39 protein-coding genes (2 of these 39 running past the window's edge) are annotated in these 57,671 nt (G+C 41.1%); 11 read left to right on the top strand and 28 right to left on the bottom strand.

Features of this window, described 5'->3' with window-relative positions:
* The 7 genes from ACO6S2_RS18800 to ACO6S2_RS18830 form a co-directional block, all read right to left on the bottom strand.
* Positions 1–4,883: the 5' portion of a fibronectin type III domain-containing protein gene (locus ACO6S2_RS18800; protein WP_422360103.1), read on the bottom strand. 1,264 nt of this gene lie to the left of the window's left edge; the window shows 4,883 of its 6,147 coding nt (coding positions 1–4,883); the start codon lies at positions 4,881–4,883; its stop codon lies beyond the left edge, outside the window.
* A gap of 404 nt (positions 4,884–5,287) precedes the next feature.
* Positions 5,288–6,934 carry a PKD domain-containing protein gene (locus tag ACO6S2_RS18805; protein WP_422360104.1) on the bottom strand — a complete coding sequence of 549 codons (1,647 nt, stop codon included), beginning with the start codon at positions 6,932–6,934 and terminating at the stop codon, positions 5,288–5,290.
* Positions 6,935–7,079: 145 nt separating this feature from the next.
* On the bottom strand, positions 7,080–9,122 hold the full coding sequence (locus ACO6S2_RS18810; RefSeq protein ID WP_422360105.1) for a tetratricopeptide repeat-containing sensor histidine kinase: 2,043 nt from the start codon (positions 9,120–9,122) through the stop codon (positions 7,080–7,082).
* A 122-nt stretch (positions 9,123–9,244) separates the two neighbouring features.
* A complete protein-coding gene (locus tag ACO6S2_RS18815) occupies positions 9,245–10,618 on the bottom strand; it encodes a pyridoxal-phosphate dependent enzyme (RefSeq protein ID WP_422360106.1) in 1,374 nt (457 codons plus the stop codon).
* A 159-nt stretch (positions 10,619–10,777) separates the two neighbouring features.
* Entirely contained in the window at positions 10,778–11,251 is a 474-nt protein-coding gene (locus ACO6S2_RS18820; RefSeq protein ID WP_422360107.1) for a hypothetical protein, read from the bottom strand.
* Positions 11,235–13,103 (bottom strand): hypothetical protein, encoded by a 1,869-nt coding sequence (locus ACO6S2_RS18825; RefSeq protein ID WP_422360108.1) that lies wholly within the window; start codon positions 13,101–13,103, stop codon positions 11,235–11,237. Before ACO6S2_RS18825 ends, ACO6S2_RS18820 begins: the two co-directional genes overlap by 17 nt.
* A gap of 114 nt (positions 13,104–13,217) precedes the next feature.
* Positions 13,218–15,458, bottom strand: a complete 2,241-nt coding sequence (locus tag ACO6S2_RS18830; RefSeq protein ID WP_422360109.1) for a Tex family protein — start codon at positions 15,456–15,458, stop codon at positions 13,218–13,220.
* Positions 15,459–15,597: 139 nt separating this feature from the next.
* On the opposite strand from ACO6S2_RS18830, the gene ACO6S2_RS18835 reads away from it, so the two are divergent.
* Positions 15,598–16,170, top strand: coding sequence for a TlpA family protein disulfide reductase (locus ACO6S2_RS18835; RefSeq protein WP_422360110.1), 573 nt, complete (start codon positions 15,598–15,600; stop codon positions 16,168–16,170).
* Here ACO6S2_RS18835 and ACO6S2_RS18840 read toward each other — a convergent pair.
* From ACO6S2_RS18840 to ACO6S2_RS18860, 5 genes are all read right to left on the bottom strand, one after another.
* Positions 16,167–18,371 carry a carboxypeptidase-like regulatory domain-containing protein gene (locus ACO6S2_RS18840; protein WP_422360111.1) on the bottom strand — a complete coding sequence of 735 codons (2,205 nt, stop codon included), beginning with the start codon at positions 18,369–18,371 and terminating at the stop codon, positions 16,167–16,169. The genes ACO6S2_RS18835 and ACO6S2_RS18840 overlap by 4 nt on opposite strands.
* Positions 18,371–19,531 carry a DUF4249 domain-containing protein gene (locus ACO6S2_RS18845; RefSeq protein ID WP_422360112.1) on the bottom strand — a complete coding sequence of 387 codons (1,161 nt, stop codon included), beginning with the start codon at positions 19,529–19,531 and terminating at the stop codon, positions 18,371–18,373. The genes ACO6S2_RS18840 and ACO6S2_RS18845 overlap by 1 nt, the downstream gene beginning before the upstream one ends.
* A gap of 3 nt (positions 19,532–19,534) precedes the next feature.
* Positions 19,535–22,300 carry a TonB-dependent receptor gene (locus ACO6S2_RS18850; RefSeq protein ID WP_422360113.1) on the bottom strand — a complete coding sequence of 922 codons (2,766 nt, stop codon included), beginning with the start codon at positions 22,298–22,300 and terminating at the stop codon, positions 19,535–19,537.
* Positions 22,297–23,028 (bottom strand): hypothetical protein, encoded by a 732-nt coding sequence (locus ACO6S2_RS18855; RefSeq protein WP_422360114.1) that lies wholly within the window; start codon positions 23,026–23,028, stop codon positions 22,297–22,299. Before ACO6S2_RS18855 ends, ACO6S2_RS18850 begins: the two co-directional genes overlap by 4 nt.
* Before the next feature lie 138 nt (positions 23,029–23,166).
* Positions 23,167–24,327 carry a cation:proton antiporter gene (locus tag ACO6S2_RS18860; protein WP_422360115.1) on the bottom strand — a complete coding sequence of 387 codons (1,161 nt, stop codon included), beginning with the start codon at positions 24,325–24,327 and terminating at the stop codon, positions 23,167–23,169.
* 152 nt (positions 24,328–24,479) lie between these two features.
* Between ACO6S2_RS18860 and ACO6S2_RS18865 the strand changes: the two genes are divergently transcribed.
* Both ACO6S2_RS18865 and ACO6S2_RS18870 read left to right on the top strand, forming a co-directional pair.
* Positions 24,480–24,845, top strand: coding sequence for a VOC family protein (locus tag ACO6S2_RS18865; RefSeq protein WP_422360116.1), 366 nt, complete (start codon positions 24,480–24,482; stop codon positions 24,843–24,845).
* A gap of 99 nt (positions 24,846–24,944) precedes the next feature.
* Positions 24,945–25,364 (top strand): c-type cytochrome, encoded by a 420-nt coding sequence (locus ACO6S2_RS18870; RefSeq protein WP_422360117.1) that lies wholly within the window; start codon positions 24,945–24,947, stop codon positions 25,362–25,364.
* A 65-nt stretch (positions 25,365–25,429) separates the two neighbouring features.
* Here the strand turns inward: ACO6S2_RS18870 and ACO6S2_RS18875 are convergent, their stop codons facing one another.
* Complete coding sequence (locus ACO6S2_RS18875; RefSeq protein ID WP_422360118.1) at positions 25,430–26,200, bottom strand: SGNH/GDSL hydrolase family protein; 771 nt, start codon at positions 26,198–26,200, stop codon at positions 25,430–25,432.
* Between the two features lie 81 nt (positions 26,201–26,281).
* Here ACO6S2_RS18875 and ACO6S2_RS18880 point away from each other — a divergent pair, with 81 nt between their 5' ends.
* Both ACO6S2_RS18880 and ACO6S2_RS18885 read left to right on the top strand, forming a co-directional pair.
* Positions 26,282–27,268, top strand: a complete 987-nt coding sequence (locus ACO6S2_RS18880; protein WP_422360119.1) for a bestrophin family protein — start codon at positions 26,282–26,284, stop codon at positions 27,266–27,268.
* 57 nt (positions 27,269–27,325) lie between these two features.
* Positions 27,326–27,592: a DUF2752 domain-containing protein gene (locus ACO6S2_RS18885; protein ID WP_422362457.1), complete on the top strand. Its 267-nt coding sequence runs from the start codon at positions 27,326–27,328 to the stop codon at positions 27,590–27,592.
* On the opposite strand, the gene ACO6S2_RS18890 is transcribed toward ACO6S2_RS18885, so the two are convergent.
* Positions 27,577–28,275: an RDD family protein gene (locus tag ACO6S2_RS18890; protein WP_422360120.1), complete on the bottom strand. Its 699-nt coding sequence runs from the start codon at positions 28,273–28,275 to the stop codon at positions 27,577–27,579. The genes ACO6S2_RS18885 and ACO6S2_RS18890 overlap by 16 nt on opposite strands.
* 30 nt (positions 28,276–28,305) lie before the next feature.
* On the opposite strand from ACO6S2_RS18890, the gene ACO6S2_RS18895 reads away from it, so the two are divergent.
* Genes ACO6S2_RS18895 through ACO6S2_RS18920 form a run of 6 tightly spaced genes read left to right on the top strand, consistent with a single transcriptional unit; the run spans position 28,306 to position 34,314 of the window.
* Positions 28,306–29,271: a stage II sporulation protein M gene (locus ACO6S2_RS18895; RefSeq protein WP_422360121.1), complete on the top strand. Its 966-nt coding sequence runs from the start codon at positions 28,306–28,308 to the stop codon at positions 29,269–29,271.
* Positions 29,252–30,094, top strand: coding sequence for a hypothetical protein (locus ACO6S2_RS18900; protein ID WP_422360122.1), 843 nt, complete (start codon positions 29,252–29,254; stop codon positions 30,092–30,094). The genes ACO6S2_RS18895 and ACO6S2_RS18900 overlap by 20 nt, the downstream gene beginning before the upstream one ends.
* Before the next feature lie 23 nt (positions 30,095–30,117).
* Complete coding sequence (locus tag ACO6S2_RS18905; protein WP_422360123.1) at positions 30,118–30,831, top strand: hypothetical protein; 714 nt, start codon at positions 30,118–30,120, stop codon at positions 30,829–30,831.
* A gap of 58 nt (positions 30,832–30,889) precedes the next feature.
* Positions 30,890–31,996 (top strand): DUF4350 domain-containing protein, encoded by a 1,107-nt coding sequence (locus tag ACO6S2_RS18910; RefSeq protein WP_422360124.1) that lies wholly within the window; start codon positions 30,890–30,892, stop codon positions 31,994–31,996.
* The gene (locus tag ACO6S2_RS18915) at positions 31,986–32,966 is read left to right on the top strand and encodes an AAA family ATPase (protein WP_422360125.1); all 981 of its coding nucleotides are present in this window, start codon (positions 31,986–31,988) and stop codon (positions 32,964–32,966) included. The genes ACO6S2_RS18910 and ACO6S2_RS18915 overlap by 11 nt, the downstream gene beginning before the upstream one ends.
* Before the next feature lie 7 nt (positions 32,967–32,973).
* Positions 32,974–34,314, top strand: a complete 1,341-nt coding sequence (locus ACO6S2_RS18920) for a DUF58 domain-containing protein (protein WP_422360126.1) — start codon at positions 32,974–32,976, stop codon at positions 34,312–34,314.
* A 52-nt stretch (positions 34,315–34,366) separates the two neighbouring features.
* On the opposite strand, the gene ACO6S2_RS18925 is transcribed toward ACO6S2_RS18920, so the two are convergent.
* The 14 genes from ACO6S2_RS18925 to ACO6S2_RS18990 form a co-directional block, all read right to left on the bottom strand.
* On the bottom strand, positions 34,367–37,240 hold the full coding sequence (locus ACO6S2_RS18925; protein WP_422360127.1) for a hypothetical protein: 2,874 nt from the start codon (positions 37,238–37,240) through the stop codon (positions 34,367–34,369).
* 239 nt (positions 37,241–37,479) lie between these two features.
* Positions 37,480–40,176, bottom strand: coding sequence for an Ig-like domain-containing protein (locus ACO6S2_RS18930; RefSeq protein WP_422360128.1), 2,697 nt, complete (start codon positions 40,174–40,176; stop codon positions 37,480–37,482).
* Positions 40,177–40,460: 284 nt separating this feature from the next.
* Positions 40,461–42,656: a molybdopterin cofactor-binding domain-containing protein gene (locus ACO6S2_RS18935; RefSeq protein WP_422360129.1), complete on the bottom strand. Its 2,196-nt coding sequence runs from the start codon at positions 42,654–42,656 to the stop codon at positions 40,461–40,463.
* 9 nt (positions 42,657–42,665) lie between these two features.
* On the bottom strand, positions 42,666–43,127 hold the full coding sequence (locus tag ACO6S2_RS18940; protein WP_422360130.1) for a (2Fe-2S)-binding protein: 462 nt from the start codon (positions 43,125–43,127) through the stop codon (positions 42,666–42,668).
* 30 nt (positions 43,128–43,157) lie between these two features.
* Positions 43,158–45,539, bottom strand: coding sequence for a hypothetical protein (locus tag ACO6S2_RS18945; RefSeq protein WP_422360131.1), 2,382 nt, complete (start codon positions 45,537–45,539; stop codon positions 43,158–43,160).
* Positions 45,540–45,562: 23 nt separating this feature from the next.
* Entirely contained in the window at positions 45,563–47,536 is a 1,974-nt protein-coding gene (locus ACO6S2_RS18950; RefSeq protein WP_422360132.1) for a glycoside hydrolase family 127 protein, read from the bottom strand.
* A gap of 12 nt (positions 47,537–47,548) precedes the next feature.
* Positions 47,549–49,105 carry an MFS transporter gene (locus ACO6S2_RS18955; protein WP_422360133.1) on the bottom strand — a complete coding sequence of 519 codons (1,557 nt, stop codon included), beginning with the start codon at positions 49,103–49,105 and terminating at the stop codon, positions 47,549–47,551.
* A 40-nt stretch (positions 49,106–49,145) separates the two neighbouring features.
* The gene (locus ACO6S2_RS18960; RefSeq protein WP_422360134.1) at positions 49,146–49,784 is read right to left on the bottom strand and encodes a bifunctional 4-hydroxy-2-oxoglutarate aldolase/2-dehydro-3-deoxy-phosphogluconate aldolase; all 639 of its coding nucleotides are present in this window, start codon (positions 49,782–49,784) and stop codon (positions 49,146–49,148) included.
* Positions 49,774–50,715, bottom strand: coding sequence for a 2-dehydro-3-deoxygalactonokinase (locus ACO6S2_RS18965; RefSeq protein WP_422360135.1), 942 nt, complete (start codon positions 50,713–50,715; stop codon positions 49,774–49,776). The genes ACO6S2_RS18960 and ACO6S2_RS18965 overlap by 11 nt, the downstream gene beginning before the upstream one ends.
* A gap of 2 nt (positions 50,716–50,717) precedes the next feature.
* Positions 50,718–52,157: an aldehyde dehydrogenase family protein gene (locus tag ACO6S2_RS18970; protein ID WP_422360136.1), complete on the bottom strand. Its 1,440-nt coding sequence runs from the start codon at positions 52,155–52,157 to the stop codon at positions 50,718–50,720.
* Complete coding sequence (locus tag ACO6S2_RS18975; RefSeq protein ID WP_422360137.1) at positions 52,135–53,307, bottom strand: mandelate racemase/muconate lactonizing enzyme family protein; 1,173 nt, start codon at positions 53,305–53,307, stop codon at positions 52,135–52,137. Before ACO6S2_RS18975 ends, ACO6S2_RS18970 begins: the two co-directional genes overlap by 23 nt.
* A 302-nt stretch (positions 53,308–53,609) precedes the next feature.
* A complete protein-coding gene (locus ACO6S2_RS18980) occupies positions 53,610–55,295 on the bottom strand; it encodes a T9SS type A sorting domain-containing protein (protein WP_422360138.1) in 1,686 nt (561 codons plus the stop codon).
* A gap of 280 nt (positions 55,296–55,575) precedes the next feature.
* Positions 55,576–57,075: a family 16 glycosylhydrolase gene (locus ACO6S2_RS18985; RefSeq protein ID WP_422360139.1), complete on the bottom strand. Its 1,500-nt coding sequence runs from the start codon at positions 57,073–57,075 to the stop codon at positions 55,576–55,578.
* 167 nt (positions 57,076–57,242) lie between these two features.
* On the bottom strand, positions 57,243–57,671 hold the final stretch of the coding sequence (locus tag ACO6S2_RS18990; protein ID WP_422360140.1) for a hypothetical protein. Its footprint extends 1,176 nt past the window's final position; only the last 429 of its 1,605 coding nucleotides appear in the window; its start codon lies beyond the right edge, outside the window — the gene reads right to left on this strand; the stop codon is at positions 57,243–57,245.

The following is a 57,671-nucleotide window of genomic DNA, read 5'->3' on the forward strand; positions in this document are numbered from 1 at the left end:
GTAGCCCAAATTAAGGTAAGCGACTCCGTTGTCCATGCACTTGCAGCCAATGAATTCGGTGCAGCGGGTAAAGTAAGGAAGCCATCCTCATTGGAATAGCCAGAATTGCCTTCTGCTCCTAGAGCTTGAATCCTATAGATATATACACTATTCGATTCAAATGGTCCATTATCTGTATAACTAGTGGCGTCTGCAGCTGCGGTGGTTAATGTTGCATAGGCACCACCATCCACACTTCTTTCCACCAAAAAACCAGTTTCTCCGGAAGAATTATCCGACCATGAAATATCTGCTGTTTCATCTAAATTCACAGTTAATCCAGTTGGGGTATTCGGCACGCTTGCACTTTCTCCACCGATATCGAAAATCAAGGCTCCATCATCACCGGAGGCCGTCCATGAAGGCGGAATTCCACCACCAAACAGTCCATAAGGGTCCTGCTTCACATAGTCAGACCCTACTGCAGGCGTCGTATATGACCAATACCACTGGTCTGCATTCGGGTTAAAAGCCATGTATGCTTGTACAGATAGCCAGTATGTCCCTGCAACCAAAGTTGGCGCTTGAACTTCTGGAATAGTTACTCTAAAATCAGAATCACTTGTTGTCAATTCAACTGCATAGAGACCAGAAAAAATCACTGAACCAGGTACTCCAGCATTATCCTCATATACGTACACGATAGCTTGTGTAGGTGGATTAGTTCTATTGGACCCTTCTACATATACTCGCCTAAATAACCATGATTCTCCATCTGGAACCACAAAATCATCTGCTGATTCAACTGGCGCTCCAAAATCAACAAAAAGCTGTGATGGAGAACTATCACCATCGCCGACTGTTCCCGTTTGCGCATACAATGAAGGTATATTTTCATCCACATAGATATTAAATGTCTCGTCCACAGTCAAGCCATTAGAAGTTGCTCTGATGGTAATATCAGCCTCTCCAACCATGTCGGTTGCTACAGTCAATTCCAGAGTCTTACCATCCCATGTCGTGGTAATCAAGTCGGTGTTCGTATTCTCGACCACCTCCAGAGTTATCAATGCATCATCATTATCTTGATCGGTAAAAGTACTGGTCAAGTCTAACTCAATCGGATTAGGGTCTGGATTTTCAAAAATCTCAATATCATCAATGGCATTGGCCACTGTCGGCAAATAATCAGAAATATCCTGAGTTCCGTTGATTGTAAACTGCATTTCAGACCCATAGGATTCAAAAACGTTTACTGTTTCATCAGCTGCATATGAATCGCCAGAATCACCAATTGTGTACCAGGCATAAAGAGCGGAATACCCCCCTTCAGCCAAAAAGGCGTTGGCATTAAATGTAGGCAATATACTGACCCAGTAGTCCCCCGTTGGTAAATCAACTATTTCATTCAATCTCACGGTAAGGCTCGGACTGTTGTGACTACCACCAATGATTTGATTACTCGCAGTGGTAATTGTTTGTGTTTCAACTATGGTTCCTGGAGCTCCCTCATCATCATTGTAGAAAGTCACATCTATAGATTGAAGATTCATTGGATCATCGCCCAGAGTAAAAGCTTTGTTTGTCACTGTTGATACCTCCCAGCTTTGTCCGCCCGGGACACTGAAATTATCTGCATTTTGAGAAAGTGCATCATTATACATGCCTTCCAATTCTCCATTATTAGAACTACCATCCAATTGTGAATAGATCGCCTCGTCCGCACTGTTTACAGTAACCACGAAGGTATCATCTACGGTTTTGCCATTAGACGTGGCTCTTACGGTGATATAAGTTTGACCAATATTGGCAACAGGAAAAGTTAATGTAAGATCCTTAGCATCTAACGACGTAGAGACTAACGTCGCATTGGTGTTTTCAAAAACTTCTAGCGTTATTGCACTGTTGTCGTTGTCTGCATCATTGAAAGTACTCGTCAAGTCCAATACCATGGCGTCGTCTCCCTCATCTACGGTAATAATACCGACGGGAACTGCAACGTTAGGAGGAAAATCTCCATCAAATGTGGTAAAGCTCCAGGTTGTAGATCCTGAAATACCACCAAAGGCATTGTCATGATTATCCACAAATGCGCCAGCATCTACCTCTACATAGTAAGATGTATTAGCCAACAAGTCCGCTGTAGGATTGATGATGGCTCTTGTACCAGCCGCAGTGACCTGATCGGAAGTCACGTCAATAGATTCTACTTCAGTCCCATCCATCAATCGTAAAACTACGTTTCCAGTTCCAACCTGAATAGTCTCGCTCAACTGAATCTCAATATTGGCATCCAAAGGACTTACCTCCGTTTCTTCATTAGCTGGTGTAAGAGAAGCAAGTGTTGGTGCCGAGGCGTCAGTACTTCCTGTAAAAATATCTGTAGTAAAAATACCCCTACCATGAGTAGCCACTACCACCATGCCATCTACAGCTCTATATTGAAGCATATCACATCTCACGTTAGCAAGATTGGTATTCGTAGGTTCCCATGCTGGTTCAGCAGCTGTGATATCGTTAGTAGACCAAACACCTAATTCAGTCGCAATCATTACTTGCTCAGTATTATTTGGGTTAAATAGCGCCCAGCGAACTGGAATATCCGGCAAACCATCGTCATCATCCTTGTTGACCCATGTGGTTCCGCCGTCTGAAGTATACCATACAGAAGTTACACCAAAACTAGAATAGGTTGCAACCAATTCATCATCCGATGATCCAATATCAATAGATGAAACATATCCCGTATTGCTAATATTGTTCGTTATTTCCGTAACCGTAGGAACCTCATCATGAGCATCATCGATTCTAAATATTGTGCCGCTTCCAGTACCAATAAACACCCGGTTTGCAGTATTTGCATCGGCTCGCAAACAAGATATTTGCCCGCCGTTTAAAGAGAGATCAACTACTTCCTGACTAGACGGAGTACCCGTTTTGAAGTCTCTAATTAATCTAATCTCATTAGAAGCACTCGCTGAATATAAAATCCCAGCTGTATTATCATAATCTGTTGGGTTAATAAATCGTCCTGCAGATTGGTTATTGGTGATACTGCTAAAGCTCTCTCCTCCATTACTTGAATATCTGTAAGAGTTGTAGACATAAGAAGTAATCTGATATGTATCGTCTGTTTGATCAACGAAACAAAATGCTCCATCTCCACCTGTTGCTTCAGTGGTACTCGCTCCATTGGCATCAGTAAAACGCTGAGTTCCATTATCTTGTGCACCAGCCAAAAAGTAGTTTGACCCAGCTAAGTTTGCAGCTGCCACAGCATAAAATTGAGTAACTGCGTAATTTTTATTCCTTGGTTCAAAAGTTGGGAAAGTCGCCCCTCCAACATTAGGTGAATAGTACACTCCGCCGTCGTTTCCAAATAGGGCTTCATTGTCATTTCCAGGTCTGAAAACGATCGCATGATGATCAGCATGTACATCCGCCACACTACTACAATTATACCACTCTCCAATATGTGTCCAAGTGGCACCGCTATCATCGCTTCTTACAAGATCAACTCCACCAGCTACTACGACTGACGCATCTGCTGGGCTCACCGCTAAAATCAAGTCATACCATGCTTGTCCTCTACTCAATTCTGTTTCAGCTCCACAGCCATCAGGGAAAGTCGGAAGTGTCATTTCTGTCCAGGTTGCCCCGCCATCATCTGACATCTGTACGTATCCCACACCAGAACCACCATTTTCTTGACCCATTGCATAAATCACATCCGAATCAGATGGTGCGGTAGCTAATTCAATTCTTTCTGCTGGGTCTCCAGCATCAGGAGTTACCTCAGTCCAGTCTCCATCTGCGCCATCATCGGCAGCAAGAGATTTCCAAACTTCTCCAGTTGTTCTCAAACCAGTAGAGGCATATATATCTCCATTGGCTGCAATTTCTATATCTGCACCTACTTCTTCACCAGTTCCATCTACTTCTTCACCGTCTCCTAGAACTATGGCCCAGTTATCACCACCGTCCGTAGATCTATAGATACCGCCAATTCCAGACCCAGTCGCTCTTGTGGCCGCCAATAATGTTCCAGCATTAGTTACCACTACCTTTTGCACATAGCTAAAGTCCTCATTGTCTACTGTACTAGCAATCAAAGACCAGGTATCTCCACCATCAGTTGATTTGAAAATCCCTCCTCCTCTTACGGCATCAGCATTTCCAAAACCTTCACCAGTTCCTGCATAGAAAGTCATAGAATTGGTAGGATCCGCAACCAACGATGTAATAGCCAAATTGGCTAAAAAATCATCCACGTATTGCCAGGAAGAATTAGCGTCTGTAACGTTGTCATTGTACCAAAGACCTCCGGCCACACCTCCGGCAAATACTCTTCGGTTGGTTGCATCATTCGGATCCCAAAGAATAGCACGTGTTCTACCTCCTACATTATCTGGGCCAATTTCTTTCCAAACAGCCTCTTCTCCTCCAACAGAAATAGCAACAGGTACATCAGTTCCACCTGTTTCCATAGACGGACTCGGAGTAGCGCTTGATCTATCTGGCCTGACAATGGAAAATTTACCAGATTCTCTAGGGGTAAAATTAGGCTGTATCTTACCTTGTGCCTTGTTTAACCTTAGGCGTTGCTTGGTATAATCAAATGCTCTTATTGTATTACCATATGGTACTTCTAATGTATTAGGGTTTACCATCATTAGGTAGTTCTGCTCCATAGCCAAATCAGGACGATCTCTCTTGTCCATCTTAGCTATATCAGATGTAGTCAGGTTATTATTAGCATAGGGGTGATTGTCCAGATACGACTGGAATCGCGCTCTGGCCAGTTCGCCTGAACTCTCCTGTGGAGCCATCTGGCGGAACAAGCCCAGCCCGACGACTGTCAGCATCCCTGCAGTGAGTAAAATTTTAGATAAAGGTTTTTTCATGTTGAATTAGTTTAGTTGAATAATGAGAAATTGATCAAATAAGGATCAATTTGATTGCTTTAATATTAAATAATAGGCAGCAACAAGGCGCACGAATCCCGTTTTGGGTAAGAAACCCAAGCTGAAACTATTTGATTTACAATTGTCTGGAAGTGGTCAGCGAGTCAACGCCAACATCGTTCGAAAATAAGTATCATTCAGGTAAAGGTTATATTGTCAATTTTCGAAAATAGATAAATAATTTTTCCAAATGAAATTTTAGCCTAAGAACTATTATTTTATTTGCAATTAACGGTATTAACATAAAAAAACGCCCTCGCAAAACAAAGGGCGTTCTTATAAAACCAGAGGCTGTTTAGAATTTAGGGCATCATATTTTCACAAACCTTTAAACCGCATTCTGATTAGTCTTTGTAAATAGTGAAGAATGAAAATTCGGCATCAGTAGCCACTCCACTACTATTGTACGTTCTAACATTTGCAACCAGATTGGATCCTGAAGAATTCCAAAATGAAACAGCTGCTTTATTGTTGTTATCTCCATAAGCTGTTACTAATATAGTGTTACCGTTGCCTGCCTGATTTGGCACAGTCACTTCATAATATCCAGTTCCAAGTTTTTTGGCAGTAATGTTTCCAGACCCTGTATTACCATTTCTGAAAGGTGTGTAAGATGAAGTAGAGGTCTCCAAATCCGCCCAACAGTACCCTCCTTTTATATCCGATAAGTTTTTAGTGTAAAGCAAATTAAACTCCGCATCCATCAATGATCCGGTACCGGAATGGTAGGTTCGCACTTCTACCTTTAAGTCACTTCCACTTATTGTCCATTCCTTAATTTTGGCTATCGCACTCACCGAATTGGCAGCTGTTATTTGCACATTGCCCAAATTACCTGCACCTACTCCCGGTATGGTTACCGTATATGTACCCACCGATGGGCTACTGATAGTTGGGTTTCCTCCGCTACTATTGTATGATTTCGCTGTGTTTGGTGTATAGCTTCCCGCTGACTTTTGATTAGCATGTAAATATGCGCCTTCAAAACCCGCTCCAGTCACATAAATATTGAAGCCTCGATCAGCTAAATTGGCATCCTTATCAAATGTTCGAATGTTAGCTACGAGATCATTCCCTGAATTGGACCAGCTCAATACTCTAACTGCACCTTCACTACTTCCATAAAGTGACGCTTGAACGTGCCCGTTGGTCATGGCCATGCCGGTAAATCTCACAGCATACGAACCTGTAGTAGACCTGGTAATGGTGATCGAGCCACCTTCAGAGTTATATGAATATAATGAGTTAGCTGTATAGCTCGCTGTAGTTGAACTTCCACAGTAGGCAAAGGCTCTCATGACAGAGGTGGATACTGCAGTTACTGTAATGTGATCTGTCTTAGTTTCTATATCGGTTCCTGCACTGTTTGTTACTGTTAGTTTGACATCATATTTGCCCGGCGTATTATATGTCACCGTAGGGTTCTCACTAGATGAACTACTTGGGCTTCCGCCCTCAAAAACCCATGAATAAGACCCATCACCAGTAGAGGTGTTGGTAAACGTAACCGACTCTCCTTCTTCGATAGATTGATCTGAAGCTGAAAAGTTAGCTACTGGCGCAGACACTGTCACAGGAGCCGTATCTGTATAATTAGCAAAACCAGAATTAGCACTTACCTGACTAATTTCAATTTCCCCACTCGTATCCGATTCTTTCAGGTAAAAAGTTTTATCACTTCCGCTGTCAGGGGTACCTACTACGGTATAAACGTTATCAATAATTTGATACTCGTCATATAGATAAAATATACCTGGGGACACACCTATAAAGTGTTCAGAATCCTCAGTCCCAATTTCATAAAGGTGATTACCGAGATCATCATACCAGCTTCCTGTAAATTTTGAAGGGAGACTTCCTGAAAAGAATACTTCTTTGTCCTCATCTTGATCGTCATCCTTTCCTGTTAGATCTTCTAAATCACAGGACTGAATGAAAAAGAGCAGGCCTATTAGTGCTAACAATCGTGCTCCAAGAGTTAAAATTTTCATGATTATCTAAATTTTAGTTTGCGAAAAACCTAAAAGTAGATAGCTATTTCATGGGATTTTTAGAGATAGGGATGAACTGCGAAAATTTGTAAACCAACAGCAAAATATTGGATTATAGTTTCAGCTGATGTATTTAATAGTCTACCTATGCGGCATGTTTTCCGAAGGTGATCATAAAAGTGGTTCCGTTTGAATTTTCTATTGCCAATTCACCATCGAGTTGCTCTACCAGGATTTGAACAAGTCTCATACCCATGTTCTTTTTCTTTTCCCACTGTGATGGCAATCCAACACCATCATCACTGACCTTGAGCTTGTAAAAATTATCTTCCTGAGCAAATTGCACTTTCAGCTCTCCTTGCTTTTTATCTTCAAAAGCATATTTGAGTGCATTCGCAATTAGTTCATTGATGATCAATCCAAGTGGCACGGCGGTATCTACATCCAATTGAATTTCCTGAGTCTCCAAAACTTCTTTTATTGATTCACCCATCTTATAACTCTTGAACAAATACTGACTCAACTCAGAGATATACTCCTTCATGTTTATACGGGACAGCTCATCCTGACTATATAGCTTTTGGTGAATCAGAGACATCGACTTGATCCTACTCTGTCCTTCACGTACTGCACTTTTTGCCTCACCTTCATCCATTTGGCGAGATTGCATACTTAGCAAACTAGAAATCACCTGAAGGTTATTTTTCACTCGGTGATGGATTTCTTTTAGTAGTGTTTCTCTTTCCTTACTCGTTTTTTCAATCGTCTCTTTCTGTTCGTTCAATTGTTTATTGACCTCTTTTTGTTTTTTCCCATTTCTCCAAATAATCACAGCCATTATAACAACGACCAGTAAGACCAACAATATTAGCGCTTGGATAATTCGCTGCTGATCAATCAGCTTCTCCTGTGCTTCCAGTTTTTCTTCCTGGACTTCGATTTTCAATTCTTTTTCTTTAGTATCAAACTTAGTCGTCAATGCCGCAATGTGACGATCCTGAGTTTCTCCCAATTGCTCGTCCTTCACCTCTTCATACCGCAATCTTGCAGCATAGGCCTCCTTATATTTCGCAACAGTTTCAAACGCTTCAGCCTGATATTTGTAAATTTCTTTTAGTGAACCTTCATGATTGAATTCATGAGCCATCTCCGAGGCTAACTTACAATGCGAAAGTGCCTTATCTACCTGACCCATTTTGCCATAAATCGTACACAAGAGCGTGTGAGATTTTAAAATACCATACTTTGAATCTACTACTTCGAAACCCTTGAGAGCTGCCAAACCAGATTCGAGTGCTTTTTCATGCTCACCATTATCATTGAACAAATCCCCTAAATTATGATAGACTGTTGGTACTTGATATGGATCTCCCAGTGTCTTGGCCTCTTCGAGAATCTCATTAAATCCGACCAGTGCTTCATCATAGCGATCAAGATTGCCTAGCGCCAAACATTGGCCTGTGCGAGCATACCATTTGGTTCTTGTATAGTCAGAGTCTTTTACTAACTCGTAGGCTTTGGCCGAATACTCCTCTGCTTTTTCAAAATTGTGATCCTCCAGATAAACTGAGCCCACGTTGGCCAAAAAATTAGCTTGCTTGGCTGCTTTGCCCAACTCCAAATTGAGTTCTGCGGCCTCCAAATATTGTGCTATGGCCATATCGAATAACCCCTGTTGACGATATACATTTCCCAGATTTCCAATAGCAGAAGTTGATTTTTGAATCTTATTCAACGACTTCCCCATGGCAATATTTTTTCTATAAGCCCAAGCTGCGCTATCTAAATATGACTTACTGTCATAAACAATACCCAAAGCCAAATAACCGTCCATTTCACCTTCAGGGTAACCATTTTCAATTGACTCAGCAATAGATCTTTTCATTAGAATCATTGCCGTATCCAGTTTGCCTTCGTCGAAATAAGAATAACCTATATTGACATAAGATTTGACCTTTCCGTCCAAATAGTCTAATTGAATAGCTTCTTCATTGGCCATCTCTCCGTAGTACCGAGCCGAATCGAATTTGGAATAGCCGAAAGTAAAGGCAATTTTATTAAGAACGTCTATTCGTTTTTCTCCTATGGCTGTTTCCAGTTCTAATTTTAGACTGTCAAGTTGGGCATAGCCCGAAAAGGAAAGAACTAGAAAAAAAAATACTAGAGATGTACGTTTATATAGGTTCATGCTGAAAATTACTCAAATAATGTATTGAGTGCAATGCCTATACAAAAGCAGCTTTGTTAGTTGTAAACAAAAAAACCACTACCTAAATGGTAGTGGTTCTAAAATCTTAAATTCAATTGAATCTATTTAGTCAAACTCACCAGTAAGTCAGTCTGTGTCAGAATATGAACTTTATTGCTATCATCTCTAACCAGTAATGCTTTCGTATCTTTATCCAAAATTTTGGACATCACATCTACAGTATTGTCCAGAGCAATAAACTTGAAAGAAGCATCCATAATCTCCGAAATCGGCTGATCTCTCAATGAAGGATTTTCAATGAGTGCTTTTAGAATTTTTGCATCAGAGATACTTCCCACAAACTGCTCATCTTTTACGACCGGAGCTTGATCAATACCGTGCTCATTCATAGTTGCGATCACATCACCAATTTTAGCTACACTTTCTACTGTAAACACTTCTCTCTGACCATTTTTACTGGCTACAATATCTCTAGCTGTTGCAAAACTTCCAGTTTCTGTAAAACCATGATCCTGCATCCAATTGTCGTTATAAATCTTACCCAAGTATCTGGTTCCATGATCCGGCATGATGATCACCATCACATCGTCTTCCTTTAGGTTTTCTTTGGCGTATTCTATTGCACCATGCACAGCAGAACCACAAGACCATCCTACAAACATGCCTTCTTCCTTAGCCAATCTTCGGGTCATCAAAGCACCATCTTTATCGGTCACCTTGACGAAATGGTCAATCACACTAAAGTCTACATTCTTTGGCAAAATGTCTTCTCCAATACCTTCTGTTAGATATGGATAAACTTCATTTTCGTCAAATTGGCCCGTCTCTTTATATTTCTTAAAAACAGACCCATAGGTATCGATACCCACGGTGACCACATTCTCATTTTGCTCCTTTAGATATTTTGCTACCCCGCACATTGATCCACCCGTGCCTACACCAGCCGCATAATGGGTAATTTCCCCCTCTGTGTCTCTCCAAATTTCAGGACCCGTGCTTTCGTAATGTGCTAAAGCATTAGACTCATTATCATATTGATTGGGGTAAAAAGAATTTGGGATTTCTTCATTCAATTTTTTCGCCACTGAATAGTACGAACGAGGATCTTCTGGTTCTACGTTGGTTGGGCAAACATGTACTTCTGCCCCTACAGCACGAAGAATATCCATTTTCTCAGGACTTTGCTTATCCGCCAAAGTAAAAATGCACTTGTAGCCTTTAGATATAGCAGCCAGTGCCAATCCCATACCGGTATTTCCCGAGGTACCTTCAATGATTGTACCTCCTGGTTTCAGGACACCATTCTTCTCAGCATCTTCAATCATTTTGAGGGCCATTCTATCTTTCATAGAATTTCCCGGGTTGAAGTATTCAAGTTTAACCAAAATGGTTCCTTTTACACCTTTGGCCACACTGTTCAATTTTACCAGAGGAGTGTCACCGATTGTATCGATGATAGAGTTATGGAATTTCATAAGCTTATTTTTTGACAGCTATGGAAATACTATTGATACACCTAGTGATATCAATAGAGGTAGCTCCATGACCATCGGTTTCATAATTGAGAGTTTAATCTAGCGCAAAATTAGAAAGATAAATAGGCAATACCATGCCCAAATGAAAATTGAAGAGAATTAGTAAGTGTATCTCTCTTCAATAACGCTGCCGTTTTGCGAATAAGTTATACTTAGTTGACTCGATGTAAGCTCCTCCACTTGAAAACTCCCTATAGATTGGTGTTGCTCTCCTGTTAAGCTGATAGAGTTCAAGAAAAAATCATCATCATCTCCATCTACTGTGTACTTTGCCTTATACAAGGTATCTAAAGGAACAGGGGAACCGCAGGTAATTGGACGGCCCATAATGTACAATGAATCTGTTGTGGCCTTAACAAAAGTAAGCGTGTTATTTTCTGAACAAGGTCCATAAACATCTTCACCGTTTTCCGCACGACTGATCAATGACCATACTTTTTCGGTATCCGCAGATAAGAGTCTATTCGCGTGAGTCGTTTCGTAAGACTTACTGATATCCTTGGTGCCACAAGAGCAAAGTAAGAGTAGTAGGCTTGTACGAAAAATAAAGGAAATCTTATCTAACGTTGCCACTTCTATCCACTACAAAGTACCCAGGATCGTTAGGATCCCCTCCACCATTTTCCAGCTCTTCCTCAGTTTTGGTATAGAAGATTGTTTCCTTAACAATGTCGTTGAATTTCACATCAACCGGTGCGCGACTAATTTTTAGTGCATTAACCCAATTCGTTTCTCCTTCAGGAGTCACTGAAACGGCAACAATGTTATTTTTAGATTCTGGCACCAAGGAATAGATGTACACTGCTACGTTGCCTTCTTGTGAAGGAATAAACTTACCATCCACCAGAAATTCGCTATCACTGTAAGCGAATCCTTTAATATCAAAATTCCTCTTCCAGAGAATTGTTCGCGCATTGTTGACCCTGGCAATAAAACCCTGGTCTGATGCTCCCTGAAACTCCAATCCTACCACATAAGTATTCGAAGAATCGTCCTTCATAGACACGATAGAATAAAATTTCGAGAAGTCACGTGCCACATAAGTACTGTCCATTCTAGGAATCAGGTAAAGTGACTCACTGCCATCTTCACTAATACCCCATCTGGCTCTTGACTTATATTTTTCATTGTAAGCCATCCACTCCTCTCTCGCATCTATTAGTTCGTTTTCTAGTGACTGACGATACTTGATAAGTCCCATTTCTCCGCCATATTCTTGCGAGATTAGCTTATTGTATTTTTTAGCACCAATGGTGATCCCAGGCTCAACCAGCTTCTCCACGGCTTTATCCATGATATCCAAAAGCTGCACCAAACTATCCGAAACAGCTAATTGATAATCCACATCATCCGGGTCAGCTAATCGCTCATTTAATGTTTCGCTTGTCAAATAATCGAACTTGTTTTTGCTCACCAAAATGTTCAACAAATCAATGGCGATCGAATTATCATCAAACTTGTTAATATCCTCCAGCAGCTTAGCATCGATTTCCGTAATAGGATCCTCGTCTAAGATGCCCGAACCACCATTTATTTTCTCTCCTTGAGCCTTCAAGTCCTTATTTGTTTGAACTATCCGACTTTTCAATCTTGTTACATCTCGTTTGATCACATCCTCTGCAGCTTCAGCCCACTGACCATAATTCCAGGCTGTCACATCGTTAGTAAAAAAGTCGACCGAGGTTAGGCCATCCTCTCCATAGGTTTCAATGTCCTTCCAATCCAATTCTGGGCTATAACCCTTTTTTCCTATACGGCTTACTGCATCTCGCACGTTATCGAACTTCTCATTGATCTCCGTGTTCTTATCTATGATCGCTGCCAGACTATCCTTCAAGCCATCACTTGCCATCAAATACAAATCATTAATGTTTGGATACTGTTTGGCAAATGCCCGATAGGCTGCCATGGAAAATTCATTGGCATTATTGATACTATAAAGGTCTGCGTAAATGGTTTTCGCATACTTATTAATATTTCTCAAACTTTGCAGTTTCTTCTCAATATCCAACTGGACGTCTGAAATTTTGATACCAAAATCACCAGTTCTTAGATCCCTTCTATAAAAGTCCTGATAAAACTCATCGTTCTTTTTCAACTCTTTTTCTGTAATCAAGGTCTTCGCTTTGGTGAGGTATATCACCGCAGTATCAGAAGCCCCCAATATAGCTGTGGAGTCGGAAATAATATGATATCCATTCACTAACCCTTCATAATAGAGCCCTACCTGAAGATTTGGATTAGGTTCTTCTGCGTTTTTAGGATCTGCCAAATAAGTCCATAACATGGGCATGGCCTGATCAAAGTTTTTAGCTTCTATGAGCGGAAAGATATCCTTATCATATTTAACTTTTTTCTGAGCAAAAGAAGAGTGGAACACGCAACATGAAAAAATACTAAGTGCGAATAGGATTGATTTCTGCATTTCTATCTTTTTTCGATTGATTTCTGGTTTACCACAAATGTAGTAAAAGATTTTTCCCAGTTTAAATTATACTTTTTCGAAGTAAATTCCTTAACAATATTATAAAACGAAGGTTTACTGATTAAATTTTCCTTTGAGCATAGCCAATTTAGACTGAAGGTCTCCCTGAACTTCCTGTTTGGCTTCTTGCTTTCGCTCAAACTTCTTTTTGGGTTTGCCAAATGGGTCCGACTTCATCGACAATGAGATTCTCTTCTGGGCTGCATTGATTTCTGTAACCGTGACCTGTACCTGCTGCTGTAATTTTACAACAGCTGCGGGATCACTCACAAAAGAATCTGACAACTGACTCACGTGCACCAACCCATCCTGATGCACTCCAACATCAACGAATGCCCCAAACTTGGTAATATTAGTGACTATACCCGGTAGTTTCATACCCACCTTCAAATCACTTATTGCATTTACTCCTTCTTGAAAACTAAACGCCTCATATTGCTCCCGTGGATCACGACCAGGCTTAGCCAGTTCGTCCATAATATCCTTCAATGTCGGCAAACCCACCTCTTCAGAAACATAATTCTTTGGGTCGATCTTCGCTCTTACAGATGAGTCTTTCACTAAATCCGTCACTGTGCTGTTTAGGTCAGCCGCCATTTTTTCAACGGTGGCGTATCGTTCTGGGTGCACAGCGCTAGCATCTAGTACGTTATCGCTTTCGCGAATCCGAAGGAAACCAGCGGCCTGCTCAAATGCCTTATCTCCCATTCGAGGCACCTTTTTCAGTGCTTTTCTATTTTTGAATGGGCCGTTTTCATTCCTAAACTTCACGATATTATCCGCCAACTGAGGGCCCAATCCAGAAACGTAAGTAAGAAGTTGCTTACTCGCGGTATTCAATTCTACACCTACTCCATTCACGCAGCTTTCCACTACGTCATCCAACGAATGCTTCAATGAATTTTGATCTACATCGTGCTGATATTGACCTACTCCAATCGATTTGGCGTCAATTTTCACCAATTCGGCCAACGGATCCATCATTCTCCTACCAATAGATACGGCACCTCTAACCGTCAAATCCTGATCAGGAAATTCCTCCCTTGCTACTTCAGAAGCAGAATAAATAGAGGCACCACTCTCACTAACCATGGCAATGATAACGCTAGATGGCAATCCAAGGGATCTAACAAAACTTTCAGACTCTCGGCTGGCTGTCCCGTTTCCAATGGCAATAGCCTCGATATTATGCTTGTCGACCATGTGTTTTACGGTTGCTGCTGCTTCAGCTGTTCTCCTTTGTGGTTCGTGCGGGAATATTGCTTCAAATTCAAGCAACTTGCCTTGTTTGTCTAGACACACTACTTTACAACCCGTTCTGAAGCCAGGATCGAGCGCCATTACATTTTTCTGACCCAAGGCGGGTGATAGCAACAATTGTCTCAAGTTTTCTGAAAAGACCTGAATCGCCTCATCATCAGCAGTCTTTTTTGATGAAACCCTGGTTTCTGTTTCCATTGATGGCTTCAACAATCGCTTGTAGGCGTCTTTAAGTGCTATTTTCACCTGCGCTACATTCGCATTTTGTCCAGTGATTACCTTTTTCTCCAACAAGAAATTCGCATCATTTTCATCTGGAAAGATATCAAGCGACAATATCATTTCTTTTTCGCCTCGACGCATGGCCAAGAGCCTATGAGAAGGGCACTTTTTCAAAGGCTCTTCCCACTCGAAATAATCTTTATACTTCTGTCCTTCCTGCTCCTTGCCTTTCATCACGGTAGATTTGATGACTGCCTTGTCCAAGAATAGTTTTCTCAATCCTGCTCTTACTTCGGCATTTTCACTCACCCATTCGGCGATAATATCTCTTGCACCCTGAAGGGCTTCTTCTGCATCTTTTACTCCTTTTTCATCATTGATGTACTTCAAAGCCAATTCTTCCGGATCACCAAGCCCTTGATCGAAAATGGATTTAGCCAACGGCTCCAAGCCTTTCTCCTTGGCCATAGAGCCGCGGGTCTTTCTTTTTGGTTTATAAGGCAGATAGATGTCCTCCAGTTCAGTCATCGTCAATGCATCCTCAATTTTCTTTTTCAGCGCATCGGTCAGTTTACCTTGTTCATCAATTGACTTTAGAATCGCCTCTCTTCGCTTGTCCAGGTCGCGCAACTTGCCAATACGATCTTTGATATAGGCTACGGCTACTTCGTCTAAAGTCCCTGTTTGTTCTTTTCTGTATCGGGAAATGAACGGAACGGTCGCTCCCTCATCCAACAAGGCAACCACGGCTGCCACTCCTGATACCGGAACATTGTGCTCTGTAGCGATCAAAGAAATATGCTTTTGACTCATGCGATTCTATAATTTTTTGTTTGTTAAAAAATTGAGTGCATCAAATTTAATCACCTGCTGGAATTAATATGACTCTACTTTTGTATATGTTCAAAGAAGTTTTCCACATCCTTGCCGAACAATTGAAATACAAACAGTTATGAAGAAAATTTTGAAAGACTGGTGGCTCATTATTGGGCTAGCTTGTTCCATATATCTCTTTGGGTATGCAGAGGTAGCTGGATTCATGCAGCGGATAATTTTATCAACAGGAATCATGCAACCAGATGTGATTGAAAAAGCGGAGCAAGTCGAAGTCAATTATGATTTTAAGTTGAGGGATGAGCAGGGCGCTTCTGTAGATTTCAATCAATTCAAAGGTCAAATGGTTTTTTTGAACTTTTGGGCCACCTGGTGTCCTCCATGTGTAGCAGAAATGCCAGATATACATGATTTATACTTAAAACTAAAAGATGAAAATATCTCTTTCGTATTGATCAGTCGGGATGAAAATTTTGACAAAGCAAAAAACTTTATTGAAAGAAAATCCTACACCTTTCCTATATACAAAACAGTATCCCCTCTTCCAGGCACATTAGCTAGTCGATCCATTCCTGCCACATTCGTTATTTCCTCGGAAGGAAAAATCATAGCCCAACGAATAGGAATGGCCAAATATGATACTGAAGAGTTTCGAAACTTGCTTCTCCAAGTCCCAGAGGGTAACAACTAGTCAACAGTAAAGTAAGCCTGCTGGCTTATCGCTTTTCCGTCTTTGGAAATGCCTTCCACTCTGATTTCGAATTGTCCTTGAACCTCCGAGGTCCTAAATTTCAATTTTAGGAGTCCGCCTTCATGGTCCATCATAGGGTTCCAATACAATAGATCTTGATAGGCTGGGGTTTTAGCTTCTAATTCTTTGGTTACCCCACTTCTTTGTGATTCTCTCTCTCGCTGTACAGGAACCAAATCAATTTTTGTGCCCTTAGGTTCAACTTCTCCCCTATCTTTTGCGATGGTGTGAACTGATAGAACTCCATCGAAGATACTTTTTCCAAAATAATACTTGTGATTTATCACATCAATTCTATCCACCAGATAGGGAGAAAGGTTCATTAAATCTTCGGAAGAAACGATTGCACCATCCAATAGAATTAATGTGGGATGTATCTCGTATGACCCATTGAAAATAGTTTCCGAGCGCATCTTGAAATCATATTTGTCTTCATTTTTACTGACTCCCACCTCGATAATTAACTCTATAAAGGTATCCCTCATGGTAGTAAAACGAGTATAATCATCTAGTTTGTAAGTTTTAACTTGATCAAACTGAGGAATATATGTTTCCCTTTCAGGTTCCTCATCCTGAACGTAATAAGCATTCATTATTTGGTTATTGATACTTCGTTTTATGATAGCAGCTACTTTGGTTGAATCAAAGACAACCGGAGGGGTGATAAATTCAGGATAAAAAGTATAAAATCCCTGATCAATCGATATTTGAGTATTTGGCTCTTCTGAAAGAACATCAATCATGGGCTCTCCATGTGATACCTCGGGATCATATTCCAATAAAAACCGACCCAGTGAATCAGTAATCGTGGCGCTCAACTGACCAGTCATACCCGAGAAAGCCAAAGTAACCGTTGCACCTGTAATGGGTTTTTCATTATCATCAATCACTATACCCGGCACAAGACCTGAACGATACTCAGGCAAATATTTCACTTCCTCAGGGTTTTCTCTGCCGCCTTTGAACTTGGAGGTAAGTAGCGCATTGTCAAACTGATCTTCGGAGGCCTGTTGATAAAATGAACGAGGAAGGTGCTGATCAACTTTACTACTCAGTGCATCATACCATAAAATCCCCAAAGCCTCTCGATTTGAATCTGCCTGTTCCACAGAAACAGATAAATTTCCTGCCTGTAAATCTGGAAACACAATATCCATTTCAGTGTTGGTTTCATAGTTTCCCATAGACTGGATTTGGCGAGGCGCGACATCGCCATTCCAAATCAATCGCTCTCTAACTTTTCCATTCTCATCTGAAAGGACCACTCTCAACAAACCATCAGGTAAATTATCCTTATGAATAGAAAATGCGGTATTCAAAACCATCGGACTTGAGAAAACATTTTCCTGATTTTTAAAAAAATCAACTTGGATCTGCTTGAGTTCCTCTGGGTCAGCCGTTCTGGATCTGACGACAAACAAATCCTGAGTCTGAATCACTCTGAACTGTGTACACCCTGTGCAAGGCTTTGGCAAATCAATGAACTCAAACCCCTGATCCTTTTCTAAGATGAGTTGAAAAGTTTCGTCTGCTTCTGGGCTGATGTAAAAACTAAAGAACCCAAATTCATCGGTCATCACCTCAATAGGGTCGTTTTCCTTGCTAGACACTATTTTCCCCTTAGTTCCAAAGCCTCTTTGGAACTGATCGGAGACCCTCAACACCACTTTGTTCTTAGCATTTGCTAAGAGCTTTTCTCCTTCCACTGTAATTTGGACATTCAACTTAAATTCAGGTTGTGTAAGGAAATCTTGATTAAGATAGGGGTTAATGATGACCAATGGTTCTCGGAAAAATTTATTAAAATTCTTCATCCAGAGCGTATAGGCCACGAAATGATAGTTGCCAGTCTCTAAGTCGGTAGGTATGAAAAAACTACTGAAACACTGCCCTTCATTTACAGTTAACTTGGTTTGATATACCAGACTACCCGAAGCGTTTAAAATTTCGACATACAATATTCGACTCAACTTTGATAGTTTGCCTGTTTGCACGCTATATATATAATTCTTGAAATGCAAGGTCTCTCCAACCAACAGCTCGGTAGAACTGAGATGACTAAACACTGATTCTCTAATGTTGCTTTGTGCAAACAGCAAACTGGGAATCAGCATGCATAATATGATTGCAAGTTTCTTCATCAATCCCAATATTCTGGTTTCTTAATATCTGCATGTACCCTACAATCGCTGCAAGGAATAGTTGCTAAAGCGGCAACGCCACTTAATACATCCACATAAATTAGATTATTACCCTGCATTATTTGATTATTAAGCTCACCAATAGACACTTCTAGAATTCCACTCCCCAGACAATCACCAGCACTAAATTGGTCTGGTTTAAATCCTTGATCCCTGAAATTACTTGAGTGAAAAAACGCAGTATCTGTGCTTAACCCTGCTACTTCAAAATAACCCAACACGGGCATTGATGAATCGACAGATGAAATATTGCCGGGAATAGTACCTTTTTGCTTATCAAAAAAACTTCCCGCTGATTCGTTGTTTTCTCTTAGGTTCTTGTAGTAGCGGTATCCATTTTCGCTAATAGCAAATTGCTTCAATACAATAGCATATTTTCCTCTCAATTCAGGGTCTTTTTGCTGAATCATTCTGATCGGAAATTCACTCAATCTATTCTCGGATAGCCCGCTAGTAGTAGTGATCAATAGGCCTTGAGAATTTGCCTGCTCATAGCACGTACCGATCGGAAAATCTCGAGGCCCATAAGTTTCAGTATCATTATTCCACTCCAACAAAGAAGGGAATGCTGCTTTAACCTGATAATCTTCCTGGTATTCATACCGGAAATAGGATGCCTCACTATTGAAATCATGGGTGTCTACAAATAACTGGACACCTTGAATAAGACCATCTTCCTCCTCAGAAGGCAATTCCAAGTATCTACCCCATACACTATCTATGGGTACTGGATTTGATAGTATCTCCGATGAGGATTGAAAAGTAGATCCGTCTTTTAGTTTAATACTCAGTCTATAAATACTCCCCACTTTTCCGGCTACGGAAGGAGACGTCTCATAAATACCACTCTCTATTTCTGTTAAATTTATTTCCTCAGTTTCATCTTCAATAATTGAAATGGCAGCGCCTGATACCGGTGAAATCACATCGTTATCCAATCCTCTAGAAATGGAGAGCATTACTCGGTGGCTCTCTTGCTGGTTTGAAAATTCGGCTTCCACAACCAATACCTCGACGGTTCCTCCGACTTCAAAATCGTAGGGTTCGACGCACCCGATAAAGCCGATCAGCAGTAGCATTATAGATTTGTATTTACACATGATTTAGAATGAAAAGTTGTAGGTGATAGTTGGAATTGGATTGGCAAAAACACTCATTTTATAACCCTTCACTTCTCCTTCTTCTACTTTAAAAAACACAGAGTATACGTTGTCTCTCCCCAAGACATTATAAATGGAGAAATTCCACGAGGAGTGGGCGAGTTTTTTAATTTTATGGCTTCCTTCTATGTTAAGCCCTAGGTCCAGTCGAAAGTAGTTAGGAATTCGAAATGCATTTCGATCGGAATACACCAAATTCTCCGAGTTCTTAAAATTCCATTTGCCTATGGGATACGTGACTGGTACCCCAGTGGCATAAACCGCACTCAATGTCAGCGTATACCTTCTTGAAAATTTATAATTAGTTACTGAATTGATGTAATGAGGTTTATCGTATCCTGTTGGAAAATAATTACCATCATTAATTATCTCATCAGCAAATGCCCCATTCAATTGAATCTCAGAACGAGAATAAGTATAATTAATCCAGCCAGTTAACCATCCAGAAGACTTTTTAGCAGACAATTCTATTCCATAGGCTCTCCCTGGGCCTTGAAGTAAATCTGTCTCAATGGCTTGATTAAACTGGAGATCAGCACCCACTTTGAAGTCAACCAAATTTTGAATCTTTTTGTAATAAGCTTCTGCAGACAATTCGATGGTATGCTTACCATATAGATTTTTATAATAACCCAATGCCCATTGATCCGCGATTTGCGGTTTGATGTGTGCGCCTGACAATCGCCAAATATCTGTGGGTGCAACAGATGCGGCATTAAGCAAAAGATGCACATTTTGTCTTGTTCGACCGTAACTGGCTTTCAAAGAACTCGATTCGTTAAGGGAGTATTTTCCAGAAACGCGAGGTTCAGCTCCGTGATAGGAAGCTATTCTTTCGCCTTCATTATATATTTTTTCATCTATCACAAAATTTAAATCTTTAGGTGCTTGCTCGGCATATTCCCTAACAGTACTTGGGCCTATGGCAGCATACATATTATATCTTAGTCCAGCATCTATAGTTAACCGTTCGGATGGAGAATATTTTGCAGATAAAAACACGGCTGTTTCTCTTCCATGCTCTTCGCCAACCGCATCAGGTGACACCAGAGACGAGGGATTAATTGGCTTTTTATTACCGGCTTGAACTTCAATAGATTTATATTCCATCCCAAATTTCACATTCAATTTTTCGGACACATATCGATCAAATTTTAGGGAAGCCAGTCGTTCTTTAACACCAAAGTCAATTTTAAAGGCCTGTGTTGGCAAAACATCGTACCCAATACTATAGTCATAATGAGTAACTCCAGCATGTAAATTGCCTTGCCATCTATCGTTAAAAATATGTTTCCAGTTGAAGGATAAAACTTTATTGGAATATGAAAAATCGGTGTATGAAAGCAGTGTATCCGACGACAATTGAAACTTATCAAAACTGTAATAACCTGATAAGACTATCTCGTCTTTCTCTCCAATTTTTTGTTGAAGTTTGCCTACCAAATCATAGAAGGATGCCTGATTGTTTTGTAATGGTGAGTCTTTAATTTTTTTCAATACATAGTCTGAATAGGTCGCTCTACCTCCCAACATCAGCGTAGGACCTTTTTTACCAATTGGTGCTTCCAATGTGAGCCTGGAAGTGACAGCCCCTATCCCCCCGGTTCCGGAAAACTTCCGTTTATCTAGATTTTTGGTCTTCACATCAAATACCGAAGACAGTCGTCCCCCATACGAAGCTGGAATACCACTCTTGTAGAGATCCATTCCTGATAAAGCATCGCTATTGAAAACGGAGAAAAAACCGAAGAAGTGATTGGTGTTATAAATTGGGGTGCCATCGTACAGAAACAAGTTTTGATCAGCTTTTCCTCCTCTGATATTGATGCCAGCAGATCCTTCGCCCAGATACTGCACTCCAGCTGTGGTAGTAGATACTCGAATCAAATCTTTTTCTCCTAAGAGAGCAGGAACAACCTTCATACTCTCAGGATCAATCTTGGTCAATCCCATTTGAGGACTCTGTACATTCACTTCGCGATTCGCATTGACAACAACCGCATTGAGAGCTATGACATCTACTTCTAAGTCCACATCAAGCTTCCCATTTGAAAATACCATCAATTGACGATGAGTATTTTTCATATTTACTGATTGTACAAACAAATGATGTTTCCCACTAGGTATGTTTAAAGAGTAAAAACCATTTTCATCAGTGGATGTCCCTATATATGGATTTTGTATATATACGAATGCGCCTTCTACACCTTCTCCTGATTGATTATCCCTGATATATCCAGCGAGAGTACATCTGTCATCCTTTTTGTACCTGCTCTTCACACCCACGGTATGGAGCATTTCCTCCACCGACTGGTTTGCTGATTTCTGATCTTGTGTGAATATTACTTCTACCTCTTCAATATCCGCCTCTTGGTCAAAAAATTGCATAATGGCCGGAGTGGTAACTATCGAGATGTTGTTTAATAAAATAACACGATCTTTCATGACGAAATAATCCATGGAAGTAGCAGCCAATAGAGCGTTCAATTTCTCCTCCAAGTCTCTTTTATCTAACACTTCTTTATCCACAAAGAGACCTGATATCCATTCTTCACGATAATTGAATTGAGTATTCTCAGATTCTTCGATGGCGACTAGGGCTTGATACATCGTTATCGAATGGCCAGAGTCCAACCTTTGATCTTGCTGAGCAAAAACCACAGTCACTACACTAAACTGCAAAACATATAATAGTATGATTTTCTTCATTCCTCAGATAATAAACCATCAGCATAATTCAGCCAAGTCCACATTCCTTCCCTCTCGTTGTTTTTTAAATTCATATTTAAAAAACTGCCTTTAGGTTTGAGTTTGGCCTTTATTTCTGGAAAATGTCTATAAATGGATTTTTTACTCTTGTATTTGACAAACTGTTGACCATCGTAAAAAAAGAATTGATCTTCATTTTTAAAGACCACCTTTCGATCTTGAAGAAGTTCGATTTTAGTTTTTTTGATGAAAAAATCAATGGAGTCACCATCAAAAAACAGTTCATAAAAACCAATCCCGTTTCGGGGTACCAAAGGTTCTGTTAATCGAACAAATTGATGACCGTGAATATTGAAGGCCTCAACTTTTTTTTGGTTCGGCAACATAGATTCTATCCTGGCGTCCTTCAATGCCATATTTCTTAATATCAATAAGTCATCAAATACATTATAAAGCAGGAATAAGTTTTCATACTTTTCTCCAGCCAAAACAACACTGCCCTCCGCCCATCTATTGCTTTTAAAATAGGGGCCTTCCTTACTGGTGATATGTGGTAGTGGATAAAAAGTACCCTCAAGTACTGGCAAATTTTCAGTCTTCATAGCATGGTCATACCAAGTTGCCAAATCTCGATCCAAATCCATATCGCCTATTGCATACTGTCCATGTACTACCCAGGCATTACAAGCAAAAAAAGTGGCAAACACCACCTTAACTAAATTCTTCAAAATATTATTTAACGTATCAGTAACGAATGTAGATGAAATTATTAGAATCCATAAATGGCATATCTCACAAATACGAATGTTTATCTTAACATTGTGATTTTCACAAAAAACACCCTCCATTATTAAAGAATTCAAATTCTACTTTGTCACCTTTTTCGTCAGTCCGATCCAAATCGGGCTCAGCAACAAAGTCAGTGATATTACAGCCACTATGGTTTGATAAGCAAAATCTGTAATAATTTCATTGGAGTAGGCCAGTTGTCCCAGTACAAAACTGAATTCTCCGATCTGAGAGAGCAATGCGCCTGCGTAAAAACTATCCTTCCAGCTCATTTTAAAACCACGCATAATAAGTGCGTTGATTAACAAGTTGGTGAATAATACTACACCTACCAAAGTGAGAATTATAACTATATGTTCGAAGAGAAATTGGATATTAATCAACATCCCTATGGATATGAAAAACAGGGCTACGAAAATAACTTTGAAGGAATAGAGACAATCGTGAAACCATTTTGTGGATTTGGAAGAAGCCACAAAAATACCTGCCACAAAAGCGCCCAATGCCGTAGACAACCCGAAGTGCCCAGTAATTATGGAAAAGCCAAAGCAAAGCCCAAAGGAGAAAAACACCTGGATTTCGTGATCATTCTTTATCGTATCGTGAAATGGCAGTTTAATCTCTCCTTTATAAAAAAGGAATATGACAAATCCGATGAGTAATACCCCTCCAATGATTTGTGTCCATATCTCCGTGACACTAGTCTCCTGACCAGATAGATAATTCAGTGTAATCAACATAGGCACAATGAGCACATCCTGAACCAGCAGAACTCCCAATACATTTTGCCCAACCACTTGATTCATCTCGCCCGAATCCTGCAATAGTTTCACAATAACTGCCGTACTACTCAGACTTACTACAAAACCCAACGTTAATATCCTAGCCAGAGACCAATCATAATATTGACCAATGAGCCAAACAGCCATAATACTTATGACTACTTGTAGGACGGTTCCAATCACTGATATTCTCCAATTGGCCACCAAACTAGGAAGAGAAATTTCCATCCCTATAAAAAAGAGGAGCAGTACCAATCCCAATGACCCCAAAGAACTGATCAAATCAGCATCATCTACAATGCCCAACACATGTGGACCAATGATGATGCCCGTGATGATATACACAATCACATGGGTCTGCTTAAGCATCTTGAGCACGATGCCCACCACTACAACAGCCAATGCAATGGCGACAAACTTTAATAAGAAAGGATTGCTTTCTATGACCGCAAGCATGAATTAGTTAACTTTTAATACTAATCAAATTTAGCTGATCGGGTGAGAGGAATAATTTTTTGAAAAATAAATTTTCGGAAATTGTCCTAAACGAGTGGAACCAATCGTCCTATCTCTAAATAATCAATTATAAAAACTTAAAACATACGACTATGAATCCAGTATCCTGGTTTGAAATTCCTGTCAATGATATGGACAGAGCCAAAGATTTCTACGAAAAATCATTTGATGTCAAAATCGAAATACATGAAATGGGACCCGCGTTGATGGGTTGGTTTCCAAACAACCCTGAGGCACCTGGTGCAGCTGGCACCCTGCTGAAAGGTGATACTTATGTACCTTCTCATGACGGCACCTTAGTATACCTGGGTGTGCAAAACATTGAAGCCACTTTAGAAAAAATCAATGCCAATGGAGGAAAAACTATGCAACCTAAAATGAGCATCGGTGAATACGGCTTTATAGGCGTATTCGAAGATTGTGAGGGTAACCGAGTGGCATTGCATAGCCTCACTTAAAGAATCTGTCTAGATCAATATCAGTCCTCGACATGAGCTAGATCATATGAATTAGTTAGATAGGAGGGTAATTTTAGATAGAACAAACATCCCAAAACCATGAAGAAGTCTATCAGAACTACCCTCCTGTGCTTTTGCACCAGTATAATGCTGCAATGCACTCCTCCTTCAAACCCCTGTGATCCGATGCAAAACCTGGGGATTGGTCCGATCGAAAAGCTGGATTTGCAACCAGTGAATACCAATATCGCTGCTGAAGGTCAGAAGATTTATGATCAACTCTGCCGTGTGTGCCACAATGAAATCCGACAAATGGAAGGCCCTGCGCACTGGGGTATCATGAATAGAAGAACACCCGAATGGATCATGAATATGATGCTGAACCCGAAAGAAATGTCTCAAAAAGATCCCATTGCCAAAATTTTGGCAGAGCGTGTCAATGGTGTAGAAATGGCTGATATGAACCTATCAGAAGATGAAGCACGAAAGATCTTGGAATATTTTAGAACTTTGCAATAATGGACTTGGACAGTCATTTGAAGACCCATTTTCAATACAAGCATAAGGCCAATTTACATTCAAAACTATTCAATCAAGATTGAGACAATGTTGGACTTGATTCGACCTACCCACATTTCATACATAATAGCTGAGGGGTGTAATTGATCATCAGCAAGTAAGGTCAAATCCGAGGAAGCTTTTTGTGATATGTCGGTAATATTGAAGTAGTTCACTCCATATGCTTGCACAATTTCCTTTTTGAGCTGATTAAACTCCTTCAATTCTGTACTAATCTCATCTGGGTTTCCAGATTGCGCTAAGGGTGTCACACTATAATCAGGAATTGAAAGTACAAATACTTTGTCTGGGTCATTGCCTGCCAAAGCAATCGCTAATTTCAACAATTGCTCAAACTCAGCTTCGTATTCACTAATTGACCTTCCTTGATATTGGTTGTTGACTCCAATCAACAGCGAAACCAAATCATATTTACCAGATGTGTTTTGATTGTTGTTTAAGGCTCCCAACAGGTCTCCAGTAGTCCAGCCTGTTCTTGCTACTATTTCTACTGATAGATTCACACCATCTGCTACCAGGCTCGTAGACAACTGTCTTGGCCAATTTTTATCAATAGCAACTCCCTGCCCTATGGTATATGAGTCTCCCAAGGCTAGGTATGAAAACTTGTTTTCAGCATTATCTTCCTTTTCGTCCTCCAATATTTGATTGATGTCCGAAAAATCATCTTCATCCATTTTATCCTCACACCCAAAAAATTGAATGCTCAGGATGGAAAGTAGTAGAAACAGCCTCGTTTTAACAAAATCCATATATGCAGATACGATAAAATTCAATTATTGGATTTTTCAACTATGCTGAGTCATCAATATATAAATGAATGCATTAGATTTAGCTAAAGTCAATATTGAACCTATATGTACATTAAAAGAAATTATGGTTTTTGGATGACCTTCAACTGGTCTAAAAAACCTTTTATCCTTGGACTTATTTATTCCTTGCTTATATACGGTGCCTCACATCTGATCGACTTTCATATTTATATTCCGTGGCAACCGATAAGCATTCTGGGTATTGCTGTTGCCTTTTATCTGGGGTTCAAAAACAACAGTTCCTATGACCGTACCTGGGAAGCGCGCAAGATTTATGGAGGCATAGTGAACAGCAGCCGTAGTTTTGGTGCGGCTATAGTGGCGTTTGTCAAAGGAGCAAAATCCGATGAGATAAAGAAAGAACTTATTTATAGGCATGTGGCCTGGCTAACCGCTCTGCGCTATCAGCTTCGGCTGAGTCGACCATGGGAGCATAATGAAGACCGACTTTCACAAAGATATGCTCCTACAGTTTGTGAAGCTTATACCAGAAGCTTGGATCAAGAACTAGAAGCGTACATCACTCAAGAGGAAATCAAAGCACTCGACGGAAAAACCAATACGGCCACTCAAATAATGAAGAATCAATCACAACGAATGCAAGAATTGAGAGATCAGGAGTACTTTGAAGATTTCCGACATATGGAATTGCATCAGTTGGTCGTCAGTTTTTTTACTGATCAAGGCAAAGCAGAACGCATCAAAAACTTTCCATTTCCAAGACAATACGCTTCTACTGCCCTTTGGCTTACTTTGTTATTTGCCCTATTCGTGCCGCTAGGACTATTAGATATTGCCAAGTCCGCTAATGGTTGGATTTATTGGATCTGTCCTGTATTGTCAGCGCTCATCATTTGGGTCTTTTTCCTTATGGAAAAAATCGGTGACTATTCTGAAAACCCTTTCGAAGGCACCTACAACGATGTGCCGATCACCTCCATTTCGAGAGGAATTGAGATAGACTTGAGAGAAATGATTGATGACAAGAACATTCCTGCTGCGATTCAGGATGAGAATGGGTTTTTACTGTAAAAAATGTTTAGTATTTACATAAAAAAATATTGGCCATCGTTGGTGTTGTTTTTGTACATGACCGGAAGCACTATCTTAAAAGCATTTACTTCATTAGACCTCACCATTCCATGTTTGATAAAGCTGATTACCCATAATGATTGTTATGGATGTGGGCTAACAACTGCAGCCACTCATCTGTTACAATTCCAACCAAAACTTGCTTATGAAGCAAACGCTCTTGTATTTGTTATACTTCCTTTATTGGGATTCCTGATGATCAAACACCTCAGAGATTTCATAAAAGATCAACAAGAACAGTCTACAAATCAAGCCTCAGCATGAGCCTTATGATAGTCCTGAAGCAACCTTTGAAGAAAATAATAAGCCCAGTCTTTGTCGTATTCGGCATTAATTTTCTCGGCTACTTTTTGTGCTAACTCCTGAACAACTGGATGTGCTTTATCTCCTACCCGATTGCGCAGAATAGTACGGATGATTTTCACCTCCTCGGCGGTAAGTTGAGTTACACCAGAGTACTTAATACCTTCATGAGGGTTAATATTCATTTCCTCTGTAATTTGTCTTTTTAGTTCATCCTCAGATTTGACCTTCACCAACACTGTTCCTGCAGCCAGATCACCCAACCTTTGATTATGGTCAGTAAAAAAAATGACCGCCAAACCTAATCCATAGAGACTATCAATTGGACGTAATAAAAACCTCAAAAAGTAAGAACTGAAAGAAGCCGAATCGCCGTTTCTCTTCATCACACGAATACCTCTACTTCTTTTTCCTACGCTCTGACCATCCATAAACAGTTCACAGATCAAGTGATAAAAAAAGACAACTGCAAAAAACAAAAATACAACTAGGTCATTTCCAATAGCCATACCCAAAAACACGATCCCAATACTAATTCCAGCAATTACAAGAAAATCGATCAGATAAGCTAGTAACCGATCTCCTATACTAGAAATTTCATATTGAATTTGGACATTCTGATTCGTGTTGATGTATATTGCCATTCTTAAAATATTTAAATAGTAAGTTAATTAATGCAAGAAATCAGCTTCTTTAACAAAAATGAAGAAAATTGGAAAGAAATCGACCTCAAACTTTCTGCACCCTCCAAGGTATCAGCTGATGAACTATCTGACCTTTACATAAAACTGACAGATGACCTTGCATACACTCAGACCAACTACCCAGGTAGCAAGACCGAAGATTACCTGAACTTACTTGCCAGCAAGATTCATCATCGCATATATAAAAACAAGAAAAGCTCACCTTCTCGAATTATAGATTTTTTCAGTTTTGAATTACCGAATATCCTTTACAAACATAGGAATTCATTAATAACATCTCTGATTATATTCATCTTATCTTGTCTAATAGGAGCTTATTCAACACATGTAGACGAAAAATTCCCTCGTTTAATTATGGGTGATCAGTATGTTGATATGACTATCGAAAACATTCAAAACGGCAATCCTCTTGGTGTATATGAGAGCATGGAGCCCCTTTCAATGTTTTTATACATCACTTTCAATAATATTCGAGTATCATTCATGGTTTTTGCTGCCGGCATATTTTTTTCCGTGCTGACTGGTTTTTTACTCTTCAAGAATGGAGTCATGCTGGGCTGTTTTCAGTATTTCTTTTACACAAAGAAATTGTTGTACATTTCTGTGCTCACCATATGGGTACATGGCACACTTGAAATCGCTTCCATTGTAATTGCTGGTGGTGCGGGCATCGCATTGGGCAATAGTATAATGTTCCCTGGTACTTACTCCAGGTTATATTCCTTTCAATCCACAGCCAAGGAAAGTGTGAAAATTATTGCCGGACTCATTCCGATTTTTATTGTAGCTGGTTTTCTAGAGGGCTTCGTTACAAGGTTTTCGAATGTTTCAACTATTCCAGCAGTATTTATTATTATTATTTCAATTACATTTTTACTTTATTATTTCATTTACTACCCGTATAAATTAAACCAGTATGGAAAGAATCAACTTTAATCAAGAGCGAGATCTTGGGACTATTCTTCAAGATTCCTCTACATTCATCAAGCAAAATTTCCTGAACATCATGAAACCTACAATTGTTGTGGTTATGATACCGCTACTTTTAGGGACTTTTTTGATGATTGCTGGCATGCAAAGTATGTATGGAGAAATGGCAACAATGACTGACCCATTACAGGTTTATGGTGCCATGGCAGGAATGATCCCAGCCTATATCTTAATGATGGTTGCCTTTGTGCTGGCCTATGTTATGTTTATAGGCTATATAAAATTGTATACCGAAGGTCAAGAAGACATAACACTAAGTGATCTCACACCAATTCTAAAGTCAAAAGGACTTTCTTTGACACTTTCATCCATTGCATTAATCATAGTCATTTATGCAGGTATGTTTTTGTGCGTACTTCCGGGAGTTTATCTAGCCATAGTGCTTACTCATTTCTTTGCCATTGCAATTATTGAAGACAAAGGATTTGGAGCAACCTGGAAAAGATCTTTTCATCTGATAAAAGATAATTGGTGGTCATCATTCGGACTTTATCTTGTCACCTATCTCATTGCTTTAGGGATAATGATTTTAGTCTATATTCCAGCTTACGCCATCATGGCGTTGGATATGTTTTCTGCAGTGAAAGAAAATGATCCTGAAACTATGATAAATTCTATGTCAACTACGATGTCGTACATCACACCTTTTTATTACATAATCGGATTGGTAATATCATTGTTATATGCAGTGGTTTCGTCATTCAAATACTTTTCTCTTATGGAACAAAAAGATGGATCGAGCGAACGTGAACTGATAAATAAGATCTAAAATCTGCTGAATTAATAATTATTTTGAAGTTCGGGTTAGTCTTTTTTTTACTATTAAACGCTTTTACGTCAACCTCCAAAGGAGCAATAGATTCTATTGGTTTGGATTCTATCAGAACATTTGACCAGAAAAAGCTAGATACATATAAGACTGACCCTGAGTTTTCCTACTTGCACGAAAGTCAATCCTCACATTGGTGGGATGGTGCTCAAGAATGGCTGGCCAACATACTGAGCGATTGGTTCGATGATGTTACTCCAGAAAGGATGGGTAATTTTTTTTATTATCTGTTTCGAGCTATTCTGTGGGGGCTATTGCTTTTTGCCATTGCTATGGTAGCATACACTTTATACAAGAGAGGTTTTTTTGGTGTATTTAGTAGAAAAAAACATTCCATAGACCCTTTTTATTCTGAACTTGAAGATCAGGTTTTAGAAACCAACTGGCAAGAATTGATTGATGAAGCCGTGATAAAAAAGCAATACAATATCGCTATCAGATTACTTTTTTTGCAACTATTGCAATCCTTGAACCATTCTGATTTAATTGTATGGGAAAAATCTAAATCCATACGAGACTACCAAAGGGAGCTTGCTGACGAATTCAAGGAAGGCTTCCTTACTTTATCTCAGTTTTACCAGTACGCATGGTTCGGAGATGTCGCTATTGATGAATTGCATTTTATCAAAATCCATAGAGAGTTTAAATCGTTTAACGTGGATTCGAATGTGGAGTAAATACAAATACTACCTTTGGCCCTGCCTAGCATTACTTACCATTGGTCTTCTAGAATCGATGAAACCAAATGAAACCATTTGGCTTGAGTCTTACTCCAAATTTGACAAAATCCCTTATGGCAACTACGTATTGTACCATCAGCTAGAAGACATATTTTCTGCTGGCGTACAACCTTCATTCGAATCATTAAATCAGTCAATTGATGAATCAACTAGTAACACAAATCTTATAATTATTAATAACGTTTTCGAGGCCGAAGAATATGAAATTGAGCGTTTGCTGAATTTTGTGGACAATGGAAACCAGGTAATGATCATAAGTCGACAAGTATCGGACTTTTTATTGGACACCTTGGGTCTAAGCACTAGCTTTGAATACAGTTCTACAGTTGAATCCAATGTCCAGCATTCCATTGTCGCTGACACTTCACGCTACAGTGGCCCCTCCTTCAATATTTACTTCAAATCGTATTTTGATAGTCTTTCAGCGGCTCAACCACTTGGATACCGATCTGATAGCCTCGTCAATTTTATAGGTCTACCATATGGTATGGGTCGCATTTTTATTCATCTTCATCCAAGCGCATTTACTAATGCATTTATTCTGACCAAAAATAATGATAAGTACATTCGGGACGTACTAGCTCACATGCCAAATCAACCGACTATATGGGATGAATATTATAAGGCTAGAAAAAATTACATCAAACAATCTCCTTTTCAGCAGGTTCTTAGCACAAACGGTCTGCGTCAGGCACTATACCTTACCCTCACCGGAACCTTTCTATACATGATTTTTTATTCAAAACGAAAACAAAGAATCATTCCGATTTTAACCCCAAAATCAAACGCTTCAGCAGAGTTCATTGAAACTATGGGGCAACTTTATTACAATGAAAGTGATCACAAGGACATTGGCATGAAGAGGGTCAGCTTTTTTTTAGCCGAGATAAGAGAAAAGTACAGAATTGACACTTCCCAATTAGACCAAAACTTTGCTCAAAAAGTATCTTCTTTATCAGGTGTTTCTAAAGATTTGATTGATCAATTGATTATTAATTTCAAAACGATAAACGCTTCCGATGAAGTGTTGCCAATTAGAATCATCGAGCAAGATGAATTGTTGAAAAAATATTATAAAAAAGAACAAACATATGGAAAATGAGGACTTGTTTGAATCAAGGGTGGATCTTACAGAAGTCGCTAACACATTTAACAACATTCAAACCGAAATCAACAAAGTAGTTCTTGGCCAACAGAAAATAGTAGAACAATTATCTATTGCGCTGCTATGTGAAGGTCACGTATTGATAGAAGGTCTCCCAGGTGTGGCCAAAACCCTTACGGCAAAGTGTTTGGCAAAAACAGTAGATTCAGATTTTAGCAGAATCCAATTTACACCGGACCTTATGCCAAGCGATGTCATTGGAACAATGATCTACAATCCAAAAACCAATGAGTTCAGTTTCAAACAAGGCCCAATACACTCCAATGTAGTTCTCATTGATGAGATAAACAGAGCTCCTGCTAAGACACAAGCTGCCCTATTTGAGTGTATGGAAGAAAAGCAGGTGACCATAGATGGCATAACACACGAGCTAGGGTCTCCATTTATCGTGATTGGAACTCAAAACCCGGTAGATCACGAAGGAACATATCGCTTGCCCGAAGCTCAACTAGATAGATTCATGTTCAAACTGCAGGTTGATTACCCTACACTCGAACATGAACAAAACATCCTTGAATTGCACCAAAATATAGGCCGACGGCTGGATTTGATTGGCATTAAAAAAATAATCAACCTTGAAAAATTAAGATCCATTCAAAAGACCATATCACAAGTCAAAGTTAAGCCAGAAATTTTAGCGTATATAGCAGCTATCATACATGAGACTAGAAACAACCCTAACATTTATCTCGGTGCCAGCCCAAGAGCTAGTCTTTGCTTGCTTCAAACGTCAAAAGCCCTTGCAGCCATTTCAGGCCGCGATTTTGTAACTCCCGATGACGTGAAGGAAATGGTAACACCCGTTGTTAATCATAGAATCGTTCTTAACCCAGAAAAGGAAATGGAAGGCATGACCAACCACAGCGCCTTAAAATATATTGTAGACAATATCGCTGTTCCAAGCTAATTAAGGTTTGAGTTTAATAAAGGTCATAGGGTCTGTCTATATCTCCAAAAACTTCTTCTTAGGTATTGGGGTATTGATATTTGTTTTTGCATTTGGAAGTGTTGTGCCATTTATGCTCGGCATGGCATATCTACTTACAGGACTATTCCTTCTTGTCATTCTCGCTGAATTGTATCAATTGTACAGACTAAAGAAAGGTGTAGAAGCCAGTCGCCAAACACCCTCTAGGTTATCCAATGGAGACAATAACAAAATCTACATTCTCCTTAACAGTCACCTCCCGTTTGATTGTAAATATGAACTGATAGACGAGCTTCCTTCTCAATTTCAAAACAGAAACATATCATTCAGTGGTCTCCTGGATTCTGGAATGGAAAAAACAATTCAATATACGGTGAGACCCGTGGATCGAGGGGAGTATAATTTCGGAAATGTAAATGTTTACATTTCCACACTCGGACATATGATTCAAAGAAGATATCAATTTGAAAAGGAAAAAACAGTAAAGGTATATCCTTCTATTATTCAAGTAAAGAAGTATGCTTTCTTTGCCATATCTGATCACTTACAAGATGTAGGTATAAAAAAGATTAGGAAAATAGGGCACAACTACGAATTTGATCAAATTCGTGAGTATGTAGAAGGCGATGATGTCCGCTCCATCAACTGGACAGCGACTGCTAGAAGCAATCAGCTTATGATCAATCAATATCAAGATGAAAAATCACAAGATGTTTACACCATTATAAACAAAGGAAGAGTGATGCAAATGCCTTTCAACGGGCTGACCCTTCTGGACTATGCTGTCAACTCGTCTCTGGTGATGCTCAATACTGCATATGTAAAAGATGATCATCCTGGTCTCATTACATTTAACAAACAGGTTGAAACCATGATATTAGCGGCTAAGAAAAAAAATCAAATCAGTCAGATTCTAGAAACACTTTACAATCAAGAAACTGATTTTTCTGAAGCGGATTATGGTAAACTAACCTATTGGGTAAGAAAAAAAATCAAAAAACGTGGGCTAGTTTTTCTTTATACAAACTTTGAAGGGTTGGTTAGCCTTAAACGAGAAATTCAGCATCTAAAATCAATGGCTCAGTATCAAAGACTGATCGTCATTATTTTCAAAAATGTTGAAATTGACGAAATGGTGGATAAAGAATCTAATGATTTGGAAATGATCTATACAAAAACCATTGCAACCAAGTATCAGGTAGAAAAGCAACTGATCATAAAAGAACTTCACCATAACGGAATTGACGCCATACTCACTTCACCCGAAGACCTTACAGTCAATTCGATCAATAAATACTTAGAAATCAAAAAAAGAGGACTACTCTAGCCATTCATTTAAAATTCAATAAGCCGCTGTCGATTAGTTCTTTGTAATGAGATTAGTCAACATCTTCAGAGACATTCTTTTTGCCTGAAGTCGAAAAAGGATTAGGAATACCGACAATTTCCAGAAAACCTTTCCCTGCTATGCCTTTGCTTCTGTTTTCTTCGGCTTTGAGGTAGCGCTTGAGTGCTTGCTCTAGTGGGAAAATACAGAAAGCAATCAAAACATTGATACCCAAATCCATAACCGGCGAACTCTCCACATCAAAATAATTTCCAGCGATAGCCTGTAAAAACTCAATGATCAAAACCAAAGCAAGTACGGTCAGTACTTCTGTGATAATGATGTACTTTTCTTTAGCACGTCGGTTCATAAAACCTGAAATTGCCACCAATAATATCATTACTAAAATCTGTAAGCTGTAAAACCATAAAGTCTGCCAATAAGGTGGCTTGATCTCAAAATCGAAGGACTCTAATTGCTCAATATTTCCAAAGGCATCCTGAGTTCGAACATCCAGACTGTAAGAACCAGGCTGTAAGTAACTGAGGGTGATTTGCGGATTGCTCACCCATTCAGACCAGCTATCGCTGATACCCGTCACTCGATATTGATAAGTGGTGTTGAGGATACCTCGATAGTCTGGCTTGCTCAATTCGAAATAGAACGTATTTTCATCGTAGTCAAAAACCATAGCACTATTCAAATGAATGTCCCCTTTGTTGCTGGCGGCTCTTCGGATAAAACTACGGCTCATGGTAAATAAGCTGTCGTCCTGAGACTCGTGGTATTCGAGCAACTCATTGGCACCGTCAATTGCCCAAAGTCTATCATCATATGCCGACACATAAGACATGTCAGGGAATAGCCCAAAAACATCCATCAATTCGATGTTCTTTTCATGGTCTATTCTATACCAGTTTTTACCATTGAAAACCCACACCTCGCCATCTCTCTGCTGTAGATGTTTGAGAGGTTTACCCAAAACATTCATGAGTGACTGATCAGGTACTACTTTCAGTTTTGCAGAGTCAAGGTAAAAATATCCCTCGCTGTTGATCAGGTATAACCGGTCCTTTAAGAAAGTCAGTCTTGGGTTGTCGATGAACTGATTTTTGTACTTAAATATTTTGTAATCGAAGTGATCTACAGTGATATCATCGAACTCGATTAAAGCCGTCGGCGTAGCAAACCATGTTCGACCGTCTTGATCATTGAAAGCTGTTTTTACCAGATCACCATGCAAGTTGAGGTTTTCTGTCTCCACCCACTCGTCATCTTGTTTGTAATAGATTTTGACCTCGTTGTACATGTTACCAACTATCAGGCGGTCATGCTTTTTTTCTGGTGTAACAAAACGTATCGGTTCATGAATCACCATTTCCGCACTATCACCCTGAATAAGAAACACACCACTCGTTCCTGCCGCATAGAGATCTTCCTGATAAACGAAAAAACGCTCCGTTTTGAAGTGGATACCATCAACATGTTTGAACACCCACTCCTCGCCTTCTAACTGTTTTCGCATTTTACGTAATCGCACGTTTTTAGAAACAATGGTGACTTCTTCTACAGGTTTAAATATTTTCTGAGAGGGCTTGTTTTTGTGTTCTTCTTGAGGTTCTTCCTCCAATTCTTCCTCACCGCCTTCTTTTTCAGCTTTTTTCTTCTCTTTTCTAGCTTTTCTCCGAGCTATCCTCTGTTCTCTTTTTGAAAGGACTCGTTGTGGTTGTTCTTCCACCTTCTCCTCCTCTTGCTCATCATTTTCTGGCGAGTCCTGTTGTGTAGTCTTAGACGGTGTTGACTTTACGATCTTCTTTTTTACAGTTTCATAATAGGGAACATTTTTGTATCGCTCCACTTTCGTTAAATGATAAACACCTTCGCTAGTGGCAACATATAAACTCTTATTATAAAAAAATGCTTCATAAAGGTGCCCGTGCAGCCCTTGAAAATTACTAAAGGTTTTAAAGGGTATACCCAATTCCATTCTGGACAAACCGAACTCATGAGAAATCCAAAGACCGTGTTCTCGATCTATACCAATCGCATGTACTTCATTGTCAGGCAGACCTTTTTCTCTATTGATTACTTCTACCGTGTGATTTTGACTATAATCATAGAGAATGGCGCCATTCTCTAATGTGCTTAGTGCAAAATGATTATCATCTACCCATATTCCATTGTCGACAAATGAATCGTTGTCGTACAATAAATCCGACACCTCACTTCTAGTAAAAACACTATCTTCATAGATATAGATGGTGTTATCGGTGGTACCAGCTAGGTAGACGTTACTAGAAGGGTGTTTTTCAAAAAAGATAAATTCACTGGAATTATACTCTGGCCATTCAAAACCGACCAACTCATCATTCACAAATTCATACAGTTCCTTATCTGTTTGAACCAAAATCTTTCCTTCCACCACAAATAGTTTAGAAAAAAAATCCTCGTAGTCAACAAGCGTGGTTCTCATTATAGAATTCGTAGAAACATCGTATCTAACAATGGTTTCCTCATTCACAAAAAAAACAGAAGAACCAAGGTATAAAGTCTGAAAATAGAGTCCATCATCATTGGCCACGGAATCGAGCGATTGGTATTGCAACTTCTTATCTACAATGCTCAACAAGCCAAAATCTCCTACGCAACCCACGTACAATTGGTCTTGATCATTGAGGTCCAATGAAACAGCCGCACTCGGTGTAGAAATGTGACTCCAAGAGTTGCCATCATATTGAATCACTCCTGAGCGGTTAGCGATGTAGAGCTGTCCTTTGCTATCTGACTTTATTTGATAGTTGACATCATCTATTCCAGGAATGTTATGATGGTGGTGAGTCAGGAACAAATCTCCTTCCTGAGCATAAGAACAAACAAAGCCCAAAAGCCAACAGCACGTACTAATAAATCGAATCGTCCAACGCATCCACTACGACATTATCGAATGAAAAAAAATTGAGCATCAAATATACAGTTTGTTTGATATGTAGCATTATTTTAATGCAATTCAATCATGAAATATCCATGTTTTAAATATCTAACAATGTTTAATTGAACCATGTACTAACAAAGGAGTGAAAGCCTAAAAAACCACTCGGCTGAGTGGTTTTTTAGTTTCAGCAGTATATTCTACTATTAAGTCTGCAAAATTTGATAAGCACCTATTTATTCAATTAATAATTTATGAGTATTAGACTGCTCATTGGATTCTACCTGCAAAAAGTAAATACCTTTTAGTTCTTTAGTCTCAATTTCTATAATGGATAATTCTGTAGTCCACCTGTTCCAAACCTTACCATGAATATTCAAAATAGTGATCACTTTGCTGTCCACGTTAGAGCCAAAGTCTAAAGTCACATGTCCTCTGGATGGGTTTGGATACATATTTAGATAGTCTGTGGTTGCATTCAATTCCCGTGTATTAGCCATCCTCGCCGAACTACATGAACCTAGATTGGTCCATCCGGCACACGACGACGGTACACATCCACCATTTTTGATACCTCCAGTCCATTTCACTTCGTACAGCGTCCCATTATACTCCACCTGATCTCCGTGATTATAGCCTTTTGGTTCCCACGCGGGGGCACTGCATCCACTGCCACCAGCATTCACTGACAATGAGACACTAGCACCGAACCCGCCATCTAGTGTGATGACAGTGATATTGGTAGCACCACTTCCTTGAGCGGTCACCCTTCCCGTATTATCTACCGTTGCTACTGTGGCATTTCCAGTACTCCAAGTGACCCCTTTATTGATGGCATTCTGAGGTGTTACCGTAGCCTGCAAGTCAAATGTTTCTCCGACCAATAAGCTCAGGTCAGTCATGTTCAAACTTACACCATTTACAGCAATGGTAGACGACCCACCTTGTTTGACTAGCTCAAAATCGTCGGCATAATAGTCTCCACCTCCGTTGCTCCAAAACCATACCTTATATTCCTGAACGTTCCCGCTAGTCGAAAATGTAATTTCACCTCGTTGATAACCAGTGGCATTAAACAAATGATTGGCAATGAAAGTGTTTGTGGTTTGATTAGTGACTCCAAGGTAAATCTCTTGGCCCTGGCCTCCTACCTTACCATAGCAAGAGAGTATATAAGTAGTGTTTGCTTCAAGGGAAACCACCTGCTGTAGCCCGCCATTGCCATCTACATATCCTGCTCTGGTGCCTGAATTGGCATTGCCATTTACATTAGAACTATTACCATAGCTGGTTTCCCATCCGCTAAGATCTCCGGTCTCAAACCCAGCATTAGTGAGCAAGCTAGTTTCACTAACTGTCACTTGCAAGCTCGCCGAAAAACCACCGTCTTGAGTCGTGACAGTAATGGTTGTGGTACCTGCCGATACACCAGAAATCATTCCATTCCCATCGACCGAAGCAACGGAAGGGTCAAGCGATGACCAAGATACTTGCTTGTTGGTCGCATTGACGGGTAACACCGTGGCAGTCGCAGAAGCTGTTTCTCCCGCCTCCAGCGATACACTTTGCGGACTTACGTTTACATCTGTGACTGATACATCAGGTGCAGGGTCGCCACCAGTGGATAGCTCGAAGGAATCGCACGATGCCGTTCCACCGCTCCAAAACCAAATTCGATACGATTCTTCTGTAGCCCCGGTGGTAAAAGTTATGCTCCCTTGCTGAAATGAATTACTAGTGATTTCATAATTGTCAATAAATTCATTCGTGGCAGCCTTAGACACGCCCAAAAATGCATTGGTACCAGACTCAATTTTTCCGTAGGCTGTTATGGTATAGGTGGTGTTGGCTGCCAAGGTTACATTCTGTCCAACACTTGCATTGGTCACTTGTGCATGATAGTTACCGCTTTGCGATCCTGTGTTAATTATGTTAATGGTACCTGATCCTGCGGTCCAGTAATCCAGATTACCATCTTCAAAGCCGGGGTTGCCCAATGCACCGGTTGGCAATGGAGGATTGTTGCTGCTACCTGTTTTCTCCCATACGCGTACATAGTCGACATACATACTGGTAGGCATGTCTGCCAGAGCAGCATTAGCCTCTGGGTCAGTCAGTGGATTGATAGCATTGTTTCTGTTGTCAAAAAATTGAACAAAAGGCTTTCGCAATCCCAACGACAAGGTTACATTCATGGGACGGTACCAATAGGTGTTAGGTTTTCTGCCCACTTCTACGCCATCTACATACCAGATAATCTCATTTTCATTGACTTCGCAGCCATAAATGTGGTAGTCAGCTCGCGGATCCCAGGGTGCCCGCCATTTGTTCAATTGCTCTTCAGGATACTGTTTAGGTCGTCTCCATTGTCGTGCGCCATTATGCTTGACGACAGCATGCAAGTTGAGGTCCATGTCTCGGACATCATCCTGATGACCTTCGTACCAGTCGAATTGCTGTAACTCTACCACGTCGATTTCAGAATAGATAGTTTTGCCCTCGCCCACCGATTCATCGAAATTACTAAAGAGCCAAAACGATGGACACACGCCTGAACCAGGTAACGGCGCTCCCTTTATTCTGGCTTCGTAGTAGCCGAAGGTAAAAGTGTTGTAGGATTTTAATATACCTGATTTGAAATAGGTACCGCCATCCGAAGCATTGGCTGGGTTGTGCCTCATGGTGAGTTCGGCAATGCCATTTTCTACCTTTACATTGTTAGTATTATCCCACTTCCAAGAAGATGTATTGGGTAGATTTCCAGATTTGATCCATTTGGCCCAATCGGGCGAAGTCCCATTAAATTCGTCAGATGCACTCCATCTTATCTCCCAAGTATCGTTTGGATTGGAGGCTTTTGAGGGAAGTTGACTATACGCTTGTATAGTAATGACCATCAGAAATAGCCATGAAATTAAGTAATGTTTTGTCATGTTACTAAAGTTTAGTTTAGTCCCAGGACAATCAACTCTTCAACCCTTCGAGATACAGACATACGTTTAGACATCTGACCATACACAGCCAGTCATTTTCTAGGTAAGTTTGGCTCAATAGGCATCAAACTTGACCATCCGAAAGGACTTGAATTATTTTACCTATCTCAATAATAGGCTGTTAATTCATAAAACTACTCCTAAAAATTACCTATCAATACCACTATCTTACCTCACGGTTCTGAATAGCTAATAGGTGTTCATGCTGAGTAATTATGTTAGACTCAGTCAACACTGTGATCACTGAGCGGTAACGTATAAAACCGTTTCCCAAGAGCTTTAGCAACCCCATTGAAAATGGCCGGGGCAATAACAGGCACACCTGGCTCACCGATACCTGACGGCGCTTCATCGCTCTTGATAAGTTTCACACGCACTTCTGGTGCTTCCGACATACGAGCCACTTGGTAATCATTGAAATTGTTTTGTTCTACCTGACCATCTTTGACCGTAATCTTACTTTTTAGTGCGATGGAGGTACCGAATATGGCTGAACCTTCGAGCTGGGCTTTGACCGTATCTGGGTTGACCACCAAACCACAATCCGCAGCGGTATAGATTTTCTTCACCCGCACTTCGCCATTTTTTACAACGACATGTGCTACCGAAGCCACATAGGTGAAAAAGCTGTACTCTGCCGCCAGACCATAGGCTTCACCCTCAGGCAATGGCACTCCCCAATCTGACAGTGCAGCCACTTCTTTTATGACGGCTTTCATACGGGCTGAATCGAATTTGTGTGGTGCTTTGGAGGGCACTACCCGATCTTGACTCAAAAGCTCTAACCTATGCAGGACTGGGTCTACTCCCCGAAGTTCGGCCAACTCGTCCATAAACGCATTGGCTGCAAATGAATGATGAATGTTACACACGGAACGCATCCATCCAATTCTGAGATGTGCTGGTGCTTCTCCATTCTCTATCTGATAGTTTGGAATCTCGTTCCACACTGCCGTGCCCTGTCCGATTTCCCAATTAGCTCCATAGGTTGAACCCGGTTTGAAGGTTGAGCCGATAGGTGGAAAGGAGGTCCGGTGCAGCCAGCCTGTCACCGCACCTTTGGCATCCAACGATGCTTTCAGCTTCTGCGCGCTACACGCATGAAAATAGCTATTTTGAATATCGTCTTCTCTGCTCCATAGCACTTGAACAGGAGCTCCCTCCGATTTGGAAAGCGCTACTGCTTCGATGATGTAATCAGGCTTGGCCTTTCGACCAAAACCTCCTCCGAGCAAGGTCACGTTGATGGTGACTTTGGCAAGGTCAATATCAAGGAAAGCAGCTACTTCTTTTCTTGCCACCTGCGGGGTTTGCGTTGGGGCCCACACTTCGCAGGTACCATCTCCCTTCACCCATGCGACGGCATTGGGGGTTTCCATGGGAGCATGCACCAAATGTGGTGTCACAAAATCTCTTTCTAGCAACTGATCGGCAGTACTGAAAGCCTGATTTACGTTGCCCTTTCCATTATTTTTTTTGAGTGGCTTGTTGACCGACTGCTTGAGTTGGCCAAGATACTGCTCTGTATTGTAACCCACATTATCTCCGTAATCCCAATTAATTTTCAAAGCTGCTTTGCCTTTCTTGGCCGGCCAATTTCCGTTAGCTACCACGGCTACACCGCTCTGATTACCGAAAGGCTTGCTAATCCTAGGCAACGCAAGTACGCGCTCTACACCATTCACTTTCAATGCCTCTGTGTCATCAAAGGAATTGATCGTACCATGAGCCACGGGACATCGGGCTATCGCTGCGTATTTCATACCTTCAAGCCTGACGTCGATGCCGTATGTGGCTTGGCCTGATACAAAACCCTCAATATCCACACTCTTCAAACCCTTGCCGATGTATTTAAAATCTTTGGGTTCTTTCAGTTTTACGGCACTCTTTTCTGGTAGGGGTTGATTTTTCAAGTCATCGACCAAGTCGCCATAGTATATTTTCTTACCAGAGGTATGCACCACGTGGTGATTTTCAGTCTTGCACTCACTTGGATCTACCTGCCACTGAGCAGCAGCAGCACCGATCAGCATAAGCCTGGCCATGCCTCCCATTTGCCTGATTGGCACCAAGGTGGTGCGAATGCTCCGAGAGCCGTCTGTGTTTTGATTGCCATATCGCTCATCGCCCGTGGCCTGAACGACTGATACTTGGTCCCAGTCGGCATCCATTTCGTCGGCGATGGCTGCGGTAAGTGACGTCCGTACACCCTGCCCCATTTCAGATCGGGCAGCTACGATCTTTACGCTGCCGTCGGAGAGCAACTGCACAAAGTGCGTAGCATCTGCCATTCGTAGAGGCTCATTGGCAAACAAGCCGAAAGATTCTGTGAGCGGATTGCAGGCAAGAATTAGCCCGCCACTCGCCAACCCAAGACTGGCTAAAAACTTTCTTCTCGAGATTTCTGTAGTATCTGACATGGCGGTGGGTTAGCTTTTTTGAATTTCGATTGAACGCTTGATGGCCGCTTTGATTCGACCATAGGTCCCACAACGACAAAGATTGCCATTCATGGCGATATCAATATCTTCATCGGATGGATTGGCATTGTTTTTCAACAGACCAATGGCCGACATAATTTGGCCGGATTGGCAATAGCCGCACTGAGGCACATTCAGCTCTGTCCATGCCTCTTGCACATGGTCGAAATCATCGCCTGCTGCCTCTATGGTCGAAATTGATTTCCCATCTACTACGCTCACTGGCAAACTGCAAGACCGAATTGGTCTGTCATCTAGCAGTACCGTACAAGCGCCACACAGTCCTTTGCCACATCCGAACTTTGTCCCGGTCATCCCCAGCGTATCTCGGAGCACCCATAGGAGTGGGGTGTCTGCCTCTACGTCAACCGAGTGGGTAGAACCATTGATAGAAATATTAAAAAATGCCATAAGATTTAATTTAGGTTCTACCGCTTGGATTTATTTAGAAACTTCGAGCAGCAACACACCATTAGGACTCAACTCAAACGACTCGTTCAGCGTTTGGCCGGTGAGCATATTCGTGGCTATAGCTGATCCACCATCTTTCCAGGTCAATTCCAAATTGGCAGTTTGCTTGCCAATATTCAAGATATTTAACCAATAGCTGCCGTTTTCATTTTGAACCACTCGCCAAGTACAGCCCTTATATGCCGTGCCGTTCGACTCCTTCAATTTCAAGTCCGCTAATTCACCAGCAATTACATCCAAAGATACAGTTGTTGCTTCAATGACCTCGCTCTTATCCAGAGACACAATGGTTCCAGCAGAAGGCTTCAAAGTCGCACTTCTTTCGGCTCCATACTCATTCATTTTTAGGCTGACTTGATCTATGACGACCGTGCCGCCCTGATCCAAATACTTCTGAACTGCATTGAATTCAGCATCGGTAACATACTCCGTCTGATACACCAAAATGGCATCCCAGCTGTCTTGATCTTGTTTCTTGATAATTTTTTCGGTAGCAAAGCCAATAGGAAAGCCTTCGAAATACAATGACTCATAAAGTTCAAAGAGCCCAGTCATGTGCTTCTTTTTGTTAATGGCGGACGTCTCAGAATAAAACAATCTTAACGGACGCTTTTGGTTTCTGAGGGCCATGAGTTCTTCCGAAAAGCTATTCATATCCATCATCACCTGCGCCACTTCATTCACAGTTTGTGGCTGCATATTGGCAGACCCTGCATAAGATCCTGCTAATGCAGGGTCCCAAAAATCAAGATCTCCCTCTAGTCTGTCCTCAGGCGATCCATCAGGGTCTCTGGCCCAAAACCAGCTCATACTGGCATCCATGCCATGAAGTGTGGCCAGCCAGAATACGCTTCTTACATATTCAGGATTTGTGTTCAAATCTCTCCATGCTCCTAGCGACAGGAAATGCGTTTCCGAGTTAACGTGAATTTTATTGGGAGCAACAGATTCCATGAAGTCATAAGAATAGGCTACTTCGTCCCACAAGTAGGCGTATCTCGCCTCCCACTTTTCTGCCGTATTTGGGTTTTTCAGGTTCCGTCCACCTTGAGCTTTAGCATCGTCTCCAATCATAGTTGTGAGTTCTGTCAAAGCTTCAAAATCTAATCCATGCGAGCGGTAGTCTTCAGAAAAATACCTCGGCATGACTTTGATGTGCGTGTTGGCATCGGGGTTCGCTGTATGCAATTCATTTTGAATATGGGTAAACCAATTGATCCCTCTATCCATATTGAATCGGCAGAAGTCGTACCACAGCGGCGTGCCTCTTTTGGCCTTGTCCATCGGAATTTCTACTTGTACCTGATCAAAGCCCGAATAGGCTGTTTGCCAATTGGCATTCAGCGCTTTAATGTTTCCTTGATACTTCTGGTTTAGCCAGGATCTGAAATAATTCAACGTATAAGAAGAAATGGCATTCATTTCTCCATATTTCTGTGTCCAATAGTCTTTCTCTGCAAACCAGTGCGGTTCGTTGGCCAGGATGTAACCCAGCTGAGTCACCTTCTTTCCTTTGGTTAGCTCTCCCGTTTTTCTGGCGATCTTGCCCCAGGTGTCGCGCACCAATGGGTTGTCCACATCGAACCCCAAGAAGAGCGACCTGCCCACTTGCGCTTCAGGCTCTTTGTGTTTGATCCACTGCGGTAATCCCGAATTCCAATAGATGAGGAATCCCGTGCTTTTATCAGAGATTGAGGTGACCTCCTTGAGCAACTCCTGGTCGAAACTACCATCTTCATTCATCATGAATGAGTTGATGGCTCGGTCGTGGTGCTCTTCATACAGGTTTTCTCCTCCGTGGTAAATGCGACCCAAGTGGTCGTTGTACACCTGCTCATTGTCTAGTGGAATACCTACGGACTTTGAAAAGTAATCGTGCAAGAAAACCGGCTTGCCATTGCTCAACAGCATGTCTTCGCCCACCTCTATATTCTCCCAGTCTACTTTGGGCGCAGGACGTCTCACAATCTGCCCGTCCAATACTTGGGTCAATTGCTCGATGCCACGATCCAGGATATCTATCACTTTCTGTCTTTCTAACTCAGGGAGCTCCTCTGCGTATTTGGCTTTTTCAGCCTCGTAGGGCTTGTAGTAACCGAATAGTTTTTCGACCTGCTCCTTGTTGGCTTCGTCCCAATCAGCAAATTTCAAAAACTCTTTTGAAAACCAGATGATGGTTTCCTCTCGCGAAGCATCTAGAGACTTGTTGTTGGCTTCATCGATGAGTTTCTCCAACTGATCGATTTTTGATAAAGCTTGCTGCTCTAAAGTCAAGTCTTGGTTAGAACAGGAACCTATGGTAAAACCAATGACAACCAGTACCCAACACGTATTTGCAAATATCTTTTTCATGTCTAATTTTTCAAATTTTAGTTTTACCACACTACAGGCATGAACACAGTCATTTCGGCCTGACCTCTGTTGCTCCAAGCAAAATAGGGTACCAGCTGTGTAGCATGTTTTTCCCATTCCGGCTTCTTCACATCTCTGTACATCGTATCGGTCTTGTCCTTGCGCAGGAGCAAATCCAATCCGATGGTAGTAACGCCACCCAAGAAGTCAGCCTTATAGTTCGGTGTGAGTGTGGATGACCCGTCGAAATAGACGTCAAGAATTTCTTCGTCTGCTGGCAAATCGGGTGACTCGATACAGTACACCACTGGTCCGTATTTTACTGCTACCTGATTTCTAACTTCTTCTATTCTTGGATGTCCTTCGATGAGCACTGGCTCGATCGGCAAATCCAACACGATTTCATCGCCGACTTGCCATGCTCTATTGATAATGGCGAAAGTGCCGATTTCAGCAGTCTCGGCTTCACCATTTACCGTCAAGATGGCTTGCTTGGCCCAGCTCGGAATCCGTACCATGATGTCGAAGGCCTCAGACTTACAAGCTTCCACTTTGATCTTCACCAAACCTTTCCACGGGTACTCCGTGTCTTGCGATAGTTTGATAGGCGAGCCATCACGCAAGGTGGTGTCGAGATTGCTGGCACCAAAGAGGTTGACAGATACGCCATTGTCTGCTAGACTGTAAGCCCAGCCCGACGACTTGGCTAAGGTGCGCACCAAATTAGGAGGGCAACAGAAGCAGCTCAAGTACGGTTCTCTATCCGGTGTTTCGGTTACGTTTTCGTGCGCTTCATAATCTCTGGTATTATTAACCATACGTAGCGGGTTGGAGTAGAAATAATCCTTTCCTTCGATGCTGATGCCCGACAAACCACTATTGTAAAGTACCAGTTCCATGATATCGGCGTACTTCGACTCACCGTGTATGCTCAACATGCGATGACTAAACATCGCGTTGCAGAGGTTGGCACAGGTTTCATTGTAGGCCGTCATGTTGGGCATCATGTATTCGTCTATGAAGCCCTCCTCAATCATGTCGAGGTTGGTGCTGGCACCAAAGTGTGCCTGACCTACCGCACCCGTCGCATACATTTTCTTCTCTGTCACATTCGCCCACAGTTTATCCAAGGCATCTATCAGTGCTTTTTCGCCAGTTTCGGCATAGACATCGGCAGCTCCTGCGTAATAGTAAAGTGCCAATACAGCATGGCCTACAGCTTCGCTAGATTCTCTAAGCGGCGTACGCTCCTGCACCATATCGCCTATCGGGTATCCCACTGTCGTGGAATGATGCTCTACTTCATATTTTCCCCGGCGGTTGATGAACTGCTCTGCTAGATTCAAATATTTTTTATTGCCAACTGTACGGTACAGCTCCACGAGCCCCATGATCTGCGTTTGGTTGAAACCAAATCGACCGTACTGCTTGGTTTCGGGGAAGAAAATGGTATAGAGCAAATCTGCCTGCTTAACGGCTATATCGAGAAAGTTGGACTGTCCAGTCGCACGATGATGCACACACGCACTAATCAGCAGATGGCCAGTGTTGTACATCTCATGATACTTCCTGTTTTCGTAGCGATCAGCATCAGCTCGCAGCTGAATTTGTGTTTGGATGTATCCATCCTCCTCTTGTGCTCGTGCGATGATGTCGATGTATTCATCAAGTTCTTTTTTCAGGTTCTCATCCTTAGTATGCGCATATACATAGGTCTTGGCTTCCATAAACTTGTAGAAGTCACCGTCATGCCAAAACATGCCTTTGTGTTCACCTTTTTTGTCACCAGCAGCAATTTTAAAATTGTTTAGCGCATGCCCTACATCTCCACATAAGACATCCCCCATATAGGGAACCATTGAATCCTTAACTACTTGAAATTTGTCCGCCCAAAACCCAGAAGTCCATTGTGAATCATCAATATTAATGCTCCTTAACTTGACATAAGGACTCTCGGAATTATTCATCGCTGACTTACTATGAAGCTCATTTTTCATAATTGATATTATTTATTTAGAGGCCAACTTTCGTTGAATCTCTTCTATTGACATATTTTTAGTTTCAGGCAGATACTTGATGAGCACAATTAGGCCTATACCTACCATAATAGCATAGAACATAAAGATGGCACTGCTGCCCATGGTAGCGAGTTGCCAAGGAAAAAATTGCTGTACCAGATAGTTGACTAGGCTGGAAATAAGCGCAAATAATGGAATTGCTACACCTCTTACGGCGATAGGGAAAAGCTCAGAAAAGAGTACCCACATAATAGGACCAATCGAGAAATGAAAGGCCGCGATAAAACTGAGGATGCCAAACAAAATCAGATTGGCATTCATGGAGGCTGCTTTCTCTAGCAACAGACTGGAAAAGTCTCTGGTGGCATTAACACCCAATATGGGCTTTAATGCCTCCTTGAATTCGGTATCACTACCGTACGATGCGCCAGCAATAGCTTCTAACTTCTGATATTCAGGAATGGCGTTTAGCTCTGAGATGGCTTCTTTGCTCAGCGAATACTTGGCCGAGGCAAAACCATATGAACACATCGCCAAACTCGCAATGATCCAGATCAGACCCCAGATCACCATTGGCCTGCGTCCCAATTTGTCTACCAGCATTAGCGCCAAGATTGTAAAGAACACGCTCGTAAGTCCCATCCAAACTGACTGCATAAAGGCCGAGTCCGTTCCCAACCCAATTTGCTCTATAACTGTTGGTGCATAGAACATCACCGCATTAATGCCTGTAGCTTGTTGAACTAAGGCCACTGTTACACCGATGATCAGGGTGAGTCGCATCGGCCTGCTCATTATCACCCCCAACTGTGTTTTGATCGATTGGTCTGTTCCACTTTCCTGAAGACTATTTTTCATTTCCATTAAATGGTCATCCACTTCAGCCTCGCTCTTATAAATCTTAGATAATGCTCTTTTAGCCTCATCGGTTCGTCCTTTATACAACAACCAAGAAGGACTTTGAGGAATGATAATGAGCAGAACCAACCACAACAAACATGGTAACACTTCAGACCCCAGCATCCAACGCCATGTGTATTCATCCAAACCAATGGCCTGTACCCACGAAGCACCACTATCAGAAGATCTAAGGATTAATAGATTGATAAAATAAGCTGCAGAAAGGCCAATCACAATATTGATTTGTGTCATTGAAACCAGCTTGCCTCGCCACTTCGGTGGCGCTATTTCGCCTATATACATCGAAGCAAGAGTAATAGAGCTAAATGCTAATCCTCCTAAAAACCGTGCTGCAACCAAAAAACCAAAAGAAGGTGCGAATGCCGACCCCAAAGCGGAAATCAGATATAATGCTGCTATGATTTGTAGTGAACGCTTTCTGCCGATCAAGTTGCTAGCATACCCTGCAAAAGGCAGCGCGACTAGCACGCCAAACCCTGGTGCACTCACAGCCATACCTAGCTGTAACTCTGATAGAGAAAACTCTTTGGATATGTAGTTGACCGTACCAGAAATAAGCGCAGCATCCAGGCCGAAAATAAATCCGCCCAGGGCTACGATGGTGGCATATAAAAAGGCATTTTTCATTTCAATTCTTTCGTTAGTAATTAATTGTTTTCGCAGTGGATCAGTTTCTGATTTGATCAGCAATACCCTTGAGGTGAGCGACCAATCCTTTATGATCCCTATCCTTCAGCAAGGCTTCGTTGATCAGTGAGCTGCCCATACCGGCACCGAAGGCACCAGCATCGAACCACGTACGGATATTGTCGCCAGACACTCCGCCGGTAGGCAATAGCTTCAAGTCATTGAGCGGTGCGAGCACATCTTTGACGTATTGTGGTCCCAGCGAAGTAGCCGGAAATATTTTGACCGCACTGGCACCCAGAGTCCAAGCTTTATAAATTTCTGATGGTGTATAAGCCCCTGGAAATATTGGCACACCCAACTCCACGGCTTTCGCCATTACCGTTTCGTCCAGCACCGGGGTAACGATAAACTGTGCACCAGCATTTACCGCCTTTTCTAAGTCCTCTATCGCACACACCGTACCGGCGCCAATGGAGAGTTGTGGGTATTTTTCCGACAAGCCAGCGATGATTTTCTCAACGCCGGTCGTATTCATGGTAATCTCCAGAGCATATAGCCCTGCACCAACAAAGGCGTCGGCAATGAACATGGATTCTTCCACGGTGTAGCCCCTGAGAATACCGACTATTGCACCCTTTCGGGTAAAATCTTCTATGTTAAACTTTCTAGTTTCCATGAATATCTAAAATTTTTCTTTGACCTCTGAACAGAGATTTTCGCAGGGTAGCATTTTCAAAAAAGGTAAGTTGTTCTCTATCTAGAAATGACTCCAGAGCCAGTTTGTACAATGGGAAAGTTGCTTCACCAGCAGCCAAATAGATGTGGTCTGATTTGCCCTTCAAGTAGGACAACTCATCTCCGATTAGCAGTCCACTGAGATAGAAATATCCTTCTTGTGGTGCTTGAGACTCAAACATTTGCTTAGATCGCACGGACAAGAGATGAGTGGCACAGCCATCTTGCAGACCGAGTTTAACGCCGTCTAGAAAAGAGACTTGGTAATTATCCGCCCATACCGATGGACGGATCGAATTTTCTAAAATGGAATGGTCAGCCAACACACTAAATAATTCACCCGTCATGAAGTTCTTCATCTCAGTGAATTGATCTCCGACAAAGTCTAAGTGCTTGGCATGAGTACCTGGAAGAATTAAAATTCCATCTTCTGTCAAATCGTCGGCCAAGCCTATGGCTTGGACTTCTTCACCCCTCATGAATCCAGTAGCCCCCCTAGCCCCCGAAATCAAGAGTATCTCCTTTCTATTAGGCAAAGGGATGGATTCTGTAATCAGGTCTTTACCAGAGGTTTTTAGAGGCATTTTTGCATAAGGCAATTCCTTTAGTCCCAAGGTAGAGGAAAGCATACCAGAGCATACCATAGGCACATTTTCCCAATCCGGAAAAGATGTTGAAAGCTGCTCTGTGATAAAGTCAAAGAAAACCTGCTCTTGTGCTTTGCCTATCCTTTTTGCTTCATTGTTGAGCCACTTCACCCCATGAGTGGATTTGTGCTCTTTGAGAATCTCTAGAGAGTTTCTATCAACCAATCTCAACCTAAAATTGGTAGTGCCCCAGTCACAGCTTATAAATTGACTTTGATTGGACATGGCTATAAAGTCTTAGTCACTCGCTTCTTGACCAAATAATCATCAAGTGCGTATGGAGAACAATCATGACCAATTCCACTATTTTTTATTCCTCCATGAGGAAGGTAAATGTCATATTTGACACCATTTAGTTGAACCTCTCCAAAGGCTAGATGCTTTGAAAAGTAGTCCAACTTGTTTTCATCAGAAGAAAACACATAGGAGGCTAGTCCCGCTTCGGTATCATTGGCAAGTCCAAGAACCTCTTCCTGAGATTTGAATGGAACGATCAAACTTACCGGCCCAAATATCTCCTCTTGTAAAACAGCTGCTTTAGGATTACTCAACCGAATGGCAGTAGGCTCAAAATAGTAGCCAGGTTTGTCTATGGATTTACCTCCTGCGAGCACTTGGCCACCTTGAGCAACTGCATCGTTTATTATGTTTTGTATTTTATCAACTGACTGACGGTTGGCCATGGGACCTATATCAGGATTATCATCCTTGTCAAATCCAATTTTGGCTTCGTTAAACTTGGCCACAAGGCCTTCAGAAAATTGGTCGATTATACTTTCGTGGATGAAGTAGCGATTGGGCGCTACACAAATCTGACCACTATTGTACAATTTCATGCCTGCACCTAGTTCGATTGCAGCACTTACATCAGCATCATCGAAGACTATAAATGGCGCGTTGCCACCACACTCCATGCTATATCGCTTGATCGAAGACTTGCTACTCTGCTCTATCAACTTTTGTGCGGTTTGTGTAGAACCAATCATAGTGATCAGCTGTGGAATAGTACTCTCACAGAGAGGAATACCTACCTCAGGTGTGTCTCCACAAATCACTGTAATCACCCCTTTCGGAAAATTGATTTGGTGTGCAAGTTCACCAATGATGTATGCGGATATTGGAGAAAATTCAGAAGGCTTTAGGATAATACTACAACCTGCAGCCAGCGCCGGTCCTAACTTAAACCCTAGATTTAGTAAAGGGAAATTATAAGCCAAAAAAGCAACAGCAACACCTAGTGGTTGGCTAACCATGTGATGAGTGTGCGTCCCATCTCTATCTACAATTTCAGTCTCTTGAATTTTTTCAATTTCTTCTGGGTAGTATTCTAATGAATCAGTAATGCTCTTGAAGTCCTCGGCCGTGACATGCCAGTTTTTACCCATTTCGAACATGATACTATCACGGAGCAAGTCTTCATTTTTGATCAACTGATTTCGGAGTTTAGCAATCCATACATTTCGTTCCGCTATAGGCATAGCTGACCAAAGCTCAAAACCTTCTTGTGCTGACTTAAGTGCTAATTCGGTATCTTCCTTACTAGCCCAAGCGACAGAGCCACATACTTCGCCGTTTCCAGGACTTACCACCTCAAATGTGGATCCAGAAGAGCCTTCTCTCAATTCACCATTAATATATAATTTCCTATGCCCGAATTTTAAACTCATCTTGCTTCTCTGTTAATTCACAATCCAAATACACTTCCAATTTTTCGATATCTACATCTGCACCATGACCTGGTACATCTGGTACAGTGAGCTGCCCATCATTGATGTGCAATTTATGGGTGGTCACTTCATCACGAAGGGCGTTTTCTGTTCGATCCAATTCCATAGTAGGAAGATCTCCATACATTCTGCCTGGGTTCTTGTCCAAATTCGATACAAAGTGTGCAGCAGTACTAATTGCTATCCATGTACCCCATGTATGAGGCACCACATCTTTGTTGTAGGTATGAGCCAAAGTACCAATCCTTTTGGCTTCGGTAAGCCCTCCGCACGCACAAATATCTGGCTGCACTATGTCTACACATTCATTTTCCAACAGTCTCTTGAAACCAAACGTCAGATACTCACATTCACCGCCTGCTATGGGTATAGAGGTATTGTCTCTCAACCTTTTATAACCATTATAATCCTCCGGAGACACTGGTTCTTCAAACCACCCAATGTCATATTTTTCTAATTTCTTGCTTAGCGATATTGCTTCCTGATAAGAATAGGCGTGATTAGAATCAACCATCAACCGTACGTTTTCACCAATGGCCTCACGAATGGCTGCAACCAATTCTACATCCCTCTTTATGCCAAGTCCTACTTTCATTTTCATGGCTTTAAATCCTTGATCCTTATACATCAGGGCTTCTTCTACCAAATGACCTTTTAGGTCATCTACTCTTTCAAAATAAAGACCAGTAGCATATGGCTCAATAACCGGGTTCTTTTTACCACCAAGCAAAACGGAAATAGGCAAGTCTAGCAATTTGCCTTTGACGTCCCACAGGGCAACATCAATGGCACTGAGCGCTGCCTGAAGCACACCACTTCTAGCATAATCTAAGGATCTCAGATACATTTCTTGCCAGATGGATTCATGCTCAATAGCTTTTTTCCCAATAATAAATGGTTTGAAAAAATCTATACCGGCTTTGATGACTTGTGCAGGGCCATAGCCTTCACCCCATCCATAGGTACCATCTTCTAGCGTAATTTTTACAATGCAAATCTTTCGTGTATCATACTGCCATTGCGAAAAATAAAATGGAGTGTCTAGTTGATGTGTTATTATATATGGTTCTATTTTTTCAATTCTCGACATATGCTTCAAAGGATATAAAATTTTTAGATCTCCAATCTCTTCGAAATCCTATCATTGAGTGAGACCAGTTAGTATATCAAAAGTACAACTGGGCTATACAAAGTACATCAGGAAATTTATCTTCGACTTCTTCGATTTTACCTTTAATTATTATGAGCTATCTCTACTTTTCACAAGGAATACGCGCTGGTTGCTGGTGCTCAATCACTCAAAATTTGAAATGCTTGCCATTTTTCAGATTTAACGCACAAAAAAAGCAGTCCTATTTACTAAGACTGCTTTGACCTTTCACTCGTTAAGAGTTATCTTTTGATAAACCTGACCGATTGTTGTTGTGAAATTTTTATAAAATAAATTCCTGATTGGAGATCTTCGACGTTTATTTCTCCATTCGTAATATTTCGCTTGATGATTTTTCCCCAAGCATTTACAATTTCGACTTCCTGTAGCTGCCTGTGCAATGAACTAATTTTCAAAACATTAGTGGTAGGATTCGGGTACACATAAACGACGTTCTGCGGATTTCCAACACTATTGATTGATACAAGTTTAAAGTCTACTTTATAGGTTTTTTTAGTAGTTCCATCTTCAGCCGTCACTACTACAATAGCTTCGCCATCTGATGATGAAGCTTGTGTAACAGCGGCAGAAGCAAACTCATCCATAGTAGCAGCAGTTACGGTAGGAGTTGAGACATCTACTGGCAAGTAAATTACATAATCTGATGTAGTAGATTCAAAACCTGTCACCAACGTACCATCTACGTTTAACTCAGCAAGGGCTGCATCTGTCGATGGAATTTTTGCAGCTATGGTAAAATCTACCGTATAAGTGGTAGTGGAAGCATCCTGAGCCGTTACTAAAACGGTAGCTTCTCCATCTGCGCTGCTCGCCTGAGTAATATCAACGGTAGCTGCAGCATCTTCTTTGGTAGCGCTTACTACAGGTATGTCCGTTGTGCCGTATGGGTATTCTACTTGGTAGGACAAAACATCAGAAGCAAAACCAGACACTGTTGCTCCATCTACTTGAAGATCTGACAGATTTGAATTTGTGGAAACAAAGGCGGCCACTGAGAAATTGACTGTATATTGATCTGGTGTTGTTCCGTCTTCTGCCATGATATCTATAGTGGCCGTACCATCTACTGCTCCTGCTTGAGTTATAGTAACATCAGCATTCATATCTGTCGCCGTAGCCGAAACTACTGGAATGTCTGTCGTACCAAATGGCAATTCAACATTGTAAGTCTTGGTAGCAGGATCGAATCCAGCAACAGCAGTATCGTCATAGCTGATATCAGAAAGTGTAGCATCTGTACCTGCAACATATACGACTACATCCCATGTATCAATATCTATGTTCACTCCTGGGTCTGTAACTCCATCTTTACTGACGCGAAAATCTAAACCTGCAGCGGCCCCATCGGTTGTGAAGACCAAATTATGATAAATCCATTCGCCATCATTATCGGCATCTACAACAATGGTCGATGACTCAGCCAACACATTTGCCGCATTGCCGTTTTCTGAAACCAAAATTCTATAGTTACATTGACCATGACTTCTGATTGCCACTGTCCATCTGTAGGTTCCAGCCGCCAACAAATTGGCATTTTTCATTGTCTTAATAATGTTAAATGCATCAGTCCTGACGGCTCTGGGGAAATCATATGCCCATGTGTTATTTGGAGTAGCCTGTAGCGTAATAAATCCGGGTGTACCGTTATGCCCATCATTGGGAGTTCCTCCAGGTCCATCGTTGTCAGGGACACCGTCATCCTCTGCAGCACTATTCCAGGATAGATCTGGTCTTAATGCTGCTGTCCAAGTATTAAAATAATCTGTTCTATTGAAGAATGTGCCTTGATTTTTCCAGCCATCCCAATCCCAGTCTTTAGAATACTCAGTGATCTGTGCTTCGGCGGCAGTGTATCCACCAAGCACCATAGTCACCAATAGTAGTAGTTGTTGTAGTTGTTTCTTCATGCTTTGTCTTTTGAATAATACAAATAATATCACGTCATTTCTGACATTAGATACAAGGCAGCATGTAGATGACTGCTTTGCATTGACGTCTTTCGCTGCCGGAGGATAATTTTCTAACAGCTATTTGCAAGATCAACAATGTCAAACACGAACGATTTGCATTACTTATCCTATAGTAAAACTATTTTACCCCTCTAAGGACACCCGCTTAAACAAAAAAATCTTCCACTTTACGGTGGAAGATTTTCTAAACAATCACACTATTATCTATTTCGAAAACTTAGAACTTTTCAAATCGAATGGTATCAGATTTTTCTCCTGAGTTAACTCTAAATATGTACATCCCATTGGAAAAATTACTGACATTAATTTTTTTACGCTTTAGAGGAACCTTAACTGTAGATTGATATACAATTCCTCCTAACAAATCATAGATTACAATTTCAGCTCCATTATCAAATGTTCCTTCAACAGAAATATCATGTTTAGATGGATTGGGAAATAGTCGAAAACTTGAATCCAGAGACGGAGTAGAAAGAACTAAATCAGTCACCTGAATATTAGCAATTTCTTCCATCACCACAGTGCTATTGTCTTCGTTATCATTGGTAAACTCAGCATTTAAAACATAATAATTGCCTTCTGGAAGCTCGGATGTAAGTACAATATCTTCAGGCAGATTCAAGGTAACTGAAGATTCTCCTGCTACAGTTCCTGCTATTTTCGAATCCGCCACTTCATATTCGTCAACTACAGACCCAATTGAATTTTTCTGTTGTAGTTTGAGTGTAAGTCCTGATTCAGTAGTAGGTATTTGAAATCCACTACCCGCATCATAAGTATAGTCAAAAACGATAGGAATAGAAGGTGAAAACTGTTTCGTTGTCAAAAGTTCTGAGTCAGCCAAAATTTGCGAGGGCGCAACCCAAGATCTTACATAGTCGCAGTACATTTCAGTAGGGAAACCCTCAGGTGATTCCAATGTCTCAATTACAGTACGAACGCCATCAATATATTTTTCATATGGGTTTCTCAATCCCATGGACACTGTAACATTCATAGGCAAGTGCCAATATAAGTTTTTCTTTCTTCCTCTCTCAACACCATCTACATACCAAATGATAGAATCCACACGATTCATCACTCCATAGGTATGATAATCATCTCTTGGATCCCAATCGGCTTCCCAAGAATTTCTTGTAATTTCTCCATAACCTTGGCCTGGCCTGATCCACGTAAGTTCTCCATCTTTGATGATGCGGGCATGAAGGTTCATTTCGATAGTCTTAAGTTCACCTACAATCTGAAAAATCTCTACTGCATCGATTTCGCTATACTGTACACCTCCTTCTTCTGTAGGCGTAGGCTCTCCTTGGCTGTACAACCAAAAAGCAGGTGCCTCACCAGGCCAATTGTCACAAGCCTTGATCTTAGCTTCAAAATATCCGTATGTGATTTTTTGAGGGATCTGAACGATTCCTGATGTGAAATAATAATCCTTCCCTCCACGTTGATGAGGATCATGCTGCATTTGCAAAGCCAGGACGGTGTCTTTTACATAGGCATTTTCTGGTTCCCAAGACCAAGTTCCCCAATCACCAATATCATTATTCCATTTATCAGTATCTAAAGAACCTGTATTAAACTCATCCGAGTATCCTTCTTTAAACTCCCACTGCGTATTTGGGTGCGATACTGGTTTTTGTGACCAAGCTAACGTGGTGCTAAAAAAAAGTACGGCTATAGCGCTACCCTTTGTGATGATATCCAACTTTCTCATTATTTCTACTCTCTAATTTATAACCCAAAATAAGCTTAAAACTCAACGACTGCCTCTCTATCAATTATCTTCTGGTGAAACAATTTTATCCAATTGTTGTAGATCGGCTAATATGAAAAAGCCCACCTCTCAGGAGGCGGGCTTAAATAATTAATCTCAATATCTATTTATGGTCTTGGATTCCATGTCTGTAAAACCAGTTCATCTATATAGAAAACCAAATTGTTGCCTGCAAAATTCACAGGATTGACAGCTATTGTCGCACCAGCATCAGTCTTATTGGTAGTTGATACAATATCCTCCACCATTACCCATTCGCCTACGGGAATTACATTAAAAAACTCAGCAGGTCCATGGTTGCCCCATCCCATTTCTAGTTCTGGCATACGAAGTTTTAAATGTGTATTACCAGGCGTTGTGAGAGCAGTTTCCACATATACCCAAGCAGTCAATTTAGCTGTTTCACCTATTCCTTCATGATCCATTAAATGTTGGCTTCCTCCCGAATTTTGAGGAAAAATGGCCACATTACCTACTCCTGGATCAACATCTACTTTTAAACTAAAGCTTCCATCATGCACTTGAGTAGATGACTT

The sequence above is a fragment of the Reichenbachiella sp. genome (assembly GCF_965233835.1).
In the GTDB taxonomy this organism is placed as follows: Bacteria; Bacteroidota; Bacteroidia; order Cytophagales; family Cyclobacteriaceae; genus Reichenbachiella.

What these genes read in the sequence shown, in the direction of transcription:
- ACO6S2_RS18805 (WP_422360104.1), bottom strand. Translation starts at nt 6,934, where the DNA reads ATGAAAATTTTAACTCTTGGAGCACGATTGTTAGCACTAATAGGCCTG.
- ACO6S2_RS18810 (WP_422360105.1), bottom strand. Translation starts at nt 9,122, where the DNA reads ATGAACCTATATAAACGTACATCTCTAGTATTTTTTTTTCTAGTTCTT.
- ACO6S2_RS18815 (WP_422360106.1), bottom strand. Translation starts at nt 10,618, where the DNA reads ATGAAATTCCATAACTCTATCATCGATACAATCGGTGACACTCCTCTG.
- ACO6S2_RS18825 (WP_422360108.1), bottom strand. Translation starts at nt 13,103, where the DNA reads ATGCAGAAATCAATCCTATTCGCACTTAGTATTTTTTCATGTTGCGTG.
- ACO6S2_RS18830 (WP_422360109.1), bottom strand. Translation starts at nt 15,458, where the DNA reads ATGAGTCAAAAGCATATTTCTTTGATCGCTACAGAGCACAATGTTCCG.
- ACO6S2_RS18835 (WP_422360110.1), top strand. Translation starts at nt 15,598, where the DNA reads ATGAAGAAAATTTTGAAAGACTGGTGGCTCATTATTGGGCTAGCTTGT.
- ACO6S2_RS18840 (WP_422360111.1), bottom strand. Translation starts at nt 18,371, where the DNA reads ATGAAGAAACTTGCAATCATATTATGCATGCTGATTCCCAGTTTGCTG.
- ACO6S2_RS18845 (WP_422360112.1), bottom strand. Translation starts at nt 19,531, where the DNA reads ATGTGTAAATACAAATCTATAATGCTACTGCTGATCGGCTTTATCGGG.
- ACO6S2_RS18850 (WP_422360113.1), bottom strand. Translation starts at nt 22,300, where the DNA reads ATGAAGAAAATCATACTATTATATGTTTTGCAGTTTAGTGTAGTGACT.
- ACO6S2_RS18860 (WP_422360115.1), bottom strand. Translation starts at nt 24,327, where the DNA reads ATGCTTGCGGTCATAGAAAGCAATCCTTTCTTATTAAAGTTTGTCGCC.
- ACO6S2_RS18865 (WP_422360116.1), top strand. Translation starts at nt 24,480, where the DNA reads ATGAATCCAGTATCCTGGTTTGAAATTCCTGTCAATGATATGGACAGA.
- ACO6S2_RS18870 (WP_422360117.1), top strand. Translation starts at nt 24,945, where the DNA reads ATGAAGAAGTCTATCAGAACTACCCTCCTGTGCTTTTGCACCAGTATA.
- ACO6S2_RS18880 (WP_422360119.1), top strand. Translation starts at nt 26,282, where the DNA reads ATGTACATTAAAAGAAATTATGGTTTTTGGATGACCTTCAACTGGTCT.
- ACO6S2_RS18885 (WP_422362457.1), top strand. Translation starts at nt 27,326, where the DNA reads ATGACCGGAAGCACTATCTTAAAAGCATTTACTTCATTAGACCTCACC.
- ACO6S2_RS18890 (WP_422360120.1), bottom strand. Translation starts at nt 28,275, where the DNA reads ATGGCAATATACATCAACACGAATCAGAATGTCCAAATTCAATATGAA.
- ACO6S2_RS18895 (WP_422360121.1), top strand. Translation starts at nt 28,306, where the DNA reads ATGCAAGAAATCAGCTTCTTTAACAAAAATGAAGAAAATTGGAAAGAA.
- ACO6S2_RS18900 (WP_422360122.1), top strand. Translation starts at nt 29,252, where the DNA reads ATGGAAAGAATCAACTTTAATCAAGAGCGAGATCTTGGGACTATTCTT.
- ACO6S2_RS18910 (WP_422360124.1), top strand. Translation starts at nt 30,890, where the DNA reads ATGAAACCAAATGAAACCATTTGGCTTGAGTCTTACTCCAAATTTGAC.
- ACO6S2_RS18915 (WP_422360125.1), top strand. Translation starts at nt 31,986, where the DNA reads ATGGAAAATGAGGACTTGTTTGAATCAAGGGTGGATCTTACAGAAGTC.
- ACO6S2_RS18925 (WP_422360127.1), bottom strand. Translation starts at nt 37,240, where the DNA reads ATGCGTTGGACGATTCGATTTATTAGTACGTGCTGTTGGCTTTTGGGC.
- ACO6S2_RS18930 (WP_422360128.1), bottom strand. Translation starts at nt 40,176, where the DNA reads ATGACAAAACATTACTTAATTTCATGGCTATTTCTGATGGTCATTACT.
- ACO6S2_RS18935 (WP_422360129.1), bottom strand. Translation starts at nt 42,656, where the DNA reads ATGTCAGATACTACAGAAATCTCGAGAAGAAAGTTTTTAGCCAGTCTT.
- ACO6S2_RS18940 (WP_422360130.1), bottom strand. Translation starts at nt 43,127, where the DNA reads ATGGCATTTTTTAATATTTCTATCAATGGTTCTACCCACTCGGTTGAC.
- ACO6S2_RS18945 (WP_422360131.1), bottom strand. Translation starts at nt 45,539, where the DNA reads ATGAAAAAGATATTTGCAAATACGTGTTGGGTACTGGTTGTCATTGGT.
- ACO6S2_RS18950 (WP_422360132.1), bottom strand. Translation starts at nt 47,536, where the DNA reads ATGAAAAATGAGCTTCATAGTAAGTCAGCGATGAATAATTCCGAGAGT.
- ACO6S2_RS18955 (WP_422360133.1), bottom strand. Translation starts at nt 49,105, where the DNA reads ATGAAAAATGCCTTTTTATATGCCACCATCGTAGCCCTGGGCGGATTT.
- ACO6S2_RS18960 (WP_422360134.1), bottom strand. Translation starts at nt 49,784, where the DNA reads ATGGAAACTAGAAAGTTTAACATAGAAGATTTTACCCGAAAGGGTGCA.
- ACO6S2_RS18965 (WP_422360135.1), bottom strand. Translation starts at nt 50,715, where the DNA reads ATGTCCAATCAAAGTCAATTTATAAGCTGTGACTGGGGCACTACCAAT.
- ACO6S2_RS18970 (WP_422360136.1), bottom strand. Translation starts at nt 52,157, where the DNA reads ATGAGTTTAAAATTCGGGCATAGGAAATTATATATTAATGGTGAATTG.
- ACO6S2_RS18975 (WP_422360137.1), bottom strand. Translation starts at nt 53,307, where the DNA reads ATGTCGAGAATTGAAAAAATAGAACCATATATAATAACACATCAACTA.
- ACO6S2_RS18980 (WP_422360138.1), bottom strand. Translation starts at nt 55,295, where the DNA reads ATGAAGAAACAACTACAACAACTACTACTATTGGTGACTATGGTGCTT.
- ACO6S2_RS18985 (WP_422360139.1), bottom strand. Translation starts at nt 57,075, where the DNA reads ATGAGAAAGTTGGATATCATCACAAAGGGTAGCGCTATAGCCGTACTT.